The organism is Noviherbaspirillum album (genome assembly GCF_035916955.1).
GTDB lineage: Bacteria > Pseudomonadota > Gammaproteobacteria > Burkholderiales > Burkholderiaceae_D > Noviherbaspirillum > Noviherbaspirillum album.
Genome location: NZ_JAWIIV010000015.1, coordinates 57,256 through 114,926, shown reverse-complemented (window position 1 = coordinate 114,926; position 57,671 = coordinate 57,256). Strand labels below are relative to the sequence as shown.

50 protein-coding genes (2 of these 50 only partly in view) are annotated in these 57,671 nt (G+C 60.6%); 31 read left to right on the top strand and 19 right to left on the bottom strand.

Annotated elements, in window-relative coordinates; genetic code table 11:
- On the top strand, positions 1 to 37 hold the 3' end of the coding sequence (locus tag RY831_RS18080) for a YihY family inner membrane protein (protein ID WP_326507777.1). The gene continues 1,286 nt to the left of window position 1, outside the view; only the last 37 of its 1,323 coding nucleotides appear in the window; its start codon lies beyond the left edge, outside the window; the stop codon is at positions 35 to 37.
- 7 nt (positions 38 to 44) lie between these two features.
- Here RY831_RS18080 and RY831_RS18075 read toward each other — a convergent pair whose 3' ends face one another.
- The 3 genes from RY831_RS18075 to RY831_RS18065 all read right to left on the bottom strand — a co-directional run bounded on the left by RY831_RS18075 (position 45) and on the right by RY831_RS18065 (position 2,712).
- On the bottom strand, positions 45 to 362 hold the full coding sequence (locus RY831_RS18075; RefSeq protein ID WP_326507776.1) for an Mpo1-like protein: 318 nt from the start codon (positions 360 to 362) through the stop codon (positions 45 to 47).
- A 198-nt stretch (positions 363 to 560) separates the two neighbouring features.
- Positions 561 to 1,373 carry an alpha/beta fold hydrolase gene (locus RY831_RS18070; protein WP_326507775.1) on the bottom strand — a complete coding sequence of 271 codons (813 nt, stop codon included), beginning with the start codon at positions 1,371 to 1,373 and terminating at the stop codon, positions 561 to 563.
- Between the two features lies 1 nt (position 1,374).
- Positions 1,375 to 2,712, bottom strand: coding sequence for an O-acetylhomoserine aminocarboxypropyltransferase (locus RY831_RS18065; RefSeq protein WP_326507774.1), 1,338 nt, complete (start codon positions 2,710 to 2,712; stop codon positions 1,375 to 1,377).
- A 178-nt stretch (positions 2,713 to 2,890) separates the two neighbouring features.
- Here RY831_RS18065 and RY831_RS18060 point away from each other — a divergent pair, with 178 nt between their 5' ends.
- Together RY831_RS18060 and RY831_RS18055 are read left to right on the top strand one after the other, a co-directional pair.
- Positions 2,891 to 3,337, top strand: coding sequence for a CBS domain-containing protein (locus RY831_RS18060; RefSeq protein WP_326507773.1), 447 nt, complete (start codon positions 2,891 to 2,893; stop codon positions 3,335 to 3,337).
- 285 nt (positions 3,338 to 3,622) lie between these two features.
- Entirely contained in the window at positions 3,623 to 5,509 is a 1,887-nt protein-coding gene (locus RY831_RS18055) for an MFS transporter (RefSeq protein WP_326507772.1), read from the top strand.
- A gap of 42 nt (positions 5,510 to 5,551) precedes the next feature.
- Here the strand turns inward: RY831_RS18055 and RY831_RS18050 are convergent, their stop codons facing one another.
- Both RY831_RS18050 and RY831_RS18045 read right to left on the bottom strand, forming a co-directional pair.
- Positions 5,552 to 8,818 carry a PAS domain S-box protein gene (locus tag RY831_RS18050; RefSeq protein ID WP_326507771.1) on the bottom strand — a complete coding sequence of 1,089 codons (3,267 nt, stop codon included), beginning with the start codon at positions 8,816 to 8,818 and terminating at the stop codon, positions 5,552 to 5,554.
- Between the two features lie 102 nt (positions 8,819 to 8,920).
- Entirely contained in the window at positions 8,921 to 11,194 is a 2,274-nt protein-coding gene (locus RY831_RS18045; RefSeq protein ID WP_326507802.1) for a GGDEF/EAL domain-containing response regulator, read from the bottom strand.
- A gap of 355 nt (positions 11,195 to 11,549) precedes the next feature.
- On the opposite strand from RY831_RS18045, the gene aroC reads away from it, so the two are divergent.
- The 18 genes from aroC to purF all read left to right on the top strand — a co-directional run bounded on the left by aroC (position 11,550) and on the right by purF (position 32,383).
- Positions 11,550 to 12,650: a chorismate synthase gene (gene aroC / locus RY831_RS18040; RefSeq protein WP_326507770.1), complete on the top strand. Its 1,101-nt coding sequence runs from the start codon at positions 11,550 to 11,552 to the stop codon at positions 12,648 to 12,650.
- Positions 12,651 to 13,820 carry an MFS transporter gene (locus tag RY831_RS18035; protein ID WP_326507769.1) on the top strand — a complete coding sequence of 390 codons (1,170 nt, stop codon included), beginning with the start codon at positions 12,651 to 12,653 and terminating at the stop codon, positions 13,818 to 13,820. It abuts the gene before it with no gap.
- Positions 13,817 to 14,641 (top strand): M48 family metallopeptidase, encoded by an 825-nt coding sequence (locus RY831_RS18030; RefSeq protein WP_326507768.1) that lies wholly within the window; start codon positions 13,817 to 13,819, stop codon positions 14,639 to 14,641. The genes RY831_RS18035 and RY831_RS18030 overlap by 4 nt, the downstream gene beginning before the upstream one ends.
- 207 nt (positions 14,642 to 14,848) lie before the next feature.
- Positions 14,849 to 16,252 carry a 3-isopropylmalate dehydratase large subunit gene (gene leuC / locus RY831_RS18025; protein WP_326507801.1) on the top strand — a complete coding sequence of 468 codons (1,404 nt, stop codon included), beginning with the start codon at positions 14,849 to 14,851 and terminating at the stop codon, positions 16,250 to 16,252.
- Positions 16,253 to 16,274: 22 nt separating this feature from the next.
- Positions 16,275 to 16,403, top strand: coding sequence for an entericidin A/B family lipoprotein (locus RY831_RS18020; RefSeq protein WP_326507767.1), 129 nt, complete (start codon positions 16,275 to 16,277; stop codon positions 16,401 to 16,403).
- An 85-nt stretch (positions 16,404 to 16,488) separates the two neighbouring features.
- Positions 16,489 to 17,136, top strand: coding sequence for a 3-isopropylmalate dehydratase small subunit (gene leuD, locus RY831_RS18015; protein WP_326507766.1), 648 nt, complete (start codon positions 16,489 to 16,491; stop codon positions 17,134 to 17,136).
- Positions 17,137 to 17,259: 123 nt separating this feature from the next.
- Complete coding sequence (gene leuB / locus RY831_RS18010; protein ID WP_326507765.1) at positions 17,260 to 18,330, top strand: 3-isopropylmalate dehydrogenase; 1,071 nt, start codon at positions 17,260 to 17,262, stop codon at positions 18,328 to 18,330.
- Between the two features lie 39 nt (positions 18,331 to 18,369).
- Positions 18,370 to 19,506, top strand: coding sequence for an aspartate-semialdehyde dehydrogenase (asd, locus tag RY831_RS18005; protein WP_326507764.1), 1,137 nt, complete (start codon positions 18,370 to 18,372; stop codon positions 19,504 to 19,506).
- Between the two features lie 323 nt (positions 19,507 to 19,829).
- A complete protein-coding gene (locus RY831_RS18000; RefSeq protein WP_326507763.1) occupies positions 19,830 to 22,949 on the top strand; it encodes a motility hub landmark protein FimV in 3,120 nt (1,039 codons plus the stop codon).
- Between the two features lie 72 nt (positions 22,950 to 23,021).
- A complete protein-coding gene (gene truA / locus RY831_RS17995) occupies positions 23,022 to 23,819 on the top strand; it encodes a tRNA pseudouridine(38-40) synthase TruA (RefSeq protein WP_326507762.1) in 798 nt (265 codons plus the stop codon).
- A gap of 98 nt (positions 23,820 to 23,917) precedes the next feature.
- The gene (locus RY831_RS17990) at positions 23,918 to 24,589 is read left to right on the top strand and encodes a phosphoribosylanthranilate isomerase (RefSeq protein WP_326507761.1); all 672 of its coding nucleotides are present in this window, start codon (positions 23,918 to 23,920) and stop codon (positions 24,587 to 24,589) included.
- 167 nt (positions 24,590 to 24,756) lie between these two features.
- Complete coding sequence (gene trpB / locus RY831_RS17985; protein WP_326507760.1) at positions 24,757 to 26,025, top strand: tryptophan synthase subunit beta; 1,269 nt, start codon at positions 24,757 to 24,759, stop codon at positions 26,023 to 26,025.
- Positions 26,026 to 26,138: 113 nt separating this feature from the next.
- Positions 26,139 to 26,942, top strand: a complete 804-nt coding sequence (gene trpA, locus RY831_RS17980) for a tryptophan synthase subunit alpha (protein WP_326507759.1) — start codon at positions 26,139 to 26,141, stop codon at positions 26,940 to 26,942.
- A 90-nt stretch (positions 26,943 to 27,032) separates the two neighbouring features.
- Positions 27,033 to 27,905, top strand: a complete 873-nt coding sequence (accD, locus tag RY831_RS17975; protein WP_326507758.1) for an acetyl-CoA carboxylase, carboxyltransferase subunit beta — start codon at positions 27,033 to 27,035, stop codon at positions 27,903 to 27,905.
- 111 nt (positions 27,906 to 28,016) lie between these two features.
- Positions 28,017 to 29,321, top strand: coding sequence for a bifunctional tetrahydrofolate synthase/dihydrofolate synthase (folC, locus tag RY831_RS17970; RefSeq protein ID WP_326507757.1), 1,305 nt, complete (start codon positions 28,017 to 28,019; stop codon positions 29,319 to 29,321).
- A 77-nt stretch (positions 29,322 to 29,398) separates the two neighbouring features.
- Positions 29,399 to 30,340, top strand: a complete 942-nt coding sequence (locus RY831_RS17965; protein WP_326507756.1) for an SPOR domain-containing protein — start codon at positions 29,399 to 29,401, stop codon at positions 30,338 to 30,340.
- Between the two features lie 12 nt (positions 30,341 to 30,352).
- Positions 30,353 to 30,841 carry a CvpA family protein gene (locus RY831_RS17960; RefSeq protein WP_326507755.1) on the top strand — a complete coding sequence of 163 codons (489 nt, stop codon included), beginning with the start codon at positions 30,353 to 30,355 and terminating at the stop codon, positions 30,839 to 30,841.
- Positions 30,842 to 30,865: 24 nt separating this feature from the next.
- Entirely contained in the window at positions 30,866 to 32,383 is a 1,518-nt protein-coding gene (gene purF, locus RY831_RS17955) for an amidophosphoribosyltransferase (RefSeq protein WP_326507754.1), read from the top strand.
- A 118-nt stretch (positions 32,384 to 32,501) separates the two neighbouring features.
- Here purF and RY831_RS17950 read toward each other — a convergent pair whose 3' ends face one another.
- From RY831_RS17950 to RY831_RS17935, 4 genes are all read right to left on the bottom strand, one after another.
- Positions 32,502 to 35,858 carry an EAL domain-containing protein gene (locus tag RY831_RS17950; protein WP_326507753.1) on the bottom strand — a complete coding sequence of 1,119 codons (3,357 nt, stop codon included), beginning with the start codon at positions 35,856 to 35,858 and terminating at the stop codon, positions 32,502 to 32,504.
- Positions 35,836 to 36,297 (bottom strand): response regulator, encoded by a 462-nt coding sequence (locus RY831_RS17945; protein ID WP_326507752.1) that lies wholly within the window; start codon positions 36,295 to 36,297, stop codon positions 35,836 to 35,838. Before RY831_RS17945 ends, RY831_RS17950 begins: the two co-directional genes overlap by 23 nt.
- A gap of 83 nt (positions 36,298 to 36,380) precedes the next feature.
- The gene (locus RY831_RS17940) at positions 36,381 to 37,964 is read right to left on the bottom strand and encodes a PAS domain-containing sensor histidine kinase (protein ID WP_326507751.1); all 1,584 of its coding nucleotides are present in this window, start codon (positions 37,962 to 37,964) and stop codon (positions 36,381 to 36,383) included.
- Positions 37,965 to 38,158: 194 nt separating this feature from the next.
- A complete protein-coding gene (locus RY831_RS17935; RefSeq protein ID WP_326507750.1) occupies positions 38,159 to 38,314 on the bottom strand; it encodes a hypothetical protein in 156 nt (51 codons plus the stop codon).
- Here RY831_RS17935 and RY831_RS17930 point away from each other — a divergent pair.
- Positions 38,313 to 39,554 (top strand): cystathionine gamma-synthase family protein, encoded by a 1,242-nt coding sequence (locus tag RY831_RS17930; protein ID WP_326507749.1) that lies wholly within the window; start codon positions 38,313 to 38,315, stop codon positions 39,552 to 39,554. The genes RY831_RS17935 and RY831_RS17930 overlap by 2 nt on opposite strands.
- 128 nt (positions 39,555 to 39,682) lie before the next feature.
- Here RY831_RS17930 and RY831_RS17925 read toward each other — a convergent pair whose 3' ends face one another.
- The 8 genes from RY831_RS17925 to RY831_RS17890 all read right to left on the bottom strand — a co-directional run bounded on the left by RY831_RS17925 (position 39,683) and on the right by RY831_RS17890 (position 45,203).
- Positions 39,683 to 40,276, bottom strand: coding sequence for an LOG family protein (locus tag RY831_RS17925; RefSeq protein WP_326507748.1), 594 nt, complete (start codon positions 40,274 to 40,276; stop codon positions 39,683 to 39,685).
- A 99-nt stretch (positions 40,277 to 40,375) separates the two neighbouring features.
- A complete protein-coding gene (locus RY831_RS17920; protein WP_326507747.1) occupies positions 40,376 to 41,041 on the bottom strand; it encodes a TetR/AcrR family transcriptional regulator in 666 nt (221 codons plus the stop codon).
- Between the two features lie 213 nt (positions 41,042 to 41,254).
- Positions 41,255 to 41,725, bottom strand: a complete 471-nt coding sequence (locus RY831_RS17915; protein ID WP_326507746.1) for a fasciclin domain-containing protein — start codon at positions 41,723 to 41,725, stop codon at positions 41,255 to 41,257.
- Positions 41,726 to 41,919: 194 nt separating this feature from the next.
- Positions 41,920 to 42,885 (bottom strand): alpha/beta fold hydrolase, encoded by a 966-nt coding sequence (locus tag RY831_RS17910; protein ID WP_326507745.1) that lies wholly within the window; start codon positions 42,883 to 42,885, stop codon positions 41,920 to 41,922.
- A gap of 125 nt (positions 42,886 to 43,010) precedes the next feature.
- A complete protein-coding gene (locus tag RY831_RS17905; RefSeq protein ID WP_326507744.1) occupies positions 43,011 to 43,541 on the bottom strand; it encodes an RDD family protein in 531 nt (176 codons plus the stop codon).
- A 10-nt stretch (positions 43,542 to 43,551) separates the two neighbouring features.
- Positions 43,552 to 44,226 carry a DUF3106 domain-containing protein gene (locus RY831_RS17900; protein ID WP_326507743.1) on the bottom strand — a complete coding sequence of 225 codons (675 nt, stop codon included), beginning with the start codon at positions 44,224 to 44,226 and terminating at the stop codon, positions 43,552 to 43,554.
- A 3-nt stretch (positions 44,227 to 44,229) separates the two neighbouring features.
- Complete coding sequence (locus RY831_RS17895) at positions 44,230 to 44,637, bottom strand: DUF3619 family protein (protein ID WP_326507742.1); 408 nt, start codon at positions 44,635 to 44,637, stop codon at positions 44,230 to 44,232.
- Positions 44,634 to 45,203, bottom strand: a complete 570-nt coding sequence (locus tag RY831_RS17890) for an RNA polymerase sigma factor (RefSeq protein WP_326507741.1) — start codon at positions 45,201 to 45,203, stop codon at positions 44,634 to 44,636. Before RY831_RS17890 ends, RY831_RS17895 begins: the two co-directional genes overlap by 4 nt.
- Positions 45,204 to 45,713: 510 nt before the next feature.
- Here RY831_RS17890 and RY831_RS17885 point away from each other — a divergent pair.
- From RY831_RS17885 to RY831_RS17860, 6 genes are all read left to right on the top strand, one after another.
- Positions 45,714 to 47,432 (top strand): acetolactate synthase 3 catalytic subunit, encoded by a 1,719-nt coding sequence (locus RY831_RS17885; RefSeq protein ID WP_326507740.1) that lies wholly within the window; start codon positions 45,714 to 45,716, stop codon positions 47,430 to 47,432.
- The gene (gene ilvN / locus RY831_RS17880; protein WP_326507739.1) at positions 47,432 to 47,923 is read left to right on the top strand and encodes an acetolactate synthase small subunit; all 492 of its coding nucleotides are present in this window, start codon (positions 47,432 to 47,434) and stop codon (positions 47,921 to 47,923) included. The genes RY831_RS17885 and ilvN overlap by 1 nt, the downstream gene beginning before the upstream one ends.
- 50 nt (positions 47,924 to 47,973) lie before the next feature.
- Entirely contained in the window at positions 47,974 to 48,990 is a 1,017-nt protein-coding gene (gene ilvC, locus RY831_RS17875) for a ketol-acid reductoisomerase (protein ID WP_326507738.1), read from the top strand.
- A 117-nt stretch (positions 48,991 to 49,107) separates the two neighbouring features.
- Positions 49,108 to 49,863 (top strand): SIMPL domain-containing protein, encoded by a 756-nt coding sequence (locus RY831_RS17870; protein WP_326507737.1) that lies wholly within the window; start codon positions 49,108 to 49,110, stop codon positions 49,861 to 49,863.
- Positions 49,864 to 50,176: 313 nt separating this feature from the next.
- Positions 50,177 to 51,061 carry a CDP-diacylglycerol--serine O-phosphatidyltransferase gene (gene pssA, locus RY831_RS17865; RefSeq protein WP_326507736.1) on the top strand — a complete coding sequence of 295 codons (885 nt, stop codon included), beginning with the start codon at positions 50,177 to 50,179 and terminating at the stop codon, positions 51,059 to 51,061.
- 374 nt (positions 51,062 to 51,435) lie between these two features.
- Positions 51,436 to 52,974 (top strand): 2-isopropylmalate synthase, encoded by a 1,539-nt coding sequence (locus RY831_RS17860; protein ID WP_326507735.1) that lies wholly within the window; start codon positions 51,436 to 51,438, stop codon positions 52,972 to 52,974.
- A 98-nt stretch (positions 52,975 to 53,072) separates the two neighbouring features.
- Here RY831_RS17860 and bamE read toward each other — a convergent pair whose 3' ends face one another.
- Entirely contained in the window at positions 53,073 to 53,618 is a 546-nt protein-coding gene (gene bamE, locus RY831_RS17855; protein ID WP_326507734.1) for an outer membrane protein assembly factor BamE domain-containing protein, read from the bottom strand.
- 78 nt (positions 53,619 to 53,696) lie between these two features.
- On the bottom strand, positions 53,697 to 53,981 hold the full coding sequence (locus RY831_RS17850) for a hypothetical protein (RefSeq protein ID WP_326507733.1): 285 nt from the start codon (positions 53,979 to 53,981) through the stop codon (positions 53,697 to 53,699).
- A 139-nt stretch (positions 53,982 to 54,120) separates the two neighbouring features.
- Between RY831_RS17850 and rpsO the strand changes: the two genes are divergently transcribed.
- The 3 genes from rpsO to RY831_RS17835 form a co-directional block, all read left to right on the top strand.
- Positions 54,121 to 54,390 (top strand): 30S ribosomal protein S15, encoded by a 270-nt coding sequence (rpsO, locus tag RY831_RS17845; RefSeq protein WP_326507732.1) that lies wholly within the window; start codon positions 54,121 to 54,123, stop codon positions 54,388 to 54,390.
- A 192-nt stretch (positions 54,391 to 54,582) separates the two neighbouring features.
- Positions 54,583 to 56,724: a polyribonucleotide nucleotidyltransferase gene (gene pnp, locus RY831_RS17840; RefSeq protein ID WP_326507731.1), complete on the top strand. Its 2,142-nt coding sequence runs from the start codon at positions 54,583 to 54,585 to the stop codon at positions 56,722 to 56,724.
- Between the two features lie 263 nt (positions 56,725 to 56,987).
- Positions 56,988 to 57,671, top strand: the 5' portion of a protein-coding gene (locus RY831_RS17835) for an NAD(P)H-quinone oxidoreductase (RefSeq protein WP_326507730.1). The gene runs 297 nt beyond the window's last position; the window shows 684 of its 981 coding nt (coding positions 1-684); the start codon lies at positions 56,988 to 56,990; the stop codon falls past the right edge of the window.

The following is a 57,671-nucleotide window of genomic DNA, read 5'->3' as shown; positions in this document are numbered from 1 at the left end:
AAAGATTCCAGTGTCGAAGCGTCCGCAACCTGCCTGACTTTTCGTCAGAAGGACGCCTGGCCGGTCAGCATCTGCCAGTACATCACCCAGTCGCCCATGAACGAATAGATTGGATGCCTGAAGGTGGCAGGCCGATTGTTTTCGAAGAAGAAATGGCCGGTCCAGGCGAAGCCGTAGCCGCAGACCAGGGCGGCAAGCAGCCACCAGAAATTGCTTGTCAGCAGCAATGCGCCTAGACAGAACAGGGACAGGGTCGAGCCGATGAAGTGAAGTTCCCTGCAGGTCCGGTTCGAGTGCTCGGCGAGATAGGCCGGATAAAACTCGGCGAACGATGAAAATTCCCTCTGCATGACATCTGCCATCACATTCTCCTCATGAACGATTGCGACCACGGTAAAGCGGTGGAACGTCGAGCAAAGCTGTTGAGTTTCAGATGCGCTCCGCGAACATGCTGCATTCATTCCATGCAGGCATGATGCGGATATTTACAGAGTAGTCGCCTCCGCACCGGCATGCAACAGGAATCCCGTTGTGCGGTGCGGCGGAGCAACCGGAAACGCTCACCCGGCGCTCTTCATGAAGTCGAACAGCGTATCGAGCACCGCATCCGGTTGCTCCGACATCAGCGCATGTCCGCTGTCTTCCAGCTGTACCGTCCGCGCATGGCGGATGAGCGCGGCGAGGCTGGAAGCCGCTTTCGGCGGCGTCATCATGTCGCGCCTGCCGAGCAGGAAAAGGGTGGGGCAGGCGACCGTGCCTGCCGCATGTTCCCCGTTGGCATAGGCGTTGCAGGCTGCGAAATCGGTGTGGAACACCGGGGCGTGCTGCGTGGCGGAGATGCGCTGCATCAGTCGGCGGTTCACGCCGAGGGCGGAAAAGCCCGGTCCGGGAAATGACGGCTTCTGCATGAAGGTCGAATGTGACCAGATATTGACCATGTCGATCGCCTTCTGCTCTTCGTTCATGGAAGCTTCCAGCAGCGCCGCCGAAACCCGCATAGGGTAAGCGGTGCCCACCAGCGCCAGTTTGCCGACGCGTTCCGGAGCCCGGCAGGCGGCTTCAAGCGCAATCAATGAACCCATGCTGTGCCCGACCAGTGCGGCCTGCTTTACGCCCGCGGCGTCCAGCACGGCCAGCAGCCAGTCCGCCATCGCTTCCACGCTGGCCAGCGGTACTCCCTTGCTGAGGCCATGGCCCGGCAGGTCCACCGCCAGCACGCCGAAACCGTGGTGCGCGAAATAGCGTGTCTGCAAGGCCCAGACCGAATGATCATGCTGCGCGCCGTGGATGAACACAACGGTGGGGAGCTCCCGGGAGAAGGACTTCCCGCCGGTATAGCAGTAGGCTTCATGGCCGTTGACTGTCATCCGCATCTCATGCCCCCTTTCCTGCCGCATGCGGCGCCTGCGATGCCTGCGATGCCTTGAGGCCGCGGTTCAGGTCTTCGATCAGGTCATCCGGATCCTCCAGCCCGATCGACAGGCGCATGGTGCCCTCCGTGATGCCCGACGCCGCGAGCTGTTCGGCCGGCACTCGGAAATGCGTGGTGGATGCGGGATGGATCACCAGCGACTTGGCATCGCCGACATTGGCAAGGTGCGAGAACAGTTTCAACGCTTCGACAAAACGCCGGCCGGCCGCACGATCGCCCCGGATACTGAAGGAAAATACCGCGCCGCAACCCTTTGGCAGCAAGGTCTTTGCCAGTGCATGATCGGGATGGCTTTCCAGTTCGGGATAGGCCACCGATTCCACCGCCGGATGCGACGCCAGGAAATCCACCACCTTGCGGGTATTGGCGACATGGCGGTCCATGCGCAGACCGAGCGTCTCGATGCCCTGAAGAATCGCGAACGCATTGTGCGGGCTCATTACCGCGCCGAAGTCGCGCAGGCCTTCGCGGCGGGCGCGCAGCGAAAAAGCGGCGACGCTCGATTCCTCGGAAAACACCATCCCGTGAAAGCCGTCGTAAGGCGCGCAGAGCTCGGCGAAACGGCCGGTTTTTTCATAAGCCTGCTGCCAGTCGAAAGTGCCGCCGTCGACCAGCAGGCCGCCGACGGCGGTGCCGTGTCCGCTCAGGAACTTGGTGGCGGAATGGAAAATCAGGTCGGCGCCATGGTCGAACGGCTTGAGCAGGTAGGGCGTGGTGAAGGTGGCGTCCACCATCAGGGGCAGGTGGTGTTCATGCGCAAGCGCGGCGATGCGCGGAATGTCGAGCACGTCCAGGCCCGGATTGCCCAGCGTTTCCCCGAACAGCAGCTTGGTGTTGGGACGGATGGCATTGCGCCAGGCATCGATATCGCGCGGATCGACAAAGCTGGTCTCGACGCCGAAGCGCTTCATCGTGTAGGCGAGCAGGTTCTGCGAACCGCCGTACAGCGCGCGGGAAGCGACCACGTGCGATCCCGCGCCGGCGATGGTGGCCAGTCCCAGATGCATGGCGGCCTGCCCGCTCGCCACCGCGATGCCGGCCACGCCGCCTTCGAGTGCGGCGATACGTTCCTCCAGCACCGCATTGGTCGGGTTGGAGATGCGCGAGTAGACATGGCCGGCGCGTTCCATGTTGAACAGCGACGCGGCGTGGTCGGAATCCTTGAAAACGAAGGAGGTGGTCATGTAGATCGGCGTGGCGCGCGCGCCGGTCACAGGGTCGGGCGTGGCGCCGGCATGCAGCGACAGAGTGTCGAAGCCGGGGTATTTGGGGGCGCTCATGGCGGTTGGTCTCCGTATTGTTATTGCGTCGCAGGCTGCATCGCACTGCATGGCGCACATGCTAGCATCGAACGCAATGTGCGGTTGCCGGAGCGGCAGGGCGGCTGCTCTGGATTTTCCGTTCGTGGTAAGCTACATTTAAACATGCCATAACTACAATTCACGTTGGGATCCATTCATGAAAGTCTCCGAAATCCTTAAAGTCAAAGGCGATATTCTTTATACCGTCACGCCTGAAACGCTCATGGCCGAAGCGGTCAACACCATGGCGGAAAAGGATATCGGTTCGCTGGTGGTCATGGAGTTCGGTGAACTGGTGGGGATGCTGACTTTCCGCGAAGTCATCAAGACGCTGCATCAGAACAAGGGCGAGATCGGCGCCAGCACGGTGCGCAAGCACATGGACGATCATCCGATCACGATCACTCCCGATACGGAAGTCAACGAAGTGCGCCGGCTGATGCTCGAGCGCCATGCGCGCTACGTGCCGGTGGTCAGCGCAAGGACCCTGCATGGCGTCATCTCCTTCTATGACGTGGCCAAGGCGGTGTTCGAAGCCCAGAGTTTCGAAAACAAGATGCTCAAGGCCTACATCCGCGACTGGCCGGCGGAAAGCGACGAGTGACCGCGCGATCCGGCTGCGCTGGGAAGCCGGCGCCGGCTGCGGACGTATTCACGAGCCGTTCATGGTTTGCGCCATGAACGGTTTTTTCATTTTTTCATAATGCCGCCCCGCTGCCTTCACCGAACGTAGCATATTTCGCGACTCCCCCAGCGCACATACGCAAGCGCTTGCGGCTCGGCTACACTGCGCATGTCGTTGCTGCGGCCGGCGAAACGAATCGTACCGTGGCGTACCGTGGCAGCGACCCGTCGCATCGATTTCCAGACAATTAATCCATTTATCGCAATGAGCCAATCCAGCCAGTTTTCCCTGCTTGGGCAACGCCGCTTCGGACCGTTCTTCTGGACGCAGTTCCTCGGCGCATTCAACGACAATGTGTTCAAGACCGCGCTGCTGACCGTACTGACCTATGACGCGCTGAACTGGACCGCGCTCGATCCGGGCTTGCTGAACAACCTGATTCCCGGTCTGTTTATCCTGCCTTTTCTCCTATTTTCGGCAACCGCAGGGCAGCTTGCCGACAAGTTCGAGAAGGGGCGCGTGGCGCGCTATGTAAAGCTGCTGGAGATTGCCATCATGGCGGTGGCTGCCTTCGGCTGGATGAACCGCGATCTCTGGCTGCTGGTCGCAGCGGTGGTTGGCATGGGCCTGCATTCCACCATGTTCGGTCCGGTCAAGTACGCTTACCTGCCGCAGCACCTGAAACCCGAGGAACTGGTCGGCGGAAACGGGGTGATCGAAATGGGCACCTTCGTCGGCATTTTGCTGGGCGAAGTGCTGGGCGCGCTGCTGGTCGTGTACAAGCCGATCGGGATTGAGCTGGTGGCCTTCGGTACCATCGGCATTGCCATGCTCGGATGGTTCTTCAGCCGGGGTATTCCGCATTCTCCAGCGCCGGAACCGGAATTGCGGATCAACTGGAATCCCGTCACCGAAACCGTGCGCAACCTGCGTTTCACGCGCCAGAACCGGCCGGTGTTCCTGTCGGTGCTGGGCAATTCCTGGTTCTGGTTCTACGGGGCCGTGATCCTTGCGCAGTTTCCGGTCTATGCCAAGGATTACCTGCACGGCGATCACAGCGTGTTCGTCCTCATGCTGACGGTGTTCTCGGTCGGCATCGGCGCCGGCTCCCTGCTGTGCGAACGGCTATCCGGCCACAAGGTGGAAATCGGCCTGGTGCCGTTCGGCTCGATCGGCCTGTCGGTGTTCGGTTTCGACCTGTATCTTGCCAGCCTTGCGTACACCAATACCGCCATGGTCGACATGGCGGGTTTTGTCGCACAGGCCGGCAGCCTGCGCATCCTGTTCGACCTGGTGATGATCGGCGTCTTCGGAGGTCTTTACATCGTGCCGCTGTTCGCACTGATCCAGACGCGCTCCGACCCCAAGCATATGTCGCGCACCATCGCCGGCATGAACATCATGAATGCGCTGTTCATGGTGGTGGCTGCCGTATTCGCCATGATCCTGCTGAAAATCGGTTTATCCATTCCCGAACTGTTCATGGCAACCGCCCTCGCCAACGCGCTGGTAGCCATCTACATATTCTCGCTGGTGCCGGAATTCCTCATGCGCTTCCTGGCGTGGCTGCTGATCCATACCGTGCACCGCGTCCATACCGTCGACGAGGAACGCATTCCGAAAGAGGGTGCCGCAGTCCTGGTGTGCAACCATGTCAGCTACGTCGATGCCGTCGTCATCATGGCAGTCAGTCCGCGCCCCATTCGCTTCGTGATGGACCACCGGATTTTCAAGATTCCCTTGCTGTCATGGATATTCCGGACCGCCAAGGCAATTCCGATCGCGCCGGCGAAGGAAGATCCGTGGCTGATGGAAAAAGCGTTCGTCGACATCGCGCAAGCCCTTCATGAGGGCGAACTGGTCTGCATTTTCCCCGAAGGCAAGCTCACTACCACCGGTGAAATGAACGAATTCCGCAATGGCATCAGCAAGATCGTGGAGCGCACGCCGGTGCCCGTCATTCCCATGGCACTGCGCGGCCTGTGGGGCAGCATGCTCACCCGCAGTCCCGGCAATCCCTTCGGCCGCTCATTCCGGCGCGGCCCGTTTTCCCGGCTATCCCTCGTGGTCGGCAAGCCCGTCGTGCCGACGCAGGCGACGCCGGAACATCTGTATGAGCAGGTGCTGACCTTGCGCGGGGACTGGAAGTAGGTCGGCAGTGATATAAAGACCTGGAACAGGCGGCTTGCCGGCTCAGATCGCCGAATGCTGACTTAACGGGTCTTCCTCGCTCTGGCGCTGCGGCGCGATCATCGGCATCGACAGCACGAATGTCGTCCCCATCCCGAGTTCGCTATGGACACGGATGCGCCCGCCGAGGATGCCGGTCACGATATTGTGCGTAATGTTCAGGCCGAGTCCGGAACCGCCTGCACCCAGCTTAGTCGTGAAGAAGGGATCGAAGATGCGGTTCAGGTTGGCCTGCGGGATGCCGACGCCATCGTCGGCCACCGTGATTTCGATCCAGCCGTCGCCTGCCATCTCGGCGGAAATCTCCACTGTTCCCGACTGCCTGCCTTCGAAGCCGTGCAGCAGGGTGTTGTTGACGAGGTTGGTGATGACCTGTCCTAGCGGACCGGGATAGCTGTCCATGCGCAGGGCGGCGGGAATGTCCTGCTTGACGACGAAGGAAGTCTTGCGCAAGGTGGGCCATAGCGTCAGCATGATTTCCGAAACGGCTTCGGCAACGGAAAACTCGCGCCGCTGCGAACTGGTCTGGTCGACCGCGACCTGCTTGAATCCGGTGACCAGGTTGGCGGCGCGATGCAGGTTGCGCACCAGGATGTCGCCGGCGCGGTCGGCGTCGCGGATGAAGGCTTCCAGCGTGGAGCGTTTCAAGCCGTTGGCCTCGTAAGCCGATGTGAAGGTCCTGGTCTGGTCGGCCAGCGTGCTGGCCACCATCAGGCTGTTGCCGATGGGCGTGTTGAGTTCATGCGCGACACCGGCTACCAGCGAACCGAGCGCGGCCAGTTTTTCGCTGCGCACCAATTCCTCCTGGGCGATGTTCAGGGTCTGCACGGCAGAGGCGAGTTCCAGGTTGGCTTGCTGCAATTCTTCGGTGCGCTCGACCACGCGCTGTTCGAGATTGGCATTGAGCTCGCGTATTTCATTCTCGATCGAATGCTTGTAGGTCATGTCCACGAAGGCCACGATGGCGAAGCTTTCGTCATTGAGCGAAAAGGTGTGCGCCGAGAATTGCACCAATACCCTGCCGCCGTCGCCGCGGTTCATCCAGATTTCACGCTGGCTTTGGGAGATGCCGGTTCGTTCCAGCCCCGCAACGAGCGACACCCTGTCGGCCACATCGCAGTACAGCTCAAGTTCATCGGAGTTGCGACCCACCACCGAGTTCCGCGGGCGCCGGAACAACTGCTCGAACGCATGGTTGACATCCTTGATCGCATAACGGCCACGGATCTCGGTTACGAACATGGCCACCGGCGACCATTCGAAAATGGCGGAGAGCCTGCGTTCGCTGTTGAGCAGCTTTTCTTCGGTGCGCTTGCGTTCGAGTTCCGCCGATGCGCGCTCGCTGAACACCCGGAGCAGCGATTTCACCAGATCGGGATTGCTCAGCGGTTCGGAATGCATGATGGCCATGACGCCGATGGGGCGGCCGGCCGCGTCGCGCAGCGGGGCGCCTGCATAGCTTTCCCAGCTCTTCTCCAACGGGCCCGAGTCGATCGGAAAGCTTTCGCGCACGCCCGAAGGCACCACATGGAGTTCGCCGGCAAGTGAGCGCGCGCACGGCGTTCCGATGCTCTGGTAGTCGAAGTCATCCACCATATGGCCCCGAACGTGGGCGGCGATGGTATGCAGCCTGGTCTTTTCATCGGGCTCGCACAAAGCAATGACCGCACAATCCGTTCGCAGCGCCGAGGCGAGGTCGGCCACAAGCAGTTCGAAGAACGATTCGCCTGTCATGTCGTGCGTTCCCTGGGCCAGCCGCATCAGCGCGCGGTCGGCTTCGGCCTTGCGTTCCTCCAGCAGCCGCTGGTCGGTAACATCCCGGATCACCGCCAGCATGTAGCGCTCATTGCCGGCATTGAAGGCAGTGGCATTGGTCATGCATTTGCGCAGCGTGCCGACCTTGGTTCGCATCTCCCATTCGAAGTTGCGCACCATGCGGTCGCCGCTGACTTCTTCAAGCAATAACTTGCGCTGATCCGGCCTTACCCAGAGGCCGAGGTCGAACGCGGTCTTGCCGACGATCTCCTCGCGGCTGAAACCGGACAGATCAACAAAGCTTTCATTGATGTCGATCAGCACGCCATCGCTGAAGCGGGAAATCGAAATGGAATCCGGATTGCCACGGAAGGCGCCGGCGAATTTCGCCTCGGACAGGGTCAGCGCCTGCTCCGCGCGCCGCTTTTCCGTAATATCTTCCGCGATCGACAGCAGCCGGCCGGTCCTGCCTGCTTCGTCGGCGATATGAGTGTGGCTCCATTGGCAGGTGATGAGCTGGCCGTCGGCACGGAGATTGAGGCTGATGCTGCTGGAATCGCCCCGGCCCTCGGTGAGCGGGCGGAACAGCATTGCAAGACTATCCGGGCCGGCTTCGTACATGATGAACGAGGCGCTGCGGCCGATCGCGTGCTCGCGCGGATAGCCGAAGATGCGCTCTGCGGCGGCATTCCACTCGATGACCTTGAACTGCGTATCCCATTCGATGATGGCTATCGGGCTCTGCTCCACGAGTGCCCGATAGCGCTCCTCGCGTTCATGCAGTTCCTGTTCTACGCGCTTGCGCTTGTCGATATCTTCTTCCAGCTCCCGGTTCTTCTCGTCGAGTTCCTCGAACAGCTTGCGCAGGCTGATGCGGGTATCTTCCATGCGCCGGCTGAGCAGGCCGATTTCATCCAGCCGCTGCCAGGTGAACGGACTGTCGAGTTCGCGGCTGGCCAGCCGTTCCGCGCCGGCACCGAGACGCTGCAGCGGGCGCACCAGCCGGCGGTCCAGCAGGATCAGGATCAGCACGATGGAAAGCACGGCCTGGGCCAGCACCGCCGTGATGGAGCCGATCAGGCCCTTGATCATGACCTGACGCAGCTGCGTGCTGCCGACCTCGATCTTGACCGAGCCTATCGTATTGCCGCGGTACATGACCGGCTTGTCGGTCATCGCGGTATATCCTTCCCGCCGCTCCGGCCTTTCGCTGGCCACAAACACGCCGAGCGCATTGTCGCGCACCTCGATGCGCACGATGTCCGGATTGCGGGCCATCATGGCTTCCATCAGCGCATTCCCGCTTTCCTGGTTGATGTTCCACAAGGCTTCCTGCATGCCGTTGGAAAGAATGTCGGCATTCTGCTGCAGCACTTCCCAGGTCTGTTTCCGGATGTCGTCGGTGTACTGCTTGAACCAGGAGTATCCGCTGATGAGCAGTACCGGAATCAGCAGGCCGAGCACGACCGTCAATACGATGGCCCGGCGAAGGGTCAGAGTGCGTCCACTAAGCATGGTCGATGTCCTGTGTTTCAACTGGTAGGATCGCGCGGCGGAGGGATGTCACGCCCGCGAGGTTGCCCGGCCTGTCCGCGGCGGCGAAGCCGGAATTGCGGCTCAGCGGACGCCGTTTTCCTTGAGCCAGCCGGCCAGTTGTTCGAACGGCATCGGCCGCGCGAACAGATAGCCCTGTGCCAGGGGACAGCCGAGCGAGGACAGGATGGCGGCCTGGCGCTCGTCTTCCACGCCTTCCGCAACCACCGACATGCCGAGATTGCGGCCGAGCTGGATCACCATTTCAGCGATGCTGCTGCCGCGCGACGCGCTGGTGATTTCGGTGACGAAGATTCGGTCGATCTTTAGTCGGTCAGCCTGCAGCCGCTGCAGGTAACTGAGCGACGAGAAGCCGGTGCCGAAATCGTCGATCGCGATGCACACGCCGGTCTGCTTGATCTGCCCGAGGAGATCGATCAGCACGTCGGGGTCATCCATCGCGATGGATTCGGTGATCTCGAGTTCGATATGCGACGCCGGCGCACCCGTTTCGGCCAGCACGCCGGTTAGCATGTCGAGGAATCGGGGGTGGCGGAACTGCACCTGCGACACGTTGATCGACATGGTGAAGTCGGTGAAACCCAGCGCCTGCAGCCTGGTCAGCTCGCGGCAGGCTTCCCTCAGCACGCGCTCGCCGATCTTGATGATGAGCCCGGAAAATTCCGCGATTGGAATGAAGCGGTCGGGCGGAATGAAACTGCCATCCTTGGTCTTCCAGCGCAGCAATGCCTCGGCTCCCACCGGGCGGCGTGTCGCCAGGTCGATCTGCGGCTGGTAGACCACGAACATTTCCTGTTCGTCGATGGCGGTGCGCAAGGCGTGCATCATCCGCACCCGTTCCCGGATGTCGACGCCCATGCTGCGGGTGAAGTAGAAATGACCCGCGCGCTGCAGCAGCTTGGCGCGTTTTAGGGCGATATCGGCGTCCTTGAGCGCATCGGTGCCGCTGCCTTCATAGTCGTCGAGGCGAAGCAGGCCCGCCGTCGCGGAAAGCTGGACCTCCTGTCCGTCGATGGTGAACGGCCGGCTGAACAGTTCGAGAATGATGCAGGGATTGACCAGCGCCGCTTCGCCGAGCACGCCGAAGGTGTCGCCGCCGACGCGGCCGATGACCAGCTGCGTGCCAAGATGCTTTTTCAAGCGGGCTGCAACGCCCAGCAGGAGCAGGTCGCCGAACTGATGGCCCAGGGCGTCGTTGGTTTCCGAAAAGTGGTCGATATCGACCAGCGCCAGCGTGCAGTCGTGGCGGGCCTGGCTCCCCAGCGCCTGATCGACGAGCTCCTTGAGGCGCGTTCGGTTGGGCAGTTTGGTGAGCGGATCGTAGAACGCAAAGTTTTCCAGCCTGGTCATCAGCATGACGTTGTCGAGCCCGACCGCGATGTTGCGGCAGAAGACTTCCATCAGGCTTCGATCGATGTCGTCGAGCGACCTTCCCGCATCCAGTACCGCCACGAAATGGCGGCCGCCATTCCCTCCAAGGTAAAGCGCCACGCCGTCGGCATCGAAGATACTGCGATGTTCGCGGAGCGCAAACTGCAGCAGGCGCTCGAGGCGGGCATCCTGCCGATCGCCGAGCGCGGTGTCGGCGATCGGGGCGTAGCGGCCGGAGGCGGCGATGACGAACAGTTCCTGCTCCTGATCCGGGCCATGCGCCCGCATGCATACCAGGCCATTGTTGGGAATGTCGAATATCGCCGATGCATGATTGATAATGCCGTAGGCGAAGTTTTCAAGGCCATGCGCCAGCATCAGGTCGGTGCTGGCGCGGGCGATGCGGTCGAGCCGCCGCCGGCTTGCATTGATCGAGCGTATCTGCTCGTAGGAACGGATGGCGGTGGTGACCGTCGTGTAGAGCTTGATCCGCGTCAGGTCTGACTTGGTCTTGTAATCGTTGATGTCGAAATCGCGAATCGCATCCATTTCCGGCGCATAACCTGGCTGGCCGGTGCGAAGAATGATGCGAACTTCACTCAGTCCGAGTTCTTCCCTGATATGCCGTACCAGCTGGAGTCCCGAATCTTCCTGCTCCATCACCACATCGAGGAGGATCACGGCCAGGTCGGTCTGGGCAGCCAGGATCTCGCGCGCCTCCAACGCCGAATACGCATGCAGGAATTCAAGCGGGCGGCGCTGCATCTCCAGGTCGCCCAGGGCGAACAGGGTGGCCGTATGCACATCGGTATCGTCGTCGACGATCAATACGCGCCAGACCTCGCGCGCGGCCGGCTTCACTTCCGATTCGGGGGCGACCGGAGTTTCGGCCAAAAATACAAGTTCGTCATCGGCCGCATCCCGCCTGTTCATTTTTCTCTCCAGCAGTCCGTCCGGTTCATTCATGGTCATTCATGCATTGCTTTTCGGGCAAGTCTGACGCCTGAGAGCATTGAGCCTTGCAGTCATTGGCAAGATTAGTGACTTACAACCCTGCGGTGGATGTTGCACCATATTTACTTGACTTGCAATCCGGAAAGCAAGTGCGGATGGAAGTCGAATACTGGAATAAAAAAATTGTCCTGAAGAATGTAGCAAATTGGAGGCATTCCTTGCTCTTTCAGCAAGGCTGTCCATCGCCAAGCCGGTTTCGGGGCCTGCGGCTCCGGCCACGCGGCGCCACTGCTCAGCGAGACATTTCGGCCGGTCGGACCTGCCAATACGTTAAAATCACAACTTTCCCGACTCCCTGCATACCATCATGTCCGGCAATACCTTAGGCACACTCTTTACCGTTACCACTTTCGGCGAATCGCATGGGCCTGCCATCGGTTGCGTGGTCGACGGCTGCCCGCCCGGGATGGAGTTGTCGGAAGCGGACATCCAGCCGGAGCTTGACCGTCGCAGGCCGGGCACGTCCCGCCACGTCACCCAGCGCCAGGAGGCGGACCGGGTGGAAATCCTGTCGGGCGTCTTCGAAGGAAAGACCACCGGTACGCCGATCGCGCTTCTCATCCGCAACGAGGACCAGCGCAGCAAGGACTACGGCAATATCCTCGACACCTTCCGTCCTGGGCATGCCGACTACACCTACTGGCACAAATACGGCATTCGCGATCCCCGCGGCGGCGGACGTTCGTCGGCGCGCCTGACCGCGCCTGTCGTCGGCGCCGGCGCCATCGCCCGCAAATGGCTGGCGCAGGCGCATGGCATCGCGTTCAGGGGCTGCATGAGCCAGCTGGGCGAAATTGCCATCCCTTTCGAATCCTGGGAACATGTGCACGCCAACCCGTTCTTCGCGGCCAATGCCACGCTGATTCCGCGGCTGGAAGAGTACATGGACCAGCTGCGCAAGGATGGGGATTCCTGCGGCGCCCGTATCGATGTGGTCGCGCAGAACGTTCCCGTCGGCCTCGGCGAACCGCTGTTCGACAAGCTCGATGCGGACATCGCCTATGCGATGATGGGCATCAATGCGGTCAAGGGCGTGGAAATCGGCGCCGGCTTCAGGTCGGTATCGCAGAAGGGAACGGAACACGGCGACTCGCTGACGCCGCAAGGCTTCGCAACCAATAACGCCGGCGGAGTGCTGGGTGGTATCTCCACCGGCCAGGACATCACCGTGTCCATCGCCATCAAGCCCACCTCCAGCATACGCTCGCCCCGCGCCTCCATCGACAAGGCAGGCAATCCGATCAATGTCGAAACCTTCGGCCGCCACGATCCCTGCGTCGGCATCCGCGCCACGCCGATCGCCGAAGCCATGCTGGCGCTGGTGCTGATGGACCATGTGCTGCGTCACCGTGCGCAATGCGGCGACGTGCGTGTCGATACACCGGATATCGCGCCGCGGTCCAGGTAAGTGCCGGCCGCTTCCTGGTCCGGGCAACGCTTCAGTTTCGGGCTGTTCTTCTTTGCCTACTACGGCTATGTCGGCGTATTTTCGCCCTATGCCAGCCTGTACTTCGCCGACAAGGGCTTGAGCGCCACGCAGGTGGGCGTGCTGCTCTCGCTGATGCAGGCCATGCGGGTCGTCGGCCCCAATCTCTGGGGCTGGGTGGCGGACCGCCGCCGGCAGCGCGCGCTGGTGCTGCGGCTGACCGCATTCGCGGCGCTCGCCAGCTTCACCGGCATCTTCTTCGGCCAGACCTTCATGCATTTCTTCCTGGTCATGGCAGTGTTCACCCTGTTCGCGAGTGCGCAAAATCCCTTGTCGGAAGCACTGATCCTGGCTGAAATGCGCGGCGACTATTCACCCTACGGCCGCCTGCGGCTGTGGGGCTCGGTCGGATTCATCGCGAGCGTCGCGGCCGCCGGACCCCTGCTTGACCGCCATGGCGTCGATGCCATGCCATGGATCGCTTTCGCAATGCTGGTCCTGGTGTGCGCCAGCAGCCTGCGGATGCGCGAGACGGCGCACGACGACGGTGCCAGGCCGAAAGTGGCCTTGCCCGATCTGCTGCGGCGGCGCGAAGTCATCGCCTTCTTCGCTTCCACATTCCTGATGATTGCGGCGCATGCCTCGCTATATGTGTTTCTTTCCTTGTATCTTGCGCAAATCGGTTACAGCAACACGGTGATAGGCTTGATGTGGTCGGTAGGCGTGATCGCCGAGATCCTGTTCTTTTTCTATCAGGCACCGCTGTTCCGCCGTTTCGGCGTCAGGAATCTCATGCTGGCCAGCCTGGCGGTCGCGGCGGTGCGCTTCATGATGATCGGTTTCGGCGCGCAGTCGCTGGTCCTGCTGCTGGCCGCGCAGGTGATGCACGCGGTGACTTTCGGCATGCACCATTCGGCCTCGATCATTACCTTGCAGCGCTGGTTTTCGGGGCCGCTGCAGGCACGCGGGCAGGCGCTTTTCACCAGCATCTCCTACGGTTTGGGCGGGACCCTGGGCGGATTGATGCTGAGCGGTCTGTGGGATACTTTTGGCGCCCATGCAGTCTACCTGGCGGCAGCTTTGCTTTCCGTGGCGGGAGCGCTTGCCGCCGCCTTGTCATATCGATGGCAGAACGATGAGGAGAAACAATGAAATACAAGTCGATGCTCAAGCAGGCAGTGCTTGCCTCTTCCATGTTGGCCCTGACCGCCTGCGAAACCGTGCAGACAACCCAGGGCGGCGTGGTAGGCGTCAACCGCGAACAAAAAATGGCGGTTTCCGCCGACGCGCTCGAGCAGGCGGCGCGCGAACAGTATGCACAGTTGATTGCCGCCGAAGCACGCAAGGGCACGCTCAACACCAATCCGGCCCAGGTCGCGAGAATCAAGGCCATCGCCGCCCGGATCGTTCCTCAAACCAACGTGTTTCGTCCCGATGCCAGGTCATGGGCCTGGGAAGTGAATGTGCTGACTTCGCCGGAAGTCAATGCCTGGTGTATGCCTGGCGGCAAGATGGCTGTCTACAGCGGATTGATCGAGAAGCTGCAAGCGACCGATGACGAACTGGCGGCGGTGATGGGGCACGAAATTGCCCATGCCTTACGGGAACATGCGCGCGAACGCGCTTCCCAACAAATGGTTGCCAGCGGCGTGATTTCGGTCGGCAGCGCATTGCTGGGCCTGGGTCAGATCGGCCAGCAGGGCGCCCAATATGCCTACATGGGTCTGGTCGGCCTGCCGAACTCGCGCGCGCATGAGACCGAGGCCGACCGCCTCGGCATCGAGCTTGCGGCGCGTGCCGGGTATGATCCGCGCGCAGCGGTTACGCTGTGGCAAAAAATGGGGCAGCTCGGCGGCGGCGGGACTCCCAAGTTTCTCTCCACGCATCCTTCGCAGGCCGACAGGCTGAGTGACCTGACCGCCTATTCGCAACGGGTGATGCCGCTCTACGAGCAGGCAAGAAAGACCCGCTGACAGCAACACAACCCGGGGAGTGGAGACGATCCGGAGAAAAGCTCGCGGAGAGTCCGATTGCCAGAACTTCAATAAAACGCCCGCGGCGCGCGCCAGCGGGCGTTTTTCATTGGGCATCGGGGCTGCCTTCGTCGTTTGAGCTTGCTCAACTATGGCATAATCCAAGGCTATTTTCTCCGTTTTGCGCTGCTCTGCACGCTCTTGAACATGGTCCGAACGCTCTACGACAAACTCTGGGAATCGCACGTAGTCCACACCGAAGAGGACGGGACTGCCATTCTGTATATCGATCGTCACCTCGTGCACGAGGTCACCAGCCCGCAGGCTTTCGACGGCCTGAAGCTCGCGGGGCGCCAGCCCTGGCGCATTTCCGCCAACCTGGCGGTGGCCGACCACAACGTGCCGACGACCGACCGCGCCAACGGTATTGCCGACCCGGTATCGCGCCTGCAGGTCGAGACGCTCGACGCCAATGCGAAAAACTATGGCCTGACCTACTTCAGCATGGCCGACAAGCGCCAGGGCATCGTCCACGTGATCGGGCCGGAACAGGGCGCGACGCTGCCGGGCATGACCGTGGTGTGCGGCGATTCGCACACCTCCACGCATGGCGCATTCGGCTGCCTGGCGCATGGCATCGGCACCTCGGAAGTTGAACATGTGCTGGCAACCCAGACCCTGTTGGCTAAGAAGTCGAAAGCCATGCTGGTGCAGGTCGACGGCGCGCTGCCTGTCGGCGTGACCGCCAAGGATATCGTGCTGGCCGTGATCGGCAGGATTGGCACCGCGGGCGGCACCGGCTACGCGATCGAATTCGCCGGCTCCACCATCCGCTCGCTGTCGATGGAAGGCCGCATGACGATCTGCAACATGGCCATCGAAGCCGGCGCCCGCGCGGGCATGGTGGCGGTCGACGACACCACCATCAATTACGTCAAGGGCCGTCCGTTCTCGCCGGTTGGCCCGCATTGGGACCGCGCGGTGACCTACTGGCGCACGCTGCATTCGGATCCGGGCGCCAAGTTCGACATGGTGGTCACGCTCAATGCCGCCGAAATCAAGCCGCAGGTTACCTGGGGCACCTCTCCCGAAATGGTGGTGCCGATCGACGATCGCGTGCCCGATCCCGACAAGGAAAAGGATGCCGTCAAGCGCGACGCGATGGAAAAGGCGCTGGTCTACATGGGACTGACACCCAATACCGCGATTTCCGATATCCGCATCGACAAGGTGTTCATCGGCTCCTGCACCAACTCCCGCATCGAGGACTTGCGCGCCGCGGCCGCCGTCGTGCGCGGCAAGCATCGCGCATCCAACGTCAAGCTGGCGATGGTGGTGCCGGGTTCCGGCCTGGTGAAAGCCCAGGCCGAAGCCGAGGGACTCGACAAGATATTCAAGGATGCGGGCTTCGAATGGCGCGAGCCGGGCTGCTCGATGTGTCTGGCGATGAATGCCGACCGGCTTGAGCCGGGCGAGCGCTGCGCCTCAACCTCGAACCGCAACTTCGAAGGGCGCCAGGGGCAGGGCGGACGCACGCACCTGGTGTCGCCGGCCATGGCCGCCGCCGCCGGCGTGGAAGGCCATTTCGTCGACGTTCGCTCGATCCGCTGATCCGGGACCAAGGGAGAAAAACATGAAAACAATGTTTGCATTGCTGCTGTCCGCATTGGTATTGGTACTGGCCGGCTGCAACACCGTGCAGGGTGTCGGCAAGGACGTCCGGAAGGTCGGCGAAGTAGTCGAGAGCGCCGCGAAGAGATAAACGAAAACCGGCCGACGGCAAATCCCGCCTGCGATCAGCAGATCGGCGGCAGGGAAAGTCGCCGGAAGCCGACAGGTCAGAAATCATGGATAAATTTACCGTACATGAAGGTTTGGTCGCGCCGCTGGATCGCGCCAACGTCGATACCGATGCGATCATCCCGAAGCAGTTCCTGAAATCGATCAAGCGGTCCGGCTTCGGTCCCAATCTGTTCGATGAATGGCGCTATCTCGATCATGGCGAACCGGGCATGGACAACTCGAAGCGTCCGCTCAACCCGGACTTCGTGCTGAACCAACCCCAGTTCCAGGGTGCGTCCATCCTGCTGACGCGCAAGAATTTCGGCTGCGGATCGTCGCGCGAGCATGCGCCCTGGGCGCTGCAGCAGTACGGCTTCCGCGCCGTCATCGCGCCGAGCTTTGCCGATATCTTCTTCAATAACTGTTTCAAGAACGGCTTGCTGCCGCTGGTGCTGAGCGAGGCGCAGGTCGATCAGTTGTTCAATGAAGTCAAGGCCTTCCCCGGCTATCGCCTGGTGGTGGACCTGGAAGCGCAGGTGGTGCGCACCGTGAACGGCAGCGCCAGTTTTCCGTTCGAGGTAGACGGATTCCGCAAGTATTGCCTGCTCAACGGCCTGGACGACATCGGGCTCACGCTGCGCCAGGCGGACAAGATCCGCGCATTCGAGGAGCGTCACCTGGCCACCAATCCCTGGCTGGCCAACACGATCTAGTCATGTGCCGGTTCCAGCGGAAGGACCGCTAGCGCAACGGCCGGCCAGCAATGTGCAATGATCATAGGCCGGCGTGCCGTGTGCGCGGGATGATCGAATAATTAAGGCATCGAGAATAGAACAATGAAAATCGCAATCTTGCCGGGCGACGGCATCGGACCGGAAATCATCGAGCAGGCGGTTCGCGTGCTGAACGCGCTGGATGAAAAGTTTGAAATGGAAACCGCTCCCGTCGGCGGCGCGGGCTACGAGGCGCACGGCCATCCGCTGCCGGAGGCCACGCTGGCGCTGGCGAAAGCGGCCGACGCGGTGCTGTTCGGCGCGGTCGGCGATTGGAAATATGACAAGCTCGAGCGCGCGCTGCGTCCCGAGCAGGCTATTCTCGGCCTGCGCAAGAACCTCAATCTGTTCGCGAATCTGCGTCCGGCCATTCTTTATCCGGAACTGGCAGGCGCTTCGACCCTCAAACCCGAGGTCGTATCCGGGCTCGACATCCTGATCATTCGCGAACTGACCGGCGACATCTATTTTGGCCAGCCGCGCGGCGTGCGCACAGCGCCCGACGGCGCATTCAAGGGCGAGCGTGAAGGTTTCGACACCATGCGCTATGCCGAAACGGAAATCCGCCGCATTGCGCATGTCGCCTTCCAGGCGGCCCGCAAGCGCGGCAAGCGCCTCACCAGCGTCGACAAGGCCAACGTGCTCGAGACTTTCCAGTTCTGGAAAGACATCGTTACTGACGTGCACAGCGAGTACCAGGACGTGACGCTGGACCACATGTATGTCGACAACGCGGCGATGCAGCTGGTGCGCGCACCGAAGAAGTTCGACGTCATCGTCACCGGCAACATGTTCGGCGACATCCTGTCCGATGCGGCGGCGATGCTGACCGGATCGATCGGCATGCTGCCGTCGGCATCGCTGGATGCAAACAACAAGGGTTTGTACGAACCGTCGCACGGTTCGGCGCCCGACATCGCCGGCAAAGGCGTCGCCAATCCGCTGGCGACCATCCTGTCGGCCGCAATGATGCTGCGCTTCTCGCTGAACAGGGCGGAGCAGGCCGACCGCATCGAGAATGCGGTCAAGGCGGTGCTGGCGCAGGGCCTGCGCACGCCGGACATCTACGAAGAGGGCACGACCAAGGTCGGCACGAAGGAGATGGGCGATGCGGTCGTGCAGGCGCTAAGGTAACAAATTGATTTTTTTGATGGGCACTTGAGGGAGAAAATTGTGAAGTTAGTAGGCCTGGTGGGTTGGCGTGGTATGGTGGGCTCGGTCCTGATGCAGCGCATGCAGGAAGAGGGCGATTTCGCTCATATCGAGCCGGTATTCTTTTCGACATCCAACACCGGCGGCAAAGCCCCGGCGATGGCGAAGAACGAAACCACACTCAAAGATGCAAATAATATTGATGAGCTGAAAAAATGCGAAATCATTATTACCTGCCAGGGCGGTGACTACACGACCGAGATTTACCCCAAGCTGCGCGGCGCCGGCTGGAATGGCTTCTGGATTGATGCGGCCTCCACGCTGCGCATGAAGGATGACGCGATCATCGTTCTCGACCCGGTCAATCTCAACGTCATCAAGGATGCGCTCCAGCGCGGCGTCAAGAACTACATCGGCGGCAACTGCACGGTATCGTGCATGCTGATGGGCTTGGGCGGCCTGTTCCAGAACGACCTGGTCGAATGGATGACTTCCATGACCTACCAGGCCGCTTCCGGCGGCGGCGCGCAGCACATGCGCGAACTGCTGACCCAGTTCGGCTCGATCAATGCCGAAGTCAAGTCGCTGCTTGACGATCCCGCATCCGCCATTCTGGAAATCGACCGCAAGGTGCTCGCCAAGCAGCACTCGATGTCCGCGGAAGAAACCAAGCAGTTTGGCGTTCCGCTCGGCGGCAACCTGATCCCCTGGATCGACAAGGACCTGGGCAACGGCGTCTCCAAGGAAGAGTGGAAGGGCGGCGCGGAAACCAACAAGATCCTCGGTCGCGGCGAAGGTTTCGGCGTGTCCGCCAAATCGGCCATACCGGTCGACGGCCTGTGCGTCCGTATCGGCGCAATGCGCTGCCATTCGCAGGCACTGACGATCAAGCTCAAAAAGGATGTTCCGCTCGACGAGATCGAAAGCATCATCGCCGAAAACAACCAGTGGGCGAAAGTCGTGCCGAACACGCGCGAAGCGTCGATGAAGGACCTCACGCCTGCGGCCGTCACCGGCAGCCTCACGATACCGGTCGGCCGCCTGCGCAAGATGCAGATGGGCGGCGAGTATCTGTCCGCGTTTACCGTCGGTGACCAGCTCCTGTGGGGCGCCGCCGAACCGCTGCGCCGCATGCTGCGCATCGTGCTCGATAACTGATCGATCTGATCGATCACGATTGGTAACTAAACGCTGGGGCCTGTGGAATACCGGAATGCATTGCCGGTGTCCGCAGGCCCCAGTCTCGTTGTCAGTGAACAACAGCAATTGCCGACTATCGTATATAGACTGTCACCAATGGCGGTCGAACTTGGTACTTTGGTTACACTTGCGTGGCTAAGTCCATGATGATATGGTGAAAGTTCCACCGAACAATGTTAAATTGGTGCGGTAACCGTGACCACGCCAGCTCCGCAAACGGAATGCCCCCTATGCCATCCAATATGCATTCAAAAAAGCAACCGTCAATCCGCGCATTGACCTTGAAGACGATCAGTGCCGCCGTTGCATCGGCATTGCTGTTTTCCAGTTCCTACGCAGCGGGTTTAGGAAAATTGACGGTGCTGTCCTCGCTCGGGCAGCCGTTGCGTGCAGAAATTGAATTAACTTCCGTTTCCAAGGACGAGCTGGGCGCATTGTCGGCGCGGCTTGCCTCCCCCGATACCTTCCGCCAGGCCAACATCGATTACAACGCCGCACTGGCGTCGCTGCGATTTGCTGTCGAACAGCGCGGCGACCGGCCGGTGATTCGCGTCACCTCCAGCCAGCCGCTGAATGAGCCGTTCGTTGACATGCTGCTCGAAGTGTCAGGACCAAATGGGCGCCTCGTCCGCGAGTACACATTCCTGCTCGATCCTGCCGACCTGCGCACCGCTCAGTCTGCGCAAGTTGCTCCGGCCACGGTAGGCATTCCCGATACCGCCTCAAGAACGCAGCAGCAGGCAAGACCCGCCCAGCCGGCCTCGGACGCAGCCGGCGTACGCCGGGAGAATCCGGCATCCGTGGTCGCTGCGCCTGCCGCGCCGCGCGCCGCGCGCACGGGAGATACGGCCGCTGCAGCGACGCCGGGCGACTACCAGGTGCGCAGCGGCGATACGCTTGCCCGTATCGCGGGCCGTGTGAAACCGAGCGGAGTGTCGCTCGACCAGATGCTGGTGGCCCTGTACCGCGCCAATCCCGACGCCTTTGTCGGCGAAAACATGAACCGCCTCAAGGCCGGCCAGATCCTGTCCGTTCCAGGCGAGGACGCGGTCAGGGCGGTCAGCAGCGGTGAAGCGCGCGGTATCGTCGTAGCCCAGGCGGCGGATTTCAACAATTACCGCAGCAAGCTGGCTGGACAGGTGGCTGCAAGCGCCGCCCAGAAATCGGGAGAGGGCAGGCAGACCGCGGGCGGCAAGATTAACGCCAAAGTTGAGGAGCAGTCCAGCCCGGCGGCGGAATCCAGGGACAAGCTCAAGCTTTCCAACGCCATGCCGGCCGCCGGTGCCGGTAGCAGTGCCGACCAGCGTTCGGGCGGCTCCGTCGAGGACCGCATCGCGCAGGAAAAGGCAATTGCCGAAGCCAACATGCGCGTCAAGGAACTGGAAAAGAACGTCAGCGAATTGCAGAAGCTGCTCGAGATCAAGAACAAGGCCCTGGCGGAGCAGCAGAGCCAGGCGCAAGCGCCGCTCGCCGACGCCGGCAAGGCCGCCGCCGCCGGTACGGCTGCACTCCCCAAGGCCGGGCCGGAGGCAAATGCACCTGCGGCGCCTGCTACACCAGCTACACCTGCTGCATCTGCTACACCCTCGACCCCTGCCGCGGCCAGTGCGCCCGAAGCATCTGCTCCTGCAACCGCAACGGCAGAGAAACCGGCGGCAACGCCCGCCGAGGCCTCCGCCGCATCCGAAGCTCCAGCCGCTCCGGCTGCCGCCAAAGCCAAGCCGGTGACACCGCCGCCGCCGCCGCCGGAACCGAGCTTCCTCGAGTCGCTGACCGAGAATCCGCTGGTTCTGCCAGGGGTCGGCGCGTTGCTGGTGGCCCTCGGCGCGCTCGGGATTTATCGTGCCCGCCGCAAGAAGGAAAGCAAGCCTTTCGAAGACAGCCTGATCTCCGATTCCAGCCTGAAAGCCAATTCGCTGTTCGGCTCGACCGGCGGCCAGACGGTCGATACCAACAACAGCGTCTTCAATTCCAGCTTCACGCCGTCTGCAAGCCAGCTCGATTCCAACGAAGTCGACCCAGTGGCGGAAGCCGATGTCTACATCGCCTACGGACGTGATGCGCAGGCGGAAGAAATTCTCAAGGAGGCATTGCGCACTCAGCCCGAGCGTCATGCGGTTCGTGTCAAGCTGCTGGAAATTTATTCCAACCGCAAGGACCTGCGTGCGTTTGAAGTGCTGGCAACCGAGCTCTACGGTCTGACCAAGGGCGAGGGCCCGGAATGGGAGCAGGCGGTCGCGCTGGGCGTGGCCATCGATCCAAACAATCCACTGTACGCAGGCAGCAACTCCCATGCGGATGTGAAGCCGGAAAGCGGCCTGGTCGCTCCCACGCGTCCGCTGGAAGAGCAGGGCCTTGCGACGCTGCTCTCCGCCACGCAGTCGGACAATTCCACGCTGCAGACCATCGACTCCTTGGAGACCGATACTTCCTACTTCAGCAATACCGGAATGTCAGGCGACATATCCGAAGACGTAAAAGACCTGAAGCAAGAGGGCAGCCCAGATGAACCGGCGGCCGGAAAGAACGAGCTCGACTTCGAGCCGATGACGGATATGGACATCGGCATGGATGCGATTCCGGAAGCGAAGGCTGAGACGGAAACGCCCAAGACCATGTCCAGCGATCTGGACTTCGACCTCGACGGCCTGAACCTATCGCCGCCGACCCTGCCGCAGACTCCGGCATCAGCCGCAGAGCCTTTGCCGGAGATGAGCTCGATCGACTTCGATTTCCTTGATACGCCTTCCGCGGACAAGGACAAGCCGGCCGGATCATTCGTGCCTGCGGCAGCCGAAAATGTCGCTGCGGCGGATCCGTCCATCGATGACCTGCCGGATTTCGAATTGAAATTGCCGAGCGAGGCGGCTGCGCCTGCGGACCCGATCGAGTTGCCCGGCATCAAGGATCTCGACTTCTCGCTGGATGATGTTGCATCTGATACCGGATCGAAAGCGGATGCGAAGGCCGACGAGCCATTCTCTCTGGATATCGGCCAACCCGCCAATCCTGCGCCGCTCAATCTGGATATTCCGGAGCTTGCCGACATTTCCGACGAGCCTGCACCCGCGGCCGCGAAACCCGCCGATGATCCGCTGGATTTCGACCTGTCGGGGATCAGCCTGGAATTGAATCCGAAGGATGCGGAGACCCGTTCCGACTTCGATCTGCATGGCCTGTCCGACCTGAATGATCTGTCAGGCTCCATGGATTCCAGTGGTCTGGGCGACCTCGACGTCAGCATCAACAGTGCGGAGATGGAAACCAAGCTTGATCTGGCGATTGCTTACCAGGAAATTGGCGACAAGGAAGGTGCGCGCGAACTTCTCGATGAAGTGCTGAAGGGTGGCACTCCGGAACAGAGCGAGCGGGCCAAATCCCTGCTGGTTGAACTTGCCTGACCGATCAGGCGGATGAAGAACGGGCGCAGCCGAGCTTGCGCCCGTTTTGTTTTTTGGTGAACTGGAGTGGAATTGAAACGCATTGCACTTGGCGTCCAGTATGACGGCGCGCACTGGCATGGCTGGCAGACGCAGCCTCACGGCAAAACCGTGCAGGATGCACTGGAAGCCGCGATCAGGCGTTTCGCGCTGACGGACATTTCCACCACCTGCGCAGGCCGTACCGACACCGGGGTGCATGCGCTGGAGCAGGTGGTGCATTTCGATACCGAACTCGCGCGCGACATGTTTTCCTGGGTACGCGGTGTCAATGCATTCCTTCCCCCATCAATCGCCGTGCGCTGGGCCGTCGAGGTCAAAGGGGATGGGGATGATGCCTTTCACGCCCGTTTCAGCGCACGTTCCAGGACTTACCATTACGTGCTTTACAACCAGCCGGTACGCATGCCATTGCTGGCCGGCAAGGCAGGCTGGGTATTTCGGCCGCTTCAGGTCGGACCGATGCAGGAGGCGGCCGCCTTCCTGCTGGGGACCCATGATTTTTCCGCGTTCCGCGCCGCCGAATGCCAGGCCAAGTCGCCGATCAAGACCATGCATGACATCCGCATCGAGAGGCGTGGCGACCTCGTCGTTTTCACGCTGACCGCGAGTGCCTTCCTGCACCATATGGTGCGCAATATTGTCGGTTCGCTCATCGTTGTTGGAAACGGAAATCAGGCGCCGCCATGGCTGTCCACGATTCTCGACAAGCGTGATCGCAGCCTGGCGGCGCCGACCTTCATGCCGGATGGCTTGTACCTTGCGAAGATCGAATACGATGCCGTGTGGAACTTGCCGCAGGAAAGCGTTTCCGCATTGCCCTGGTTTTAACCGAAATGCCCGCTCGGGCGCATAATGACGGCTGTCACGGTTGTCACCTCCGTCCGATTTCACGATTTCCCGATTTTCCGAACACTCCTTCTTTATCCATGAGCATCCGTACCCGAGCAAAGATTTGCGGCATCACCCGTTCACAGGACCTGGACGCCGCGGTTGCGGCCGGCGCCGATGCGGTTGGTTTCGTGTTTTATGCGAAGAGTCCGCGCTATCTGGCTCCGGAGGCCGCCGCCACGCTGATTGCCTCCGTGCCGGCTTACATCGCTACCGTCGGGTTGTTCGTCAATGCATCGACAGATGAAGTAAGGAAGGTCGTGCATGCGGCGCCGGTGTCCATGCTGCAATTCCATGGCGATGAAACGCCGGAGCAATGCCTGGCCGCGGCAGAAGCGGTTTCCCGCCCGTTCATGCGTGCCGTTCGCGTGAGACAGGATATGACCGCCGCCGATTTGCTAGAATACGAACGTAATTACCGCGCCGTCGGCCCCTTGTTCGCCGGCTTGCTGCTCGACGCCTTCGTCGACGGTTACGGCGGGGGTGGAAAGGTTTTCGATTGGTCTCTCATCCCAAAAGAGCTCGCGCCTCGGGTCGTTTTGAGTGGTGGCTTGAGCGCACAAAACGTCACTGAAGCCGTGCTTCAGGTACGCCCGCATGCCGTCGACGTCAGCAGTGGCGTCGAGCTTTCCAAGGGCATCAAGGATCCCGCAAAGATTGCCGCTTTCATCCAGGCCGTCGGTCTCGCCGACGCCAGGCAGGGAAAGTGACGGAGCAGGACTGCTTCCGCCAGCATCGGCCTAGTCTTGCATCTTCATACCCTTGAGCACATTCCTGCAGTTGCCGCTGGCGGCGGCATGCGATCAGCCATTACTGAACCGGTCCAGGATGTTCGCCTGCGCGAACGTCTTGCCGCAAAGCTTGAAAAAGGACGATCATGAAAGAACTTGAAACGCTTGAAAGCTTCAGCGAGCGCCAGCCGCTGACAACCGCCGCGCTGCACCAGACGGCACCTTACAACCTTCCCGATACGCGCGGGCATTTCGGTCCCTATGGCGGCACCTTCGTTTCGGAAACCCTGACCCATGCGTTAACGGAATTGAAAAACGGCTACGCGCATTACCAGAACGATCCGGAATTCCTTGCGGAATTCGAGCGCGAGCTGAAGCATTTCGTAGGACGTCCCAGCCCGATCTATCACGCCCGGCGCTGGTCCGAGATGATGGGCGGTGCGCAGATCTACTTCAAGCGGGAAGACCTCAACCATACCGGCGCCCACAAGATCAATAACGTGATCGGGCAGGCATTGCTGGCCAAGCGCATGGGCAAGCCGCGCGTCATCGCCGAAACCGGCGCCGGCCAGCATGGCGTCGCGACCGCCACCATCTGCGCGCGCTTTGGCCTCGAGTGCGTGATTTACATGGGCAGCGAAGACGTCAAGCGCCAGGTGCAGAATGTCTACCGCATGGAGCTGCTCGGCGCGAAAGTGGTGCCGGTCGAATCCGGTTCCAAGACGCTCAAGGATGCGCTCAATGAAGCAATGCGCGACTGGGTAACCAATGTGGAAAACACCTTCTACATCATCGGCACGGTTGCCGGTCCCCACCCTTATCCAATGATGGTGCGCGACTTCCAGTCGGTGATCGGCAAGGAGTGCCTGGTACAGATGCCGGAAATGGCCGGACGCCAGCCGGACTATGTGGTGGCCTGCATCGGCGGCGGATCGAACGCGATGGGCATCTTCTATCCGTATATCGACCACAGGAACGTGCAGCTGATCGGTGTCGAGGCGGCGGGAGAGGGCTTGGAAAGCGGAAAGCATTCCGCGTCCCTCATCGCGGGTTCGCCGGGCGTTCTTCACGGCAACCGAACTTACCTGCTGCAGGATGAGAACGGTCAGATCATCGAGACGCACTCGGTTTCGGCGGGCCTGGACTATCCCGGCGTCGGCCCCGAGCATGCCTGGCTCAAGGATGCCGGCCGCGCGCAATACGTATCCGTTACCGACGATGAAGCCATCGAAGCCTTCCATAACTGCTGCCGCATCGAAGGCATCATTCCGGCGCTCGAATCGAGCCATGCGCTGGCATATGCGGCAAAGTTCGCAGCCACCCTGCCGAAGGACAAGATCGTGCTCGCCAATCTATCCGGCCGTGGCGACAAGGACATGCATACCGTCGCCGAGCGCATGAAGAAAAACATCTGAAGATCCGAAAGCGTTGTACCTGGCAGCCACGTCCCGGCCAGGTAAAAAGATTCGGGTGTCCGACGCGGCACCCGAATCAACTCCATGGCAGAACAACAAGATAGAGACCGATCATGTCCAGAATCAAGAATACGTTGACCGCACTCGCGGATCAAAACCGCAAGGGATTGATTCCCTTCATTACCGCCGGCGATCCGTCGCCCGGGCTTACCGTTTCGCTGATGCATGCGCTGGTGGCCGGCGGCGCCGACATCATCGAACTCGGCGTGCCTTTCTCCGATCCAATGGCTGACGGCCCGGTCATCCAGCGTGCGTCGGAACGCGCGCTGGCGCAAGGAGTCGGCATGCGCGACGTGCTTGGTTTCGTGCGGGAATTCCGCAGTACCGACCAGTCGACGCCGGTGGTGCTGATGGGCTACGCCAATCCGATCGAGAGAATGGGCGCCGAGGCATTCATCCGCGCGGCAGCGGAGGCTGGCGTAGACGGTGTGCTGGTGGTCGATTATCCGCCTGAAGAGTGTGAAGACTTTGCTGCGGTCATGAAGGAAAACGGCCTGGATCCGATTTTCCTGCTGGCACCAACTTCTACGGAGGAACGCATCGCGCAGGTCGGGAAGATTGCCAGCGGCTACGTTTATTACGTCTCGCTCAAGGGGGTGACGGGATCCGGGCATCTCGACTTGGAAGCGGTAGCGACCAAGATCCCGGAAATCAGGAAGCATGTCCAGGTGCCGGTCGGGGTCGGGTTCGGCATCCGTGATGGCGCTACGGCAAAAGCCATTGCTTCCGTGTCGGACGCGGTAGTCATCGGTAGCCGCATCATTCAGGAGCTGGAAAACACGCCGCGGGAAAACGCGGCGGAAGCAGTGAAGAGCTTTATTGCCGGTATCAGGCAGGCACTTGACGAAAAGGCATGATGGTCCGGCAATGCAGTCGTCAAACCTATATTGGCGCAAAGCAAGGCGAGCGGTACAATGCGCCCACCCGAAAAATCAAAAGAGGTCACGATGAGTTGGCTTGAAAAACTGCTTCCCCCGCGCATTCAGCGTTCCGACTCCGGCAACCGCAAATCGGTTCCGGAAGGCTTGTGGGTGAAGTGCCCGTCCTGCGAAGCCGTCCTGTATCGCACGGACCTCGAGTCGAACATTCATGTCTGCCCGAAATGCGACCATCACATGCGCATCCGCGCCCGCGAGCGTCTCGATGCACTGCTCGACGCCGGCGGCCGTTATGAAATCGGACAGGAAGCGCTGCCGATCGACACGCTGAAATTCAAGGACAGCAAGAAATATCCCGACCGCCTGAAAGATGCGATGGAAGCCACCGGCGAGACCGATGCGCTGATCGTCATGGGCGGCGCCATCATGACGCTGCCGGTGGTGGTGGCCTGCTTCGAATTCGAATTCATGGGCGGCTCGATGGGCTCGGTGGTCGGCGAGCGTTTCGCGCGCGGCGCCCAGGCGGCGCTGGATCAGAAGGTGCCGTTCATCTGCATCACCGCGACCGGCGGGGCCCGGATGCAGGAAGGCCTGCTTTCCCTGATGCAGATGGCGAAAACCACATCCATGCTCACAAAGCTGTCGGAGAAGAAGCTGCCCTTTATTTCTGTGCTCACCGACCCCACCATGGGAGGTGTCTCCGCGTCGTTTGCCTTCATGGGCGATGTCGTGATCGCGGAACCGAAGGCGCTGATCGGCTTCGCCGGCCCGCGGGTCATTGAAAATACCGTCCGTGAAAAGCTGCCCGAAGGTTTCCAGCGTGCCGAGTTCCTGCTGCAGAAGGGCGCGGTCGACATGATCGTCGATCGCCGCAAGATGCGCGAGGAAATCGCCAGGCTGCTGGCATTGCTGCAGAATCAGGCCGCAGAAGTCCTGGCCTGACCCTGGCGGCGCCGCGACGGCGAACAATGCGGGCACGGCAGGAAGCAAGACGCCGAACCGTATTGTTCGCCGTCTTGCGTTCGAACATCCAATCCATTGCTGCAACGAGTCATGACTATGCAACCCGCAACCCTGGCCGACTGGCTTACCCTTCTTGAAACCATGCATCCCAAGGCCATCGACATGGGCCTGGAGCGCGTCGGCCAGGTCAGGGACAGGCTGGGCATCCGCTTCGACTGTCCGGTCATCATCGTCGGCGGCACCAACGGCAAGGGCTCCACCTGCGCGATGCTGGAGGCGATCCTCCTGCAGGCCGGATATCGCGTCGGACTGTACACCTCGCCGCACCTGATCGACTTCAACGAGCGCGCACGCATCAACGGCGAGCCCGCTTCGGACGACATGCTCACGCAACAGTTCGCCGCGGTGGAAGCGCAGCGCGGCGGCGTCTCGCTGACCTATTTCGAATTCACCACGCTTGCGATCCTGCGCCTGTTCGCGCAATCCGGACTCGATGCGGTGATCTTGGAAGTGGGCCTTGGCGGGAGGCTGGATGCGGTGAATGTGATCGACGCCGACGTGGCGGTCGTTACGAGCGTGGACATCGACCATACCGAGTATCTCGGCGATACCCGCGAAAAGATCGGTTTCGAGAAGGCAGGCATCTTCCGAGCCGGGCGCACCGCGATCTGCGGCGATCCCGTACCGCCGCAGTCCCTGCTCGACCATGCGCAGGCGATCGGCGCCGACCTCTGGCTGTTCGGCCGCGATTTCAATTATTCCGGCGACAAGCAGCAGTGGAGCTATGGCGGGCGCGGCCAGCGCCGCAATTCCCTCGGCTATCCGGCCCTGCGAGGCGCCAACCAGCTGCTCAATGCGTCGGCCGCGCTGGCGGCGCTGGAAGCGCTGCGCCACCGGCTGCCCGTCGGCGCGCAAGAGGTGCGCACCGGGCTGGCCGTGGTGGATCTGCCCGGCCGGTTCCAGGTGCTGCCGGGGCGGCCGACCGTCGTCCTCGATGTCGCGCACAATCCCCATGCGGCCGCCACCCTCGCGCAAAACCTGGACAACATGGGGTTCCATCCCTATACATACGCGGTGTTCGGCGCGATGCAGGACAAGGACATCGACGGCGTGATTGAAAAGCTGAAGGATCGCATCGATCACTGGTGCCTCGCCGACCTGCCGCTGCCGCGCGCGGCGAGCGCCGATTACCTGAAGCAGAAATTGCTGGATGCCGGAATCGTCCCGCAGACGGGAGCGGGGGCTGAACGTTCGATCGAAACTTTCGCCTCTCCCGCCACAGCTTTCGCGAATGCACGAAGCAGGGCGGGCGAGAATGATAGAATTGCGGTTTTTGGATCCTTTCTGACTGTCGCCGGCGTGATGGAAGCGAAAAGATCCGATCGGGCCGGCTGAGAACAGTGATGTTTTTTCAAGGCCCAAGGGCTCAAGGCCGCAGGGCCACCACTGAATTCACCGACAATGTTTAACGCATGAGCTTGTTCTCGTTCTTCCGCAAAAACAAGCAGGAATCCGCTTCCGACGACAGCGCGTTTTATTCGCGCGCTGAAGAAGAATCCAAAGCGGTGCGCAGCCGCAAGCAGCGCGCGGCAAAGCCGAAAGCGCAGGGAGCCGAGCAGACCGATCCGGTCCTGCCCGAAAAGAAGCGAGCGCGCCGCCGCTTGATCGGCGCGGTGGCACTGGTGCTGGCTGCGGTGATCGGCTTGCCGATGCTGCTGGATTCCGAGCCCAAGCCGGTCGCCGACGATATCGCCATCCAGATCCCATCCAAGGAAAAGCCGGCCGCAGCCGACGCGAGTTCCGAAACTGCTTCGCCGGCATCAGGTCCGGCCGGCGTCAGTGCCGGCGTCAGTGCGAGCGCCGCGCTCGATCCGAAAGAGGAAGTCGTCGATCCCGCAGAACTCGGTAACTCGCCGGGTACCGCGCCTTCAGCCGCAAAAGGAGAAGCCTCCAAGCAGGCTGCCGCGTCCAGGGACGACAACGTAAAGCAGGCCGCGCCTGTCGCGCCGCTTGCCAAGGCCGAGGTCAAACCTGAACCCAGAAACGATCCGAAGCCGGAGCCCAAGGCGGAAAAAGCTGACAAGACTGACAAGGTCGATGCAAGGCAGGCGGAGAAGCTGGCCGAAGCCGCGCGCGCCAAAGCTTTGCTTGAGGGCAAGCCCGATCCGGCCGACGAAAAAAGACCCGGAAAATTTGTAATCCAGGTGGCGGCACTTGCGACCAAGGAAAAGGTCAATGAGCTGCAAGGCAAGCTCAAGGATGCCGGCATCAAATCATTCACGCAAACGATTGCCACCGATGCCGGCGCTCGTACACGCATCCGGGTCGGACCGTTCGCCAGCAAGGACGAGGCTGAGAAGGTCCGTGCGAAAATCGTCAAGCTCGGCTTGAACGGCACCCTGGTGCCTGCTTGAGCATAGGCCGACGTGACGGTTTTCGATTATCTCGTTCTCTTTGTGCTGATCTGCTCGATTGTCATCAGCACATTGCGGGGCCTGGTCAAGGAAATCCTGTCCTTGCTAAGCTGGATCGTCGCATTTGTGGTGGCCAATGCTTACGGCGAGGAACTGGCCAAATTACTCCCCGACATGATACCGGGCGGCACGACCCGGCTGATCGTAGGCTTCCTTGCGCTTTTCATCGGCGTGCGGCTGCTGATGATGATGCTGAGCATGGCGGTGGATGCCGTGATCAAGGCGAGCGGCTTGACTCTGGCCGATCGCGGCCTCGGCGGGCTGTTCGGATTGGGGCGCGGTCTGGTCATTGTGCTGGCCGTTGTGCTGGTGTGCGGCATGACAGCCATCCCGCAGCAGGCTTTCTGGAGGGAAGCCCTGTTCAGTCCGTTGGCGGAGACAGCTGCAAAAACGGTCACCCCCTACCTGCCCGGCGATTGGGCCAGGCATGTAAGCTTTTGAATTGTTCTAGTTGAGGAGTCCACCATGTGTGGCATTGTTGGCGTTGTTTCCCAAGGTCCGGTCAACCAGCTGATCTATGATGCGTTGCTGCTGCTGCAGCATCGCGGGCAGGATGCGGCGGGTATCGCAACCAATCACGGCAATACATTCTCGATGTACAAGGCCAACGGCCTGGTCCGCGACGTGTTTCGCACCCGCAACATGCGCTCGCTGCCAGGCACCGCCGGCATCGGCCAGGTCCGCTATCCGACCGCCGGTTCGTCCAGCGAGGAAGAGGCCCAGCCTTTCTACGTCAATGCGCCGTTCGGCATCATCCTGGCGCATAACGGCAACCTGACCAACTGGGAACAGCTCAAGATCGAGATGTTCAAGAACGATCGCCGCCACGTCAACACCGACTCCGACTCCGAAGTCCTGCTCAACGTGCTGGCCCATGAAATCCAGATGGCCACGACCGGCTATTCGCTGGACCCGTCGGCATTGTTCAAGGCCGTGACGGTCCTGCACAAGCGTGTGCGCGGCTCGTATGCGGTGGTCGCCCAGATCGCCGGCTATGGCCTGCTCGCCTTCCGCGATCCGTTCGGCATTCGTCCGCTGTGCATCGGTTTCAATGAAACCGACAAGGGCACCGAATACATGGTCGCCAGCGAATCGGTCGCGCTGGAAGGACTCGGTTTCCGCTTCCTGCGCGACGTCCTCCCGGGCGAAGCGATCTTCGTCGACCTCGACGGCAAGCTGTACAACCAGCAGTGCGCCGACAATCCGATGCTCAATCCCTGCGCATTCGAATTCGTCTATCTCGCGCGTCCGGACTCCATCATCGATGGCGCATCGGTGTACGCATCGCGGCTGAAGATGGGTGAACACCTGGCGGAAAAGATCAAGCGCCAGTTTTCGGCCGGCGATATCGACGTGGTGATGCCGATTCCCGATTCTTCCCGCCCTGCGGCGATGGAATTGGCGCTCAAGCTCAACCTCGATTACCGCGAAGGCTTCATCAAGAACCGCTATATCGGCCGCACCTTCATCATGCCGGGCCAGGGACTGCGCAAGAAATCGGTGCGTCAGAAACTCAATGCCATCAGCAGCGAATTCAAGGGCAAAAGCGTGCTGCTGGTCGACGACTCCATCGTACGCGGTACCACCAGCCGCGAGATCGTGCAGATGGCGCGCGATTCCGGGGCCAAGCGGGTGATCTTCGCATCGGCGGCGCCGCCGGTGATGTTCCCGAACGTCTACGGCATCGACATGCCGACCCGCAATGAACTGATCGCCTACGGCCGCAGCGAAGAGGAGGTCTGCCGCGAGATCACGGCGGACGCGCTGGTCTACCAGGATATCGATGCGCTCAAGCGCTCGATCTCGGACGTCAACCCGGCGCTCAAGGATTTCGAAGCCTCGTGCTTCGACGGCATCTATGTCACCGGCGATATTTCGCGCGATTATCTCGACCGCATCGAGTACGTGCGGAACAATCCGAAGCCAGTGATCGAGGACGCCGTGCGTTCCCAGCTTGCGTTGAATCTGGCCCGCGTCGACTGACGGCATAAGCCGGTGATTCCAAACCTGGAAGCCGGACCGCAGCAACAGAAAAAGCCCGCGACATCAAGTTGCGGGCTTTTTGTTTTTTCACTGATGGCCCAAGCATGCCGGCAAGCTTTCAGTGCCGGCGCAGCAGGTGCGCGAACTCCTGCGCCGGCAGCGGCTTGCTGAAGAAGTAGCCCTGCATTTCATCGCACTGGTGCTCGCGCAGGAAGGCAACCTGTTCCTCGGTTTCCACCCCTTCCGCGATCACCCGGAGATTGAGGCTGTGGCCCAGCGAAATGACGGTGCTGGTGATGGCGGCGTCGTCGGCATCGGTGGCAATGTCGCGCACGAAGGATTGGTCAATCTTCAGATGGTGCAGTGGGAAGCGCTTCAGGTAACTCAGGCTGGAATAACCGGTGCCGAAGTCGTCGATCGACAATTGCACGCCCAGGTTCTGGAGTTCATGCAGCTTGTTGATGAACAGATCGGCACTGTTCATCACGATGCTTTCGGTAAGTTCGAGTTCCAGATGGCGGGCTTCGAGCCCCATGCTGTCGAGCGTATCGGCAACCGACTGCACCAGCCCTTCCTGATTGAACTGGCGCGCCGAAAGGTTGACCGAGATGCTGATTGCTGGCAGCCCCGCATCCTGCCACGCGCGATTCTGCGCGCATGCGGTCTGAATGACCCAGTTGCCGATGGGTATGATGAGCCCGATTTCCTCCGCCATCGGGATGAAGCGCGTAGGCGGCACCAGGCCCATGTCGGGATGGTGCCAGCGAATCAGCGCCTCGGCGCCGATGATGCGGCCCGAGTGAACATCGACCTTGGGCTGATAGAACAGCTCGAATTCATTCCTGTCGAGCGCGCGACGCAAGGCACGCTCGAGGGCGGCGCGTTCCAGCGCCAGCACGCTCATTTCGGCCGAGTAGAAATGGAAGGCATTGCCCTGTTCCTCCTTGGCGCGATACATCGCCGTGTCGGCATTGCGCAGCAGGGTCTGGATATCTTCGCCATCGTCCGGATACAGAGTTGCGCCGATGCTGGTGGTGATGAACAGCTCATGATCCTTGACCACGAACGGTTTGTCGAACACGTCAAAGATCTTCTGCGCGACGGCAGCCACATCCTGGGGACGCTGTATATCGGTCAGCAGGATGATGAATTCGTCGCCGCCCTGGCGAGCCACCGTGTCGCCTTCGCGCACGACCTGCCTGAGCCGGCTCGATACTTCCTGCAGCAGCTTGTCGCCCAGCATGTGGCCGAGACTGTCATTGACGCTCTTGAAGCGGTCCAGGTCGAGGAAGAGCAGGGCGAGCATCTGCCCGCCGCGCCGCGCATGCGCCATGGCCTGGGTGATGCGGTCTCCCAGCAGGTTGCGGTTGGCCAGCGAAGTCAGGGCATCATGGTCGGCCAGGTATTCGATGCGGGCTTCATACTGCTTGCGTTCGCTGATATCGATGGCGATGCCGTCATAGCGCAGCAGCCGGCCCTGGTCGTCGCGGATGGCCCGGGCGCGTTCCTCGACCCAGCGCACGGTCCTGTCGGGGCGAACGATCCGGTATTCATGCCGCAGGCTGCCGCTGCGGGCAAGCCGGGCATGTCCTGTCTTCATGGCTTCCCGATCCTCCGGGTGCACGCAGTCGAACCACAGGCTGCGGTCGCGGAAGAAATCTTCGATCGGCCGCCCATACAGGTTTTCCACGATGGAATTGAGATAGATGAAGCCGCTGTCGGTTGCCGACCATACCACGTTGTCGATCGAATCCAGGATGCTGGAAAGCTTTTCCTCGGTGATCCGCAATGCGCTCTCCGCCTTTTCCCGCGCCTGCTTGGTGCGCAGGCTGGCCACGCCGTAGGAAATGTCGTCGGCGAGTTCCTCGAGCATTGCCACCTGCTCGCTGTCGAATGATGCGGTGCCCTTTTCGTAAATGGTCAGCACGCCGAACAATTGCTCCTGGTGCTTGAGCGGCAGCGAAACGGCAACAGGGTCCGGCAATGTCTCGAATGTGCTGTCGTTTCCGCTCATGTCTATCGTTACCCAGGACCGCGCATGATCCTGGGCCAGCGCGGAACCGACATGCGAAACCGCACTGGAAGCGGTCTCCGGCACGAGACGGTTCGCATGTCCGGGTTCCATTCCCGGCACCGAGCCGGCATGGGCGACGGGGGTCAGAGTGCCGTCTTCATTGGTATAGCCGATCCAGGCCATCTGGTATCTGCCGGACTCGACCACGGTGCGGCACATATCCTGAAGCAGCGTGCGCTCGTCCTTCGCATGCACCATCACGTGGTTGCATTCGGCCATCACGGTGCGAGCGCGCAGGCTGCGGCGCAGCGCCTCTTGCGCCTGCTTGCGTTCGTTGACTTCATCTTTCAGCCGGGCATGCTGGCGTTCGATTTCACTGTAGAGAACAAGGTTGTCGTAGACGACGGCAAGCTGCGCGGCGACCGTTGCGGCTGCCCGTTCATCGACTTCGCTGAATTCCGTCGCGCCGACCTTGTCGACCAGGTAGAGCCATCCATAGGTCGTTTCCTGCGATGCCACCGGCACGGCGAGGAAGGAATGAACCGGAGGATGTGAGGACGGAAGGCCGAGCCGTTCCGGGGCGCCGTCCGGGTTGCGCATGCGGCACGGCCTGCGCTGCGCAAGCACTCTGCCCAGCATGCCAGAATCCGGCAAGGGCAGGACCAGCCCGGCGGCGGTGCCCTCGTCCATGCCGCGCGTCAGGAAATGCTCAAGCCGGCGTCGGTCTTTCGCCAGTATGCCGATCGCCGAATACCTGGCAACGCAGATGTCCTGCACCACGCGGCAACCGATTTCCAGCAGGCGGCGGGGATCACGTTCCGCGGTGAGTTCAATGCCCAATTCGATCAGGGCGGTCAGTCGCAGGCTCACGCCCTGCAGGCTCGACAGCGCATTGGAAAGCCGCTGGGCGATCTGCTGCAGTTCTTCCGAACCGGAGACGCCGCGGGCCTGGCCCTCCATGGCGAATTCCGACATCAGGTTACTGCTTGTTTCCAGCTCGACCAGGTATTCCGAGAGCTGGTCGTTCAAGCCGGAACGGTGTGCCGGCTCGGGCGGCACGTTGTCGGGAGGATGTGCCGGGAGGCTGTGCCCGGGCAGGCCCAGCGCATCCTGGACCGTCTTGAGGATCAGTTCGGGATCGGACGGTTTGGGAAGCGTCCAGCGCACCCCGCAGGACATGGCCATGAGGCCGGCTTCGCGGTCATGAAAGGCGGCGGTGTAGAAAATGACCGGCGTTGCAGCGAATGTAGGCATTGCGCGCAGGCGGGTGACGAATTCATAGCCGTCCATGTTCGGCATGAGAATGTCTGCGATGACCAGGTCCGGCCGTCCCCGGGCGGCCTGCTCCAGTCCTTCGGCGCCGCTGGACGCCTCCAGCAGGCGATGGCCGCTGTAACCGAGGAGGACCATGAGAAACTGGCGGTTCAGGACATGGTCGTCAACGATCAGTATGGTCGCCATCTTTGCTCCTGTTCGTTACTGTGGAAAGTGCGGAGTCCGGTCCGGCTGCCGGCTGCCGGCCGCCGGCATTCGGGATATCCAGGTATTGTTCGATCGCGCCGACGAAACGTTCCGGTTCGACCGGCTTGCTGATATAACCGTCAAACCCGGCGTTCAGCAGCCTTTCCCGGTCGCCCGTCATGGCAAGCGCGGTGACCGCTACGACGGGAATCGAAGCCAGTGTCGGCTCGGACTTGAGTATCGCAATCACGCCGTATCCGTTCAGGCCGGGCAGGTGGACATCGCAGAGGACCAGGTTCGGACGCTCGCGCCGCGCAACGGCAAGCCCGCTCAAGCCGTCGGTCGCCGTCATTGCCTGGTAGCCGTAAGCGTTCAGCAGATAGACCATCAGCTCCAAGTTGGCCGGATTGTCTTCGATGACCAGGATACGGTTACTCAATCAGTCGGCTCCGCAACGAATGCCGTGGGCGAACGGCGAACGATCGGCCGCGCGCCGCATGCGCGCATCGTTCATGCGGCGCATCATTGGCCGCGCTCCCGCAGCGACAAGGTGAATTGGCTGCCTTCGCCGTAGTTGCTGACGAATGCCAGCTGCGCGCCGAGCAGCGCGGCGAGCTGCCGGCTCAGGTACAGGCCCAGGCCGCTGCCTTCGTAGCGCCGGGTCGAGCCGGTGTCGACCTGGGAGAAGGCTTCGAACAAGCGCCCCTGGTCTTCTTCCCGGATGCCGATGCCGCTGTCGCAGACGCTGATGATTGCCTCGCGCGTGCCGTCGCGAACCCGCTCCCGCAAGCTGACGAGGATGCTGCCGCGCTCGGTGAATTTAACCGCGTTGTTGACGAGATTGAGGAGGATCTGACTCACCGCGCGCCGGTCGGTCTGGAACACGACGTCGCGATCGGGCGCATCGAATTTCAGCGCCAGGTCTTTCTGCCGGGCGAGCGGGGTGATGGTGTCGATGATGCCGCTGACAAGGCTGCTGAGCGATACCGCTTCGACATGCAGGCTGATCTTGCCGGATTCGACCCTGGCCAGATCGAGCAGGTCGTTGATCAGCGAGAGCAGGTGCTTCGCGCTGTGCTGAACGGTACGCAGCTGTTTGTCCTGGTCCTGCGTCAGCGGGCCGGGAAGGCGCATCAGCAGCGTGCCGGTGAATCCGATGATGGCGTTGAGCGGCGTGCGCAACTCGTGCGACATCGCGGCGAGAAAATGATCCTTCGCGAGGTTGGCCTTTTTGAGCTCCATGTTCTTCTCATGCAGGGTGCGTTCGATCTGCCTGCGTTCCGTCATGTCGCGGATCGCACACATGACCAGCGGCCCTTCCTCGGTCTGTACCGGGCCGGTACTAACTTCCACCGGAATTTCCCGGCCGTCCTTGCGCAACGCGTGCAAGGAATGCAGCGCATGCAAGGCGAGTCCCGCCGTCCCGGCCGTGGCACTCGCGGTTGTACCAGTATTGGTGGCCGTACTGGCGGTTGCGGCGCCGGCTGTACTGCCGGTTGCGCCGGTTATTGCACTGGCGGATGGCCTGAAACGACTGTAGAGAGGGTGCGCTAGCTGCTGCTGAGCCTGCCGGCCGCGCAGCAGGCAATCCACCGGCAATCCCAGCAGTTCATGATGCGCATAGCCGAACAGGCGCTCCGCCTGAGAGTTGGCGAGTACGATATGTCCGGTTGCGTTCGACATCACGATCCCGTCGGGCATGCATTCGAGCAGGTCGCGAAATTTTGCCTCGAGCAATTTCGCGTCGCGCCTGACCTTCAGCCCGGTCACGTCTTTCTGGCTGCTCAATACATAGGCAAGGGCGCCGTCTTCCGCGTGAATGGACCTGCTTGAAACATCGACATGAATGAGCGCGCCGCTCTTTGTCTGGCGGACTGACTCGTAGCTGCAGCTGCCGGTCTGCTTCAGCAGCGTCAGGTAGCGGATTTCCTCGGCATGCAGTTCCTGCGGCACAAGCAATTCCAGCAGCGGCTTTCCGCCGGCTTCCATGCCGTCATAACCGAATACCTGCTCCGCTCCTCTTGTCCAATGTGCAATCCTTCCTTCGGGAGTCAATACGACAACCGCATCCGGAATTTCCCGCAGCACCAGTTCATTGAAATCCATCGGCAAAAGTTTGCAATCTTCTCGATTAGTGACACCCCGGGCAATGCTACCGTTTGACGACAGGTGCGTGACAGAAAAACGCTGTCGTTTGACTACGATCACGTGTTAGAAAAATAGTGCAAAAATAGTTCGCTGAAAGCATTTACATCCTGCAGGACCAAGACGAGTTTGCGGAGATGCTTCGCACGGCCTTGCTATTTTGCGTTCATCCCGATTTGCGCTACGATACGGGTCTGCGCCGATTTGTTCTGATTGCGGGCGCCCGGGTAGAGTCCCATGAAAAATGCTGCTAAAACGGAGTTGTGTTCCGCCCCGTTTTCGCGCAAGCCAAGCGGGTTTTTTTTCGCCATGACCGACACAAAAAAATACGGTTTCACCACCAGCATCCTGCATAGCGACCGGCAGAAGCCGATCGAACACGGATCCCTGCACAAGCCCATCCATACCTCGGTTACGTTCGGTTACCGCGATGCCCGCCAGCTGGCCGAGGTGTTTCAGGGCAAACAGCCCGGATACCGCTACGGAAGGCAGGGCAACCCCACGGTTTCCGCGCTCGAGGACAAGGTCACGAAGATGGAGCAGGGCCTGGCGTCGATCTGCTTCGCAACCGGCATGGCTGCCATCGGGGCAGTGGCCCAGGCCTTGCTGCGGGAAGGTGACCATGTGGTGTCGTCGGCTTTCCTTTTCGGGAATACCAACAGCCTCTGGCAGACGGTCAACGCACAGGGCATCAAGGTATCGATGGTGGATGCGACCGATGTGAAAAATGTCGAGGCCGCACTGACGCCGTCGACCCGCATCGTGTTCGTGGAAACCATTGCCAATCCCCGCACCCAGATCGCCGATCTCAAGCGCATCGGCCAGCTCTGCCGCGACCGCGGCATCCTGTATGTAGTCGACAATACGATGACCTCGCCGTATCTGTTCCGGCCGAAGATGGTCGGTGCGGGCCTGGTGGTGAATGCGCTGACCAAGTCGATCGGCGGTCATGGCAATGCGCTGGGCGGCAGCCTCACCGACACCGGCTTGTATGACTGGACGCGGTATCCAAATATCCTGGAGGCCTACAAGAAGTACACGGCGAGCCAGTGGGGCCTGGCGCAGATCCGCGCGAAAAGCCTGCGCGATTTCGGCGGCACGCTAGGGCCGGAAGCCGCGCATCATATTGCAGTGGGGGCCGAGACCATGGCCCTGCGCATGGAGCGCGAATGCGCGAACGCGCTCGCCCTGGCCCGCATGCTGGAAGCCGATGAGCGGGTGTCGGCAGTGTATTACCCGGGCCTTGCATCGCATCCCCAGCATGCCATTGCCAGCGAACTGTTTTCCGGCTACGGCAGCCTGTTCAGCTTCGAACTGAAGGAGGGGATCGATTGCTTCGACTACCTGAACCGGCTCCAGCTCGGCGTCCCGGCAAGCAACCTCGGCGATACGCGCACGCTGGTCATCCCGGTGGCGCACACCATCTTTTTCGAGATGGGGGCGGAAAGGCGTGCCAGCATGGGCATCGCCGAATCGCTGATCCGGGTATCGGTCGGCATTGAAGACACCGACGACCTGCTGGAAGATTTCAGGCAGGCGCTCGACGCCTGACCATCATCGGGCCGGCCTCAATGCCGGCCCTTATTTCTTGGGGGCGCAATGCGCCTGGATTGAATCCCGCGGCCGCGAGCGGCTCCGATGATTTCAATGGCTTCGACAACTTCGACAAATTCACTCGCTTAAATGATTTTGCCGGCTGTAACCCTATCGAAGGTTTTCGCGTGGCGCTGGGGGCGATAGGCCTTCAGCATATCGACCAATGCGGCCGGCTCCTCCGCATGCACCAGCAGATCCGCCTGCTCGCGCCGCAGGAATCGCTCGTTGATCACGTGGTCGAGGAAGCCGATGAGGCCATTGTAAAAGCCGTTCACGTTCAACAGGCCGATCGGCTTTTCATGAAAGCCGAGCTGAGCCCAGGTGTAGACCTCGAACAGTTCCTCCAGAGTGCCGATCCCGCCGGGCATGGCAATGAAGCCATCCGACAGTTCCGCCATCATTGCCTTGCGTTCGTGCATGTCCTTGACGATATGCAGGCGTGTCAGGCCGCCATGGCCGACCTCCTTGTCCATCAGTGCCTTCGGAATGACGCCGGTCGCTTCGCCGCCAAGGCGCAGAACTTCGTCGGCGATCACGCCCATGAGGCCGACATTGCCGCCGCCGTAGACGAGAGCGATATTGTTGTCCACCATGGTTTTGGCGAGCAGGCGGGCGCCTTCCGCATACACGGGAGAGGCGCCGACGGAGGAGCCGCAATAGATACAGATCGATTTCATGGGATGAAGGGTAATCAGGTAGGTCGCGCAAGGCTGCGCGGTGCGAAATGGTTCGACAGGGATGCCAGTATACCGGTTGCGGCAGCCACGACGTGACGCCTACTTCAGCTTCTGCAGATATTCGTCTGCAAGCTTGTTGAACAGGATGCGCGTTTCGCCTCGCAGGTAAGGCACGATCTGCGACAGGACCTGGTAGCAGCCGCGCGCCAAGGCCTCTGCCATGACTTCCTGCTCTGTGTACTTGCGCGGATTGCGCACGTATTCATAAGAAAGCCAGTAGGTGGCCACCACCACCATGTTGGTCGCCAGCGTTTCGATCTCCCGGTCGCTGGCGTCCAGGGCCTGATCCGCGCGCAAGCCGGTGCACAGCTGCTGGGCGACCTGGATCTTGTGCGTCAGGATCTGCTTGAAATGCAGCTCGAGCTTGCGATTGCGCGACAGCAGGTCGCTCAGGTCGCGATAGAAGAAGCGATAGCGCCAGACCAGTTCGAACATCAGGTGCAGGTACTGCCAGACATCCTCAACCGTCGGCCGGCGGTCCGCCGGCACGGCAAGCATGCGTCCGATCTCGGCTTCGAACTGTGCGAACAGCGAATTGACGATATCGTCCTTGTTGCGGAAGTGGTAGTACAGATTGCCGGGCGAAATATCCATTTCCTCGGCAATCACGGTCGTGGTGATGTTCGGCTCCCCGAATTCGTTGAAGAGCCGCAACGACAGTTCGAGGATTCGCTCGCGCGTGCGTCGAGGGGCTTTTTGTTGCATGAGCGCTGGCTCCCATTTCCTGTGTTCATTTCGTGGCAAGGATAACATCGTTGCCGCCATGCGGATAAGCGATGGTAAAGGACAGGCAGGAGGAAAGGTGGCAGGCTGGCAGGGTGACAGGCTGATGGAACACTGTCCTATTCAAGGGAGACAAGAGCAGGCAGGAACGGCAGGCCGCGGGGATGCCGCGACCGTGATCATGTAAATGTAAATTTATTTCTTCGGAAGAATGACCGTATCGATTTCATGGATAACGCCATTGTCGGCCATCAAGTCGCTCTGAATCACGTTGGCGTTGTCCACGGTAACCTTGCCGTTGTCCGAGGTTAATGTAACTTCCTCGCCTTGCACGGTTTTCACCTTGCCTGGCTTGACGTCTGCGACCGTGATCTTGCCCGGGACGATATGGTGGTTCACCAGTTCCGCCAGCTTCTCCTTGTCCTTCATCAGCGTTTGCAAGGTGTCCGGAGGCAGCTTGTTGAACGCGGAGTCGGTTGGTGCGAAGACGGTGTAGGGCCCTGAATTTTTTAGCGTGTTGGACAGGCCCGCAGTTTGGGCCGCGGCAAGAAAGGTCTTGAATGTTGCGCCGGTGGAGGCGGTTTCGACCAGATCCGACGCATGGGCCGGTGACCATGCGATTGACAGGGCGAAAGCAGATGCAACGGCAGCGATCGAACGCTTCATGGGTTACTCCTTGTGACGAAACAATGAACAGGTTCTTTGCGGCATGAAAGGCACCGCATCGCTGGCGGTGAATCGCGTCTTGTCATTCTGTTTTCAAATGTCCGGAAAAGTTCCGGCGATGCCGCTTCCGACCATGCCGGCCGGCATCCGAGCTGATGAAAGACGCTCCCCTGTTGCCTGTTTCGGCGATGCGGTCAGTGGGCTGCGGAGGCGTGGAGAATTTCGTCGATCACGGTCGCCTGGACGCGGAAATGCAATGCCAGCGCGACATGCCCGATTGCATGGAATTCAATGTTCCTGGCGCCTTCAAGGTGGGATGATATTTGCGGCGAGATGATGTTGTCGTGGTGCGAGTAAATCGATACGAATAGCCGGTAGACATCTTCGCTTTCTCCGGCGGCCAGTTGCAGCAGCCAGTCGCTTGCCACGCCCTCCTGCTGGGTTGCATCGTTGGATGCCTTGGTAGCGGAAGCCGTCCAGCGCATCTGCTGCGTGTTGACACCCACCCCGAAATGCGCCAGGGCCGTGCCATGATGGGGTGTGCCGAGGGTAATCGCCTTGGCGATTCTGTGCGGGCCATGGCGGCGGATGTAGGCGCGCGCCGCCAATCCTCCCATGCTGTGGCCGACGACGATGACCTGTGAATGACCGGTATCGCGGCACAGTGCCTCGATGGCGTCATAAATAAGGTCTGCATACTCATCGATGCTGCCGATGACAGGTTCCATGTCGATGGCCTGGTGCGCGATGCGTGCTTCAGTCAAGGCGCGGCTCATGCCGTGCCAGTAACCGCTGTTGCATCCGTAGCCATGGACGAGCAGCACCGGCAGCCCGTGGGGCTGTTCCGGTATGCGCCGCCCGAAACGCCGGAACGGCATGGTCCAGGATGAGCTAAACATGGTGGCCTTGTATTCGCCCAGCAGGAGGCGGGCAGTGGCGAGCGGTCCGAGCCGGTATTGTTCCGGCAGCCTGCTGCGCGTACGCGCGGCGATCCGGAAATTATTGCTTGCGATCAGGAAGCGAACCGCCAGTGCAAAGCCGAGGCCGAAGAGCAGGGCGGACGGCCAGGGCCAGTGCAGTGCGCTCGCCAGGAATGCGGCGATCGACATGATGGCAAGGAACTGCACGAGAAGAATGATTTTGCAAATGCGTGCAACCATGGTTCACCGGGATTCTTGGCGGTTTTCGAGCAGACACGGGTAAATGCTGCCAGTCTGATCGTCCGACATCGGACAGGATGCGTGCGGACAAGGACAATGCCGCCGGTCATGACCGGCGAACGCAATTATGCGGCTGCCTGCGCGGGTGACGGCTTGTCAGCTATTTGCACGACGCGCGTGCCGCTGATCCTGTCATGAAGAAACCGTCGCTGCGGATCGAGATACGCCGTCAGTGCCCAGAGCACGACGTTGGCCAACGGGATCAGGATCAGCATCCAGGCCTTTGCGTTCAGAGCCCATGCAGCCGCCAGGCCGGGCAATATCCATAGCCAGGACAAAAGGTAGCGTCCGAATGCCCGCTTGTATCCCAGGGCCTCGCCTTCTGCCGTAACGATTTTCAGGCGCCAGGTCTTCATGGCGAGCGTTTGTCCGCCGTGGGTCCAGAACCAGATGAAGTAAAGCCCGATCACGACGAACAGCCAGTCCTGCAGCATATTGCGCAGATAGAGGGCATGCTTTTGCTCCAGCAGCGTGGAGAACAGCCAGCCGGCGACGAAGACCACGCCGAACAGCAGCATGGTTTCATAGACCATGCTGGCAAGGCGGCGTCTCAGAGAAGGCGGAGTCGGGGAAGCGGTAAGCGTATCAAGCGGCATGTCTGACTTCTTATTTTGATGGAGCGGCAGCCGGTGAAATCGCCGACTGGCTTGTGACCTTCGGCGTCACCGATTGCTCATGCACCGGTTTCGGCGCCGCCTTGATCGGCGGCAGTGTGGCGCTGGCATTGCGCTGTGCGCTGGGCGAGGGAAGCGTGGTGACGCGCTTCCTGGGAGCGGGGCTGTCGGCCAGTTCCTTTTTCTGATCTTCCGGCAGCTGCTGGTACTTTTCCCACTGCTCGTTTTTCCGGTCGGGACCCAATTGCTTGGCGCGCGCGTAATTCGTACGTGCCGTGCGCCGCTCTTCCGGCGTGAGCTTGACCCAGTCGCGCATGCGCTCATGCATGCGCTGCTGTTCATCCGGCTTCATCGATGCGAACTTGTTGCCGATGGCCAGCCATTTATTCTTTCGAAATCCGTCCAGCCGGTCCCACTCTCCGGACAGCGGGGCCAACGCCTGCTGCTGGGCAGGCGTCAGCTCCGTCCAGAGCGGACGCGCATCCGGCTGTAGCCTTGCCGTATTGCCCGCGGCGGACGGTGCAGGGACATTGGCTGCGGCATTTGCGGCATTTGCGGCATCTGGTGCATTGGTCGCCTGCGCAAATGCAAGCGACGCGACCATGCTGGATGAAATGCAGGCCGCCCGCAGGAGGCGGGCGGCAGTCGAACACAGCATTGGCGGCATCGCTCAGTCGCTCCTGTTTGCCAGGAAGGCATTGAATCCCTGGTCAAGATAGGCGGAAATCGGCAATTCATCGGCAAGCATCTCGGCATCGATCTCGGCCGTGTCGCTGATCCTGCGCTGCTGCTCGAATTGATAGATGCCGGCCAGTCCGAGCGCCACCACGATCACGGGCACTGCAAATCCCATGCCGCCCAGCCAGGCCATTCGGCCGTTCGATACGCTGGCGCCGCCCTGGGTCGAGAGAACCGGGCGCGCGAACAGTGCGCGCAGCGCGGATTCCTTCTTTTTACGGGACACGGCCAGCTTGCGCGCTGCGGCCAGCCTGTCGGTAGTGGGTTGCGGCAGGTGGTCGAGATTTTCATTGAGCGCGTGGCGGATCTTGTACGCGAAATTGAGTTGTCTGGTGTTCATAAGGTGATTCCCTTTGCGCGCAGCGCCTTGGCCAGGGTGTGTGTCGCCCGCGAGCAGTGTGTCTTGACGCTGCCTTCCGAGCAGCCCATCGCCGCGGCGGTTTCGGCGACATCCATATCCTGCCAATAACGCATCAGAAATGCCTCTCGTTGACGCCCCGGCAGCTTCTGTACTTCCTGGTCTATGACTGCCAGCACCTGTTCCCGTTCGACCTTGTCCGCGCTCGATTCGGCGGCTTCGCTGCCTTCTTCGGCCTCGTAGGTTTCCAGGATGTCAAACCCATCGGCGTCCTCGGTCTCCCTGCCGAGTGAAGAAAACAGGCTGACCCAGGTGTCGCGCACCTTTTCCCGCCTGAAGTAATCATGGATCGTGTTCTGCAGGATGCGCTGGAACAGCAGGGGCAGTTCGGCGGGTGGTTTGTCGCCGTATTTCTCGGCGAGCTTGATCATTGCATCTTGAACAATATCAAGAGCCGCCTCATCCTTTCGAACCGCGTATACGGCTTGCTTGAAGGCCCGGCGTTCCACGCTTTCGAGGAAGTCGGAGAGTTCTTTTTCAGTTGCCATCAGGGAGGCGCGGCATTTGTTCTGGTTGCCTGAATGTGTGGGGCAGGACACGCCTGCCGGTATTGGGAGAGAGCTTGATAAAAACAGTGCGCATGCTAACAAAAACGTGCGGAATTGTGCATGGTTTTTGTGAAAACCGCTTGATTTCTAACGGAATTAATGCAATTTAGCTTGACCAAAAGGGTGCAAGCCATTAACGTATCACTCCCTTCCCATCTTGAAGGAATTGTCTTTTCGCGCGGCCCATGATGCCGAATCCCGATCAGACGTGCTTTACTTTTAAAAGCTGTTTGCTCTAACCCACGCCACAAGCGTGAGAAAACCGTAGCGGTACTCCAGATTCCCCGGCTGAACGAGTCGCGTTAAGCGCCATTTTGAATCGCATCTACGGGTGCGCAACGAAATGACGTGACCGCACAAAGAAGGGATGCCCAGGCACTGTTGTCGCGCACGATTTCGCAGGAGAGAGCATCCGATCAATCTCCAATGGACCTTGAAAGGAACCTGGCAATGAGTAGCAATGAAATCACCGGCGCGGAAATGGTTGTCCGCTGCCTGGCGGAAGAGGGCGTCGAACACGTGTTCGGTTATCCCGGCGGCGCAGTTCTCTACATCTACGACGCAATCTTCAATCAAGACAAGTTCCAGCACATCCTGGTACGTCACGAGCAGGCCGCGATCCATGCGGCCGATGCCTATTCCCGCAGTTCGCAGAAGGTCGGCGTCGCCATCGTCACCTCCGGCCCAGGCGTCACCAATGCCGTCACCGGCCTGGCCACCGCCTACATGGATTCGATCCCGATGGTGATCATTTCCGGACAGGTGCCATCGCATGCGATCGGCCAGGATGCGTTCCAGGAGTGCGATACGGTCGGCATCACCCGTCCGTGCGTCAAGCACAACTTCCTGGTCAAGGATGTCAGGGATCTCGCCGCGACGATGAAGAAAGCCTTCTTCATCGCCACGACCGGTCGTCCCGGCCCGGTGTTGGTGGACATTCCCAAGGACATCACGATGCACAAGGCGGCATTCGAGTATCCGAAGGAACTCGAAATGCGCTCCTACAAGCCGGTCGACAAGGGCCATGCCGGCCAGATCCGCAAGGCAGTGCAGCTGCTGCTGTCGGCCGAGCGTCCGATGATCTATACCGGCGGCGGCGTGATCCTCGCCAACGCCTCCGGCGAACTGAACAAGCTGGTCGACAAGCTCGGCTATCCCTGCACCAATACCCTGATGGGGCTGGGCGCGTATCCGGCATCGAGCGACAAGTTCGTCGGCATGCCCGGCATGCACGGCACCTATGAAGCCAACATGGCGATGCAGCACTGCGACGTGCTGATTGCGATCGGCGCGCGCTTCGACGACCGCGTGATCGGCAATCCGAAACATTTCGCGAGCCATCCCCGCAAGATCGTTCACATCGACATCGACCCGTCCTCGATCTCCAAGCGCGTCAAGGTCGACATTCCCATCGTCGGCAACGTCAAGGATGTGCTGGTCGAACTGCTGTCGCAGCTCGATGCCGCTGAAGCGAAGCCGAATGCGCAGGCGTTGTCTGCCTGGTGGCGCCAGATCAACGAATGGCGCGGCCGCGAATGCCTGAAGTTCACGCCCTCCAATGAAGTCATCAAGCCGCAGTCGGTGGTGCAGAAGGTGTGGGAAGTGACCAAGGGCGACGCCTTCATCACCTCCGACGTCGGCCAGCACCAGATGTGGGCCGCGCAATATTACGGCTTCGACAAGCCGCGCCGCTGGATCAATTCCGGCGGCCTGGGAACCATGGGCGTCGGCCTGCCTTACGCAATGGGCGTGCAGATGGCCAATCCGGACGCGACGGTTGCATGCATCACCGGCGAAGCATCGATCCAGATGTGCATCCAGGAACTGGCCACCTGCAAGCAGTATCACCTGACACCCAAGATCATTCTGCTCAACAACCGTTTCCTCGGCATGGTGCGCCAGTGGCAGCAGATCGACTACGGCTCGCGTTACTCCGAGTCGTACATGGATTCACTGCCCGACTTCAACAAGCTGGCGGAGTCCTTCGGCCATGTCGGCATGAAGATCGAGAACCCTCGCGATGTCGACGGCGCGCTGCGCGAAGCCTTCGGCATGAAAGACCGGCTGGTATTCATGAACTTCATCACCGACCAGACCGAGAACGTCTGGCCGATGGTGAAGGCCGGCAAGGGCCTGACTGAAATGCTGCTGGGTTCGGAGGATCTGTAATGCGCCATATCATTTCCGTATTGCTTGAAAACGAAGCCGGCGCGCTGTCGCGCGTGGTCGGCCTGTTCTCCGCCCGCGGCTACAACATCGAGACCCTGACCGTCGCGCCGACCGAAGATGCGACGCTGTCGCGCATGACCATCGTCACCAGCGGATCGGATGACGTGATCGAGCAGATCACCAAGCACCTCAATCGCCTGATCGAAGTGGTCAAGGTCGTCGACCTGACCGAAGGTTCGCACATCGAGCGTGAACTCATGCTCATCAAGGTGCGTGCCGTTGGCAAGGAGCGCGAAGAAATGAAGCGCACCGCGGATATCTTCCGCGGCCGCATCATCGATGTCACCGAGAAGACTTACACCATCGAACTGACGGGTAACAAATCGAAGCTCGATGCCTTCATTGAATCGATCGACCGCACTGCGATCCTGGAAACCGTCCGCACGGGCGGTTCCGGCATCGGCCGCGGCGAGCGCATCCTCAAAGTCTGATACTGCACACCAAACAACTCTAAATACTAAATAACCTGTTAGGAAGATCCATGAAAGTTTTCTACGATAAAGACTGTGACCTGTCGCTCATCAAGGGCAAGAACGTGACCATCATCGGTTACGGTTCCCAGGGCCACGCGCATGCCCAGAACCTGAACGATTCCGGCTGCAAGGTGACAGTCGCGCTGCGCAAGGGCGGCGCTTCCTGGGAAAAGGCGAAGAACGCCGGCCTGAACGTGATGGAAGTCAACGAAGCGGTCAAGGCTGCCGACGTCATCATGATCCTGCTGCCGGACGAGAACATCGCCCAGGTCTACAATGAAAACGTCGCGCCCAACGCGAAGCAGGGTGCAGTCCTGGCATTCGCGCACGGCTTCAACGTCCATTACGGCCAGGTCGTTCCGCGCGCCGACCTCGACGTCATCATGGTGGCGCCGAAAGCTCCGGGCCATACCGTCCGCGGCACCTACACCCAGGGCGGCGGCGTGCCGCACCTGATCGCCGTGTACCAGGACAAGTCCGGCAGCGCGCGCGACGTTGCTCTGTCGTATGCAATGGCCAACGGCGGTGGTCGTGCCGGCATCATCGAGACCAACTTCCGCGAAGAGACCGAGACCGATCTGTTCGGCGAACAGGCAGTTCTGTGCGGCGGTACCGTCGAACTCATCAAGGCAGGTTTCGAGACACTGGTCGAAGCCGGCTATGCACCGGAAATGGCTTACTTCGAGTGCCTGCACGAACTGAAGCTGATTGTCGACCTGATCTATGAAGGCGGCATCGCCAACATGAATTACTCGATCTCGAACAATGCGGAGTATGGTGAGTATGTGACCGGCCCGCGCGTCGTTACCGAAGAGACCAAGAATGCGATGCGCCAGTGCCTGAAGGATATTCAGACCGGCGAATACGCGAAGAGCTTCATTCTCGAGAACAAGGCCGGCGCGCCCACACTGATTTCCCGTCGCCGTCTGACTTCCGAGCACCAGATCGAGCAGGTTGGCGAAAAGCTGCGCGCGATGATGCCTTGGATCAAGAAGAACAAGCTCGTCGACCAGACCAAGAACTAAGGCGGGAACCAAGTTGTAACACTGCTTACCTGCGGTACACAATCGATGTGCCGCGGAAATGTAGAATGCGAGGGGCTGCACGCGGGTGCGGCCCCTTTTCATTGCAGGAGAAATCTGATGCGCCTTGTACTGACTGGAGTCTTGCTGACTTCGATTGCCCTTCATGCCTTGCCGCTTCATGCGCAAAACGCAACCCCGGCCGCGCAGACCAGCGGCACCTTGGTGATCGTGCCGGCGTTCGGCGAAGTCCGGCATGTGAACGATGAGGCCCGCGTGACGTTCATGATCGAGGAACAGGACAAGGACAAGGCAGCGGCCGCTTCACGCGTCAACCTCAAGATGAAGCAGGGCACCGAAATCCTGCGCAAGGAAGACCCCAGGGCGGTGCTCAAGACCGGCGGCTACTATACTTATCCGGTGTATGCCGATGAGGGGCAGCCAAGGCCGATGAACAAGCCGCGCCAGGCCATCGGCTGGCGTGTCGGCCAATCGCTTGATGTCACCACATCCGGTCTTGCCGACCTGCCGCGTACCGTCGCTGCCGTACAGAAAGTCCTGGCATTGAGCGGGCTGCAATTCACGCTGAGTACGGCAACCAGCCGCAAGCTGGAAGAAGAGCGCATCGCTGCGGCGTACGGGAACCTGACCGACCGCATCGCGGCTGTTGCCAAGGCGATGGGGCGCAATGTGTCCGATGCTGTGCTGGAGACCGTGGATTTCGAGGCTTCGGGTGCATTCGCCGAACGCGCGGACATGCGGATGGCCAAACCGATGAGCGCGTCGGCCGGCGGTCCGGCGGTGGAAGATCCCAGTTTCGAACCTGGTGAGACGGTACTCAATACGCGCGTGGTCGGCAAGGTGCGCTTCAAATAGGGTGCGGAGAACGCGACCAGGGCTTGGGCCGGACGGGCGAAAAATCTTTTGGTCCGCCCTGAACGATGTCAAGGGGTTACATTTGGTTGCGCCTCGTCTAGAATAGCCACGCGCTTGCTTTGGGGAATGCCTGTCTCCGGCGGCAACTTCCCGGCACCAGGCAAGTCATCGTGATAGTCGCCGATGAGAACATTTCCATGTTTTCCCAGGTTGCCCTATTTGACTGCACGGTATGAGGTAGAGCGGACAGCGATGGGCTGCGGCGACGGCGCCGGAAATTCTTGGCATCTTTATTCATTGATACGGAAACAGCATGGCAACCTTCAATCGTCGCAAGGCGAAGGGCGGCCCCGGGATATTCCCGAAGGCGCGCTTGAACAAACGGAGCTTGCGCAATGTCATCGGGCGTGGAACCGACGATGACGACTCATCCTTGCCGCCTCCCCGCCGGCGTGGCATTTATCTGCTGCCGAACGCATTTACCACCGCGAACCTGTTTTGCGGATTTTTCGCCATCGTGATGGCTATGAATCTCAAGTTCGACTATGCGGCGGTAGCGATTTTCGCCGCCATGCTGCTCGACAGCGTGGATGGCCGCGTCGCACGGATTACCAATACGCAAAGCGAATTCGGCGCGCAGTATGACAGTCTCTCCGACATGCTCTCATTCGGCGCGGCGCCGGCGCTGGTCGTGTACGAATGGTCGCTGCGCGGTATGGGCAAGCTCGGCTGGCTGGCTGCCTTCGTCTATTGCGCCGGAGCCGCACTGCGGCTGGCCCGTTTCAACACCAATATCGGCGTAGTGGACAAGCGTTACTTTCAGGGTATTCCAAGCCCGGCCGCCGCAGCCCTGGTGACCGGTTTCATCTGGCTGATGGATGACCTGGGTTTTGCCGGTACCGACCTGACATGGTATGCCTGGACCATCACGCTGTACGCCGGACTGACGATGGTGACCAATGTGCCGTTCTACAGTTTCAAGGAAATCAACTTCCGCAAATCGGTTCCGTTCATTGCGATCTTTCTGATCGTACTGGTCTTCGTGCTGATTTCCAGCGACCCGCCGAAGGTGCTGTTCGGCATGTTCGTCCTGTATGGTTTGTCCGGGTACGTAGTGTATTTCTGGCGGCTGTTCAAAGGTAAGCCCGTCAGCATCGTGCAGACTTCGGAATCGGAAACACACGACATCAAGGATTGATGGGATAGCTGCAGGCAGATGCTCAGCAGAAGGAAGGAATAGGGGAGAATGGCAGGCATTTGATATCCGTCTTCTGCCCCGCTTATCGGACTGAAATCATACGAAAGCCGGGCCAGCATGCGCTTATTGCGCTTTGCAGGGAATCCGCTTATAGTTTTTTGCATGTTCCGCGAAATGCATACTCCCGCTTTCCTGTTGTCCGGCGGCCTGCCTGGCCTTCTGCGTTTGCTAGTGCTTCGTTTGCTAGTGCGTTAGCGCGCACATATCCTCCACTTCCCGCGATTCGAACAATTCCAATCCGCCGCGTTCAGCACCGGGAGGCGGAAGACCGATTGTGAAGCCCATTTTTCTATTACCCCCGACAGGAGTGCAGCATGGCCGACAAGTTGATTATTTTTGATACTACCTTGAGAGACGGCGAGCAGTCGCCCGGCGCGTCGATGACCAAGGACGAAAAGATCCGCATCGCCAAGCAACTGGAGCGCCTGCGGGTGGATGTCATCGAAGCAGGGTTCGCGGCGGCGTCGCCGGGGGACTTTGAATCGATCAAGGCCATCGCCGGCATTATCAAGGACTCCACGGTATGCTCGCTTTCGCGTGCGAATGACCGGGACATATCCCGTGCCGCCGAGGCGCTGGCACCCGCCGAGCGCAAGCGGATTCATACCTTCATCGCGACTTCGCCGTTGCACATGGAGAAGAAACTGCGCATGACGCCCGATCAGGTGCTCGAGCAGGCAAAGCTGGCGGTGCGCTTCGCCCGCCAGTTCACGGACGATGTGGAATTCAGCCCGGAAGACGGCAGCCGCTCCGACATGGATTTTCTCTGCAAGGTGATCGAGTCAGTCATCAATGAAGGCGCGCGCACCATCAATTTCGCGGATACGGTCGGCTACGGCGTTCCGGAGCTCTACGGCCAGATGATCAAGACGCTGCGCGAGCGCATCCCGAATTCCGACAAGGCCGTCTGGTCGGTGCACTGCCACAACGACCTCGGCATGGCGGTCGCGAACTCCCTGGCGGGCGTGGTCATCGGCGGCGCGCGGCAAGTGGAGTGCACCATCAACGGCCTCGGCGAACGTGCCGGCAATACGGCTCTCGAAGAAGTCGTGATGGCGGTACGCACCCGGCGCGATCATTTCGGCCTGGACCTGTCTATCGATACCGCGCAGATTGTCCCGGCTTCCAAGCTTGTCTCCCAGATCACCGGATTCGCGGTCCAGCCCAACAAGGCGGTGGTCGGCGCCAATGCATTCGCGCACGCATCGGGCATTCACCAGGACGGCGTGCTCAAGGCGCGGGATACCTATGAAATCATGCGCGCCGAAGATGTCGGCTGGACAGCCAACAAGATCGTCCTTGGCAAGCTGTCGGGTCGCAACGCATTCAAGCAGCGTCTTGAAGAACTCGGAATCGGGCTCGAATCCGAAACCGAACTGAATGCGGCATTCTCTCGCTTCAAGGAACTGGCCGACCGCAAATCGGAAATCTTCGATGAAGATATCATTGCGGTCGTGGCGGACGAGCAGCATTCGCACGACAACGAGTTCTATCGCTTCGTCTCGCTTGCCCAGCGTTCGGAAACAGGGGAGCGGCCGAGCGCCAAGGTGGTCTTTACCATGGACGGCAAGGAACTGAGCTGCTCGGGCGAGGGCAACGGTCCGGTCGATGCTACAGTCAACGCGATCGAAACGGAGGCCAGGAGTGGTGCAGAACTGCTACTCTTCTCGGTCAATGCCATCACTACCGGCACGCAGTCGCAGGGAGAAGTGACGATGCGCCTTTCCAAGTCGGGACGGATCGTCAACGGCGTCGGTGCGGATCCGGATATCGTCGTGGCGTCGGCCAAGGCTTATCTTTCGGCGCTCAACAAGTTGCATTCGAAGGCGGAGCGACTCAATCCGCAGCTTTGACTGCTGCGAGACATCTCATGAAAAACGCCGGCAGATGCCGGCGTTTTTCATATCGAGCGAGCAGGGAGTTCCGGGCTGAAGCCGCAGCTGGGACCGCTCTAGCGCAAGCCAAATCCGCCAAATAGGAAGCGCTCATCCGGATCGAACCTCGGGTCCGGTCCGTTCATCATCTGGCGGACCACCCCGGCACGGTCGAAATGCACATGCATGAGCGAATTCCAGACATTGCTTTCCTTGTACGGATAGGACCAGACCTCGAGATCGCGCAGGGAAAGATACGAGGTTTCGCTCGGCGCGCCTATGGTGCGCAACACAGTGTCCTTGGTCGCCTTGCCAACCTCGATCGAGGCGAATTTTTCGTTGGTGAGCACCTGTTCGAAGGATTTCACCCTGCCGGTCGAATCGATGCGCGCCATGTAGGTTCGCTGGCCCCATGGCCCCTGCATGTATTCATAGATTCTTTCGTTTCCTTCCGTATATCGATTCGTAGGCCGGCCGCGTTTCGCCACGAGGTCAGCCTCGCTGTCGCCGACATTCACGGCGGGCGGCATCAGCGATGCACATCCGGTCAGTATTGCCAAAGTGCATACGGCGCATATTCGCTTGAACATGTTCACCGTCACGGTTTCGCTGGGGAAATGCATGATGTCCTGTCTAAGTATTTGAATTGAGAAGCTATTTCCGATATACTTCGCGTCTTGGTTTTTTTGACCAAGTTTATTTCAAGTGAGCACCTGTTCGAAGGATTTCACCCTGCCGGTCGAATCGATGCGCGCCATGTAGGTTCGCTGGCCCCATGGCCCCTGCATGTATTCATAGATTCTTTCGTTTCCTTCCGTATATCGATTCGTAGGCCGGCCGCGTTTCGCCACGAGGTCAGCCTCGCTGTCGCCGACATTCACGGCGGGCGGCATCAGCGATGCACATCCGGTCAGTATTGCCAAAGTGCATACGGCGCATATTCGCTTGAACATGTTCACCGTCACGGTTTCGCTGGGGAAATGCATGATGTCCTGTCTAAGTATTTGAATTGAGAAGCTATTTCCGATATACTTCGCGTCTTGGTTTTTTTGACCAAGTTTATTTCAAAAATGTTCACGGTGCGCCGGGGTTGCGACTCCTTGCACCGCATGTGAAAGGTAAGTCATGACTGTAGAAAACATCAATAAAGCTGCAATTATCGCGGACAACGCGCGCGGCACCAACGACACAGGCTCTCCGGAAGTGCAGGTTGCGCTCCTGACAGCCCGTATCAACGAACTGAACGGCCATTTCAAGGCCCACTCCAAGGATCACCACTCCCGCCGTGGCCTCATCATGATGGTTAACCGCCGCAAGCGCCTGCTGTCCTACCTGAAGGGCAAGGATGCAAATCGCTATCGCGCACTTATCGAGAAGCTCGGTCTGCGTAAGTAAACTCTTGCGATATTCGCGAGCTTGACTAGAAAAATGCCTGCGTCAGTCTCTGATGCAGGCATTTTGCCATTTGGCGATTTGTGTTTCGTGGTTTCATGCAGTAAAGACGCCGCGTCATGCGTGACGGGTCGTCCGTGGTGAGGTGAACGACAGCGCCTGAAAATCTGTCGGCAAAAATAGAAAGGAAACACCGTGTTCAACAAAGTTACCAAGACCTTCCAATACGGGCAGCATACGGTCACCCTCGAGACTGGCGAAATCGCGCGTCAGGCATCCGGCGCCGTGCTGGTGTCGGTGGAAGACACCGTCGTGCTGGCAACCGTGGTCGCACGCAAGGATGCGAAGCCGGGCCAGGATTTTTTCCCGCTGACCGTCGATTACGTCGAGAAAAGCTATGCGGCAGGCCGCATTCCCGGCGGCTTCTTCAAACGCGAAGGCCGTCCTTCGGAGAAGGAGACACTGACTTCGCGCCTCATCGATCGCCCGATCCGTCCGCTGTTCCCGGAAGGCTATCTGAATGAAGTGCAGGTCATCGTGCATGTCCTGTCGGTAAATCCCGAGATCGATCCTGACATTCCGGCGATGATTGGCGCATCCGCCGCGATCAGCGTTGCCGGTATTCCGTTCAGCGGCCCGCTCGGCGCTGCTCGCGTCGGTTACATCGACGGCCAGTATGTGCTGAACCCAACCGCTTCCCAGATGCCGAAATCGCAAATGGACCTCGTTGTCGCCGGCACTGAACAAGCCGTGCTGATGGTGGAATCCGAAGCCAACCAGCTGTCCGAGGAAGTCATGCTCGGCGCCGTGGTCTACGGCCATGAGCAGATGAAGGCGGTAATCGACGCGATCCACGAACTCGTGCGCGATGGCGGCAAGCCGGAAGTGCAGTGGGCGCCGGCGCCGAAGAACGAAGCCCTGATCGCCCGCGTTACCGAACTGGCCGAAGCGCCCCTGCGCGAAGCCTACCAGACCAAGGACAAGCAGGCGCGCACCGCCAAGCTCAACGAAGTCTCGGCACAACTGAGCGCGGCACTCGCCGAACAGGCTGCCGCCTCCGGCCAGGCAGCCCCGGACAGCGCGGAAGTCGGCAGCATCCTGTTTGACCTTGAAGCGAAGATCGTCCGCTCCCAGATCCTCGAAGGCGAGCCCCGTATCGACGGCCGCGACACCCGCACCGTGCGTCCGATCAGCATCCGCAGCAGCGTGCTTCCGCGCACCCACGGCTCCGCACTGTTCACGCGCGGCGAAACCCAGGCGCTGGTCGTTGCCACGCTGGGCACCGCACGCGACGAGCAGAAGATCGATGCGCTGATGGGCGAATACTCCGACCGCTTCATGCTCCACTACAACATGCCCCCGTTCGCCACCGGTGAAACCGGTCGCGTCGGTACGCCTAAGCGTCGCGAAATCGGCCACGGCCGCCTTGCCAAGCGTGCGCTGCAGGCGGCATTGCCGTCGCCGGAAGAGTTCAGCTATTCGGTGCGCCTGGTTTCCGAGATTACCGAATCCAACGGTTCGTCCTCGATGGCATCGGTGTGCGGCGGCTGCCTGGCGCTGATGGATGCGGGTGTGCCGATGAAGGCGCATGTCGCCGGTATCGCAATGGGCCTGATCAAGGATGGCGGCAAGTTCGCTGTTCTCACCGACATCCTCGGCGACGAAGATCACCTCGGCGACATGGACTTCAAGGTGGCCGGCACGGCCAGCGGCATCACTGCGCTGCAGATGGACATCAAGATCCAGGGCATCACCAAGGAAATCATGCAGGTCGCGCTGGCGCAAGCCAAGGAAGGCCGCATGCACATCCTGGCCAAGATGCAGGAAGCACTGCCGTCCGGCAAGGCGGAGCTGTCCGACTTCGCGCCGCGCCTGATTACCATCAAGATCAATCCGGAAAAGATCCGCGACGTGATCGGCAAGGGCGGTGCGGTCATTCGCGCACTGACAGAAGAGACCGGCACGCAGATTGATATCAGCGACGAAGGCATTGTGACCATTGCTTCGGTGGACGCGGCAGCGGGCCAGGAAGCGAAGCGCCGCATCGAGGAACTGACGGCGTCGGTCGAAGTAGGCAAGAGCTATGACGGCGTCGTGCTCAAGCTGCTTGATTTCGGCGCGATCGTACAGGTCATGCCGGGCAAGGATGGCTTGCTGCACATCAGCCAGATCGCCAACGAGCGTGTCAATGCGGTTGCCGACTACCTGAAAGAGGGCCAGCAGGTTCGCGTGAAGGTGCTCGAAACAGATGACCGCGGACGCCTGAAGCTGTCGATGAAGGCTGCTGCCGCTGAAGAGGCGGGCGCCGGTCAGCAACAGCAACAGCAGCAGCAATAAGCGCATCCGAGTCGCCGCGATTGCCGGCGACGCATCCCGATGCAGAAACCGCCCCCGACGAAAGTCCGGGCGGTTTTTTTATTGCACTTTCCTAGCGCGCATGGATCCGGGGTGCCCTGGTCTTTTCCTTCCGTTCGGCCGGAAGGAAGACTTGTTCCGCATCGAGCCCGCCCTCGCTGGCGATCTGCGCCGTGGAGGGGGGGGGCGCAGGAGCGGAATGCGCGATTCGCGTAAAATGCCTTTTCCACATTGACAGGATTATCATGAAAGCGATCGAGATCACACGTCCTGGCGCGCCCGACGTGCTTCAGCTGTGCGAGCGCCCCGTACCCGCTTTGAAAGACGGGGAAGTCCTCATCAAGGTCCATGCGGCCGGCATCAATCGTCCCGATGTACTCCAGCGGCTGGGCCACTATCCCGTGCCGCCGGGGGCATCGGACCTGCCCGGACTGGAAGTGGCCGGCGAGATCGTCGACGGCAAACTCGATGGCACCGGATTCGTCAAGGGGCAGCTGGTTTGCGCGCTGGTCCAGGGCGGCGGCTACGCTGAATACTGCGCGGCCCCGGTTCGCCAGTGCCTGCCGGTTCCCAAGGGCTTGAGCGCAGTCGAGGCGGCGTCGCTGCCCGAAACTTTCTTTACCGTGTGGAGCAATGCATTCGATCGCGCGGGACTTGCCGGCGATGAAACCCTGCTGGTGCAGGGCGGAACTTCGGGAATCGGAGTCACCGCGATTCAGCTGGCTGCCGCCATGGGGCACCGGGTGTTCGCCACTGCGGGCAGTGAGGAAAAGCGGCTCGCCTGCGAGCGGCTCGGCGCGACCCGTGGAATCAATTACCGGGCCGAGGATTTCGTGGACGTGATCAAGGCGGAAACCGGGGGCAAGGGCGTTAACGTGGTGCTCGACATGGTCGCCGGCGACTATGTCAATCGCGAGATTGATTGTTTG

Excerpts from the sequence above, each read along its gene's own strand:
- RY831_RS17900 (WP_326507743.1), bottom strand. The coding sequence starts at position 44,226 with ATGCCGCCAATGCTGTGTTCGACTGCCGCCCGCCTCCTGCGGGCGGCC.
- RY831_RS17850 (WP_326507733.1), bottom strand. The coding sequence starts at position 53,981 with ATGCATTTCCCCAGCGAAACCGTGACGGTGAACATGTTCAAGCGAATA.
- RY831_RS17920 (WP_326507747.1), bottom strand. The coding sequence starts at position 41,041 with ATGCAACAAAAAGCCCCTCGACGCACGCGCGAGCGAATCCTCGAACTG.
- RY831_RS18030 (WP_326507768.1), top strand. The coding sequence starts at position 13,817 with ATGAAATACAAGTCGATGCTCAAGCAGGCAGTGCTTGCCTCTTCCATG.
- RY831_RS18075 (WP_326507776.1), bottom strand. The coding sequence starts at position 362 with ATGGCAGATGTCATGCAGAGGGAATTTTCATCGTTCGCCGAGTTTTAT.
- RY831_RS17930 (WP_326507749.1), top strand. The coding sequence starts at position 38,313 with ATGACCGACACAAAAAAATACGGTTTCACCACCAGCATCCTGCATAGC.
- aroC (WP_326507770.1), top strand. The coding sequence starts at position 11,550 with ATGTCCGGCAATACCTTAGGCACACTCTTTACCGTTACCACTTTCGGC.
- pssA (WP_326507736.1), top strand. The coding sequence starts at position 50,177 with ATGGCAACCTTCAATCGTCGCAAGGCGAAGGGCGGCCCCGGGATATTC.
- RY831_RS18070 (WP_326507775.1), bottom strand. The coding sequence starts at position 1,373 with ATGCGGATGACAGTCAACGGCCATGAAGCCTACTGCTATACCGGCGGG.
- RY831_RS17965 (WP_326507756.1), top strand. The coding sequence starts at position 29,399 with ATGAGCTTGTTCTCGTTCTTCCGCAAAAACAAGCAGGAATCCGCTTCC.
- leuB (WP_326507765.1), top strand. The coding sequence starts at position 17,260 with ATGAAAATCGCAATCTTGCCGGGCGACGGCATCGGACCGGAAATCATC.
- RY831_RS17860 (WP_326507735.1), top strand. The coding sequence starts at position 51,436 with ATGGCCGACAAGTTGATTATTTTTGATACTACCTTGAGAGACGGCGAG.
- leuC (WP_326507801.1), top strand. The coding sequence starts at position 14,849 with ATGGTCCGAACGCTCTACGACAAACTCTGGGAATCGCACGTAGTCCAC.
- RY831_RS17935 (WP_326507750.1), bottom strand. The coding sequence starts at position 38,314 with ATGGCGAAAAAAAACCCGCTTGGCTTGCGCGAAAACGGGGCGGAACAC.
- leuD (WP_326507766.1), top strand. The coding sequence starts at position 16,489 with ATGGATAAATTTACCGTACATGAAGGTTTGGTCGCGCCGCTGGATCGC.
- accD (WP_326507758.1), top strand. The coding sequence starts at position 27,033 with ATGAGTTGGCTTGAAAAACTGCTTCCCCCGCGCATTCAGCGTTCCGAC.
- RY831_RS18050 (WP_326507771.1), bottom strand. The coding sequence starts at position 8,818 with ATGCTTAGTGGACGCACTCTGACCCTTCGCCGGGCCATCGTATTGACG.
- RY831_RS17990 (WP_326507761.1), top strand. The coding sequence starts at position 23,918 with ATGAGCATCCGTACCCGAGCAAAGATTTGCGGCATCACCCGTTCACAG.
- RY831_RS17940 (WP_326507751.1), bottom strand. The coding sequence starts at position 37,964 with ATGGATTTCAATGAACTGGTGCTGCGGGAAATTCCGGATGCGGTTGTC.
- bamE (WP_326507734.1), bottom strand. The coding sequence starts at position 53,618 with ATGCATTTCCCCAGCGAAACCGTGACGGTGAACATGTTCAAGCGAATA.
- RY831_RS18020 (WP_326507767.1), top strand. The coding sequence starts at position 16,275 with ATGAAAACAATGTTTGCATTGCTGCTGTCCGCATTGGTATTGGTACTG.
- trpB (WP_326507760.1), top strand. The coding sequence starts at position 24,757 with ATGAAAGAACTTGAAACGCTTGAAAGCTTCAGCGAGCGCCAGCCGCTG.
- RY831_RS17885 (WP_326507740.1), top strand. The coding sequence starts at position 45,714 with ATGAGTAGCAATGAAATCACCGGCGCGGAAATGGTTGTCCGCTGCCTG.
- RY831_RS17890 (WP_326507741.1), bottom strand. The coding sequence starts at position 45,203 with ATGGCAACTGAAAAAGAACTCTCCGACTTCCTCGAAAGCGTGGAACGC.
- RY831_RS18055 (WP_326507772.1), top strand. The coding sequence starts at position 3,623 with ATGAGCCAATCCAGCCAGTTTTCCCTGCTTGGGCAACGCCGCTTCGGA.
- rpsO (WP_326507732.1), top strand. The coding sequence starts at position 54,121 with ATGACTGTAGAAAACATCAATAAAGCTGCAATTATCGCGGACAACGCG.
- RY831_RS17870 (WP_326507737.1), top strand. The coding sequence starts at position 49,108 with ATGCGCCTTGTACTGACTGGAGTCTTGCTGACTTCGATTGCCCTTCAT.
- RY831_RS18060 (WP_326507773.1), top strand. The coding sequence starts at position 2,891 with ATGAAAGTCTCCGAAATCCTTAAAGTCAAAGGCGATATTCTTTATACC.
- RY831_RS17915 (WP_326507746.1), bottom strand. The coding sequence starts at position 41,725 with ATGAAGCGTTCGATCGCTGCCGTTGCATCTGCTTTCGCCCTGTCAATC.
- ilvC (WP_326507738.1), top strand. The coding sequence starts at position 47,974 with ATGAAAGTTTTCTACGATAAAGACTGTGACCTGTCGCTCATCAAGGGC.
- RY831_RS17905 (WP_326507744.1), bottom strand. The coding sequence starts at position 43,541 with ATGCCGCTTGATACGCTTACCGCTTCCCCGACTCCGCCTTCTCTGAGA.
- RY831_RS17910 (WP_326507745.1), bottom strand. The coding sequence starts at position 42,885 with ATGGTTGCACGCATTTGCAAAATCATTCTTCTCGTGCAGTTCCTTGCC.
- RY831_RS18045 (WP_326507802.1), bottom strand. The coding sequence starts at position 11,194 with ATGAATGAACCGGACGGACTGCTGGAGAGAAAAATGAACAGGCGGGAT.
- RY831_RS17925 (WP_326507748.1), bottom strand. The coding sequence starts at position 40,276 with ATGAAATCGATCTGTATCTATTGCGGCTCCTCCGTCGGCGCCTCTCCC.
- trpA (WP_326507759.1), top strand. The coding sequence starts at position 26,139 with ATGTCCAGAATCAAGAATACGTTGACCGCACTCGCGGATCAAAACCGC.
- RY831_RS17895 (WP_326507742.1), bottom strand. The coding sequence starts at position 44,637 with ATGAACACCAGACAACTCAATTTCGCGTACAAGATCCGCCACGCGCTC.
- purF (WP_326507754.1), top strand. The coding sequence starts at position 30,866 with ATGTGTGGCATTGTTGGCGTTGTTTCCCAAGGTCCGGTCAACCAGCTG.
- ilvN (WP_326507739.1), top strand. The coding sequence starts at position 47,432 with ATGCGCCATATCATTTCCGTATTGCTTGAAAACGAAGCCGGCGCGCTG.
- RY831_RS18065 (WP_326507774.1), bottom strand. The coding sequence starts at position 2,712 with ATGAGCGCCCCCAAATACCCCGGCTTCGACACTCTGTCGCTGCATGCC.
- folC (WP_326507757.1), top strand. The coding sequence starts at position 28,017 with ATGACTATGCAACCCGCAACCCTGGCCGACTGGCTTACCCTTCTTGAA.
- RY831_RS17950 (WP_326507753.1), bottom strand. The coding sequence starts at position 35,858 with ATGGCGACCATACTGATCGTTGACGACCATGTCCTGAACCGCCAGTTT.